At 34.3% G+C, this 57671-nt stretch carries 54 protein-coding genes and 2 pseudogenes (2 of these 56 cut by a window edge); 46 read left to right on the top strand and 10 right to left on the bottom strand.

Annotated elements, in window-relative coordinates:
• The 3 genes from pbpC to MHB70_RS09835 form a co-directional block, all read left to right on the top strand.
• On the top strand, positions 1–223 hold the final stretch of the coding sequence (pbpC, locus tag MHB70_RS09825; protein WP_001227253.1) for a penicillin-binding protein 3. 1763 nt of this gene lie to the left of the window's left edge; only the last 223 of its 1986 coding nucleotides appear in the window; its start codon lies beyond the left edge, outside the window; the stop codon is at positions 221–223.
• A gap of 236 nt (positions 224–459) precedes the next feature.
• Positions 460–1095 carry an FMN-dependent NADH-azoreductase gene (locus MHB70_RS09830; RefSeq protein WP_000170037.1) on the top strand — a complete coding sequence of 212 codons (636 nt, stop codon included), beginning with the start codon at positions 460–462 and terminating at the stop codon, positions 1093–1095.
• Between the two features lie 111 nt (positions 1096–1206).
• On the top strand, positions 1207–1926 hold the full coding sequence (locus MHB70_RS09835; RefSeq protein WP_000616571.1) for a lysophospholipid acyltransferase family protein: 720 nt from the start codon (positions 1207–1209) through the stop codon (positions 1924–1926).
• 41 nt (positions 1927–1967) lie between these two features.
• On the opposite strand, the gene trhA is transcribed toward MHB70_RS09835, so the two are convergent.
• Positions 1968–2624, bottom strand: coding sequence for a PAQR family membrane homeostasis protein TrhA (gene trhA / locus MHB70_RS09840; protein WP_000136879.1), 657 nt, complete (start codon positions 2622–2624; stop codon positions 1968–1970).
• Between the two features lie 213 nt (positions 2625–2837).
• Between trhA and MHB70_RS09845 the strand changes: the two genes are divergently transcribed.
• The 4 genes from MHB70_RS09845 (at position 2838) to MHB70_RS09860 (ending at position 5398) form a co-directional block, all read left to right on the top strand.
• Positions 2838–3023 (top strand): twin-arginine translocase TatA/TatE family subunit, encoded by a 186-nt coding sequence (locus tag MHB70_RS09845; protein ID WP_000492443.1) that lies wholly within the window; start codon positions 2838–2840, stop codon positions 3021–3023.
• Positions 3024–3065: 42 nt separating this feature from the next.
• The gene (gene tatC / locus MHB70_RS09850; protein WP_000390131.1) at positions 3066–3809 is read left to right on the top strand and encodes a twin-arginine translocase subunit TatC; all 744 of its coding nucleotides are present in this window, start codon (positions 3066–3068) and stop codon (positions 3807–3809) included.
• A 341-nt stretch (positions 3810–4150) separates the two neighbouring features.
• Positions 4151–4402: a DUF2535 family protein gene (locus MHB70_RS09855; RefSeq protein ID WP_000629011.1), complete on the top strand. Its 252-nt coding sequence runs from the start codon at positions 4151–4153 to the stop codon at positions 4400–4402.
• Between the two features lie 153 nt (positions 4403–4555).
• Positions 4556–5398, top strand: a complete 843-nt coding sequence (locus MHB70_RS09860) for a DegV family protein (RefSeq protein WP_001169476.1) — start codon at positions 4556–4558, stop codon at positions 5396–5398.
• A gap of 335 nt (positions 5399–5733) precedes the next feature.
• Here the strand turns inward: MHB70_RS09860 and MHB70_RS09865 are convergent, their stop codons facing one another.
• Positions 5734–6708, bottom strand: a complete 975-nt coding sequence (locus MHB70_RS09865) for an MBL fold metallo-hydrolase (RefSeq protein ID WP_053446420.1) — start codon at positions 6706–6708, stop codon at positions 5734–5736.
• 335 nt (positions 6709–7043) lie between these two features.
• Between MHB70_RS09865 and MHB70_RS09870 the strand changes: the two genes are divergently transcribed.
• Positions 7044–7631: an SCO family protein gene (locus tag MHB70_RS09870; protein WP_000833349.1), complete on the top strand. Its 588-nt coding sequence runs from the start codon at positions 7044–7046 to the stop codon at positions 7629–7631.
• Between the two features lie 34 nt (positions 7632–7665).
• Here the strand turns inward: MHB70_RS09870 and MHB70_RS09875 are convergent, their stop codons facing one another.
• Positions 7666–8130, bottom strand: coding sequence for an Hsp20/alpha crystallin family protein (locus MHB70_RS09875; RefSeq protein ID WP_001288081.1), 465 nt, complete (start codon positions 8128–8130; stop codon positions 7666–7668).
• Positions 8131–8347: 217 nt separating this feature from the next.
• On the opposite strand from MHB70_RS09875, the gene asnB reads away from it, so the two are divergent.
• The 10 genes and pseudogenes from asnB to MHB70_RS09925 all read left to right on the top strand — a co-directional run bounded on the left by asnB (position 8348) and on the right by MHB70_RS09925 (position 16961).
• On the top strand, positions 8348–10249 hold the full coding sequence (asnB, locus tag MHB70_RS09880) for an asparagine synthase (glutamine-hydrolyzing) (RefSeq protein ID WP_000333815.1): 1902 nt from the start codon (positions 8348–8350) through the stop codon (positions 10247–10249).
• Between the two features lie 94 nt (positions 10250–10343).
• Positions 10344–10703: a GNAT family N-acetyltransferase gene (locus MHB70_RS09885; RefSeq protein WP_000559960.1), complete on the top strand. Its 360-nt coding sequence runs from the start codon at positions 10344–10346 to the stop codon at positions 10701–10703.
• A 51-nt stretch (positions 10704–10754) separates the two neighbouring features.
• Positions 10755–11084 (top strand): hypothetical protein, encoded by a 330-nt coding sequence (locus MHB70_RS09890; protein ID WP_061529935.1) that lies wholly within the window; start codon positions 10755–10757, stop codon positions 11082–11084.
• A 105-nt stretch (positions 11085–11189) separates the two neighbouring features.
• Positions 11190–12191 carry an N-acetylmuramoyl-L-alanine amidase gene (locus tag MHB70_RS09895; protein WP_000779881.1) on the top strand — a complete coding sequence of 334 codons (1002 nt, stop codon included), beginning with the start codon at positions 11190–11192 and terminating at the stop codon, positions 12189–12191.
• Between the two features lie 234 nt (positions 12192–12425).
• Positions 12426–13388: an ABC transporter substrate-binding protein gene (locus MHB70_RS09900; RefSeq protein WP_000903336.1), complete on the top strand. Its 963-nt coding sequence runs from the start codon at positions 12426–12428 to the stop codon at positions 13386–13388.
• Positions 13389–13603: 215 nt separating this feature from the next.
• On the top strand, positions 13604–14479 hold the full coding sequence (gene dat, locus MHB70_RS09905) for a D-amino-acid transaminase (RefSeq protein WP_000648378.1): 876 nt from the start codon (positions 13604–13606) through the stop codon (positions 14477–14479).
• 98 nt (positions 14480–14577) lie between these two features.
• Positions 14578–15225: a nitroreductase family protein gene (locus MHB70_RS09910; protein WP_001105132.1), complete on the top strand. Its 648-nt coding sequence runs from the start codon at positions 14578–14580 to the stop codon at positions 15223–15225.
• A 262-nt stretch (positions 15226–15487) separates the two neighbouring features.
• Positions 15488–15976, top strand: a complete 489-nt coding sequence (locus MHB70_RS09915; protein WP_000713451.1) for a hypothetical protein — start codon at positions 15488–15490, stop codon at positions 15974–15976.
• A gap of 76 nt (positions 15977–16052) precedes the next feature.
• Positions 16053–16298 (top strand): annotated as a pseudogene (locus MHB70_RS09920) (hypothetical protein).
• Between the two features lie 114 nt (positions 16299–16412).
• Positions 16413–16961 carry a cysteine hydrolase family protein gene (locus MHB70_RS09925; RefSeq protein ID WP_000816780.1) on the top strand — a complete coding sequence of 183 codons (549 nt, stop codon included), beginning with the start codon at positions 16413–16415 and terminating at the stop codon, positions 16959–16961.
• A gap of 33 nt (positions 16962–16994) precedes the next feature.
• Here MHB70_RS09925 and MHB70_RS09930 read toward each other — a convergent pair.
• A pseudogene (locus tag MHB70_RS09930) lies at positions 16995–17437 on the bottom strand (NUDIX hydrolase).
• Positions 17438–17786: 349 nt separating this feature from the next.
• Here MHB70_RS09930 and MHB70_RS09935 point away from each other — a divergent pair.
• From MHB70_RS09935 to adhP, 5 genes are all read left to right on the top strand, one after another.
• Entirely contained in the window at positions 17787–18680 is an 894-nt protein-coding gene (locus MHB70_RS09935) for a mechanosensitive ion channel family protein (protein ID WP_061529936.1), read from the top strand.
• A 246-nt stretch (positions 18681–18926) separates the two neighbouring features.
• A complete protein-coding gene (gene casK, locus MHB70_RS09940) occupies positions 18927–20024 on the top strand; it encodes a GAF domain-containing sensor histidine kinase (protein ID WP_220388544.1) in 1098 nt (365 codons plus the stop codon).
• A gap of 14 nt (positions 20025–20038) precedes the next feature.
• A complete protein-coding gene (casR, locus tag MHB70_RS09945; protein WP_000694625.1) occupies positions 20039–20674 on the top strand; it encodes a two-component system response regulator CasR in 636 nt (211 codons plus the stop codon).
• A 129-nt stretch (positions 20675–20803) separates the two neighbouring features.
• Positions 20804–21658 carry a MurR/RpiR family transcriptional regulator gene (locus tag MHB70_RS09950; protein WP_001119636.1) on the top strand — a complete coding sequence of 285 codons (855 nt, stop codon included), beginning with the start codon at positions 20804–20806 and terminating at the stop codon, positions 21656–21658.
• A 326-nt stretch (positions 21659–21984) separates the two neighbouring features.
• A complete protein-coding gene (adhP, locus tag MHB70_RS09955) occupies positions 21985–23022 on the top strand; it encodes an alcohol dehydrogenase AdhP (RefSeq protein WP_000649126.1) in 1038 nt (345 codons plus the stop codon).
• Between the two features lie 151 nt (positions 23023–23173).
• Here adhP and MHB70_RS09960 read toward each other — a convergent pair whose 3' ends face one another.
• Positions 23174–24193, bottom strand: coding sequence for an ABC transporter permease (locus MHB70_RS09960; protein ID WP_061529937.1), 1020 nt, complete (start codon positions 24191–24193; stop codon positions 23174–23176).
• Entirely contained in the window at positions 24190–25092 is a 903-nt protein-coding gene (locus tag MHB70_RS09965) for an ABC transporter permease subunit (RefSeq protein WP_000903311.1), read from the bottom strand. Before MHB70_RS09965 ends, MHB70_RS09960 begins: the two co-directional genes overlap by 4 nt.
• A gap of 652 nt (positions 25093–25744) precedes the next feature.
• Between MHB70_RS09965 and MHB70_RS09970 the strand changes: the two genes are divergently transcribed.
• From MHB70_RS09970 to gnd, 5 genes are all read left to right on the top strand, one after another.
• Positions 25745–26902, top strand: coding sequence for a serine hydrolase domain-containing protein (locus tag MHB70_RS09970; RefSeq protein WP_000747388.1), 1158 nt, complete (start codon positions 25745–25747; stop codon positions 26900–26902).
• A gap of 152 nt (positions 26903–27054) precedes the next feature.
• The gene (locus MHB70_RS09975; RefSeq protein WP_000728394.1) at positions 27055–28386 is read left to right on the top strand and encodes an erythromycin esterase family protein; all 1332 of its coding nucleotides are present in this window, start codon (positions 27055–27057) and stop codon (positions 28384–28386) included.
• A gap of 589 nt (positions 28387–28975) precedes the next feature.
• Entirely contained in the window at positions 28976–30514 is a 1539-nt protein-coding gene (gene gntK, locus MHB70_RS09980) for a gluconokinase (RefSeq protein ID WP_061529939.1), read from the top strand.
• 14 nt (positions 30515–30528) lie between these two features.
• Positions 30529–31878: a GntP family permease gene (locus MHB70_RS09985; RefSeq protein ID WP_061529940.1), complete on the top strand. Its 1350-nt coding sequence runs from the start codon at positions 30529–30531 to the stop codon at positions 31876–31878.
• Positions 31879–31896: 18 nt separating this feature from the next.
• Positions 31897–32793, top strand: a complete 897-nt coding sequence (gene gnd / locus MHB70_RS09990) for a phosphogluconate dehydrogenase (NAD(+)-dependent, decarboxylating) (protein WP_000765981.1) — start codon at positions 31897–31899, stop codon at positions 32791–32793.
• Between the two features lie 68 nt (positions 32794–32861).
• Here gnd and MHB70_RS09995 read toward each other — a convergent pair whose 3' ends face one another.
• Entirely contained in the window at positions 32862–33626 is a 765-nt protein-coding gene (locus MHB70_RS09995) for a DUF2711 domain-containing protein (RefSeq protein WP_061529941.1), read from the bottom strand.
• Positions 33627–33765: 139 nt separating this feature from the next.
• On the opposite strand from MHB70_RS09995, the gene MHB70_RS10000 reads away from it, so the two are divergent.
• From MHB70_RS10000 to MHB70_RS10055, 12 genes are all read left to right on the top strand, one after another.
• Entirely contained in the window at positions 33766–34986 is a 1221-nt protein-coding gene (locus tag MHB70_RS10000) for a glycosyltransferase (protein WP_000526215.1), read from the top strand.
• A 34-nt stretch (positions 34987–35020) separates the two neighbouring features.
• Positions 35021–36175 carry a hypothetical protein gene (locus tag MHB70_RS10005; RefSeq protein ID WP_061529942.1) on the top strand — a complete coding sequence of 385 codons (1155 nt, stop codon included), beginning with the start codon at positions 35021–35023 and terminating at the stop codon, positions 36173–36175.
• A gap of 145 nt (positions 36176–36320) precedes the next feature.
• A complete protein-coding gene (locus MHB70_RS10010) occupies positions 36321–36857 on the top strand; it encodes an NADPH-dependent FMN reductase (RefSeq protein ID WP_000780368.1) in 537 nt (178 codons plus the stop codon).
• A 1-nt stretch (position 36858) separates the two neighbouring features.
• On the top strand, positions 36859–38088 hold the full coding sequence (locus tag MHB70_RS10015; protein ID WP_061529943.1) for an MFS transporter: 1230 nt from the start codon (positions 36859–36861) through the stop codon (positions 38086–38088).
• Positions 38089–38151: 63 nt separating this feature from the next.
• Positions 38152–38709, top strand: a complete 558-nt coding sequence (locus MHB70_RS10020) for a YdcF family protein (protein ID WP_001045785.1) — start codon at positions 38152–38154, stop codon at positions 38707–38709.
• A gap of 104 nt (positions 38710–38813) precedes the next feature.
• Positions 38814–39761 (top strand): ABC transporter ATP-binding protein, encoded by a 948-nt coding sequence (locus tag MHB70_RS10025; RefSeq protein ID WP_000614062.1) that lies wholly within the window; start codon positions 38814–38816, stop codon positions 39759–39761.
• Between the two features lie 3 nt (positions 39762–39764).
• Entirely contained in the window at positions 39765–41276 is a 1512-nt protein-coding gene (locus tag MHB70_RS10030) for an ABC transporter permease/substrate-binding protein (RefSeq protein ID WP_061529944.1), read from the top strand.
• A 213-nt stretch (positions 41277–41489) separates the two neighbouring features.
• A complete protein-coding gene (locus tag MHB70_RS10035) occupies positions 41490–42917 on the top strand; it encodes a basic amino acid/polyamine antiporter (RefSeq protein ID WP_000129458.1) in 1428 nt (475 codons plus the stop codon).
• 76 nt (positions 42918–42993) lie between these two features.
• Complete coding sequence (locus tag MHB70_RS10040) at positions 42994–43254, top strand: hypothetical protein (RefSeq protein ID WP_000391448.1); 261 nt, start codon at positions 42994–42996, stop codon at positions 43252–43254.
• Between the two features lie 105 nt (positions 43255–43359).
• Positions 43360–45177, top strand: coding sequence for an AAA family ATPase (locus MHB70_RS10045; RefSeq protein WP_061529945.1), 1818 nt, complete (start codon positions 43360–43362; stop codon positions 45175–45177).
• Positions 45167–47017 (top strand): hypothetical protein, encoded by a 1851-nt coding sequence (locus MHB70_RS10050; protein WP_061529946.1) that lies wholly within the window; start codon positions 45167–45169, stop codon positions 47015–47017. Before MHB70_RS10045 ends, MHB70_RS10050 begins: the two co-directional genes overlap by 11 nt.
• Before the next feature lie 270 nt (positions 47018–47287).
• Complete coding sequence (locus MHB70_RS10055) at positions 47288–47884, top strand: hypothetical protein (protein ID WP_000487809.1); 597 nt, start codon at positions 47288–47290, stop codon at positions 47882–47884.
• A 97-nt stretch (positions 47885–47981) separates the two neighbouring features.
• Here MHB70_RS10055 and racA read toward each other — a convergent pair whose 3' ends face one another.
• Entirely contained in the window at positions 47982–48524 is a 543-nt protein-coding gene (gene racA, locus MHB70_RS10060) for a chromosome-anchoring protein RacA (protein ID WP_000456000.1), read from the bottom strand.
• A gap of 359 nt (positions 48525–48883) precedes the next feature.
• Between racA and MHB70_RS10065 the strand changes: the two genes are divergently transcribed.
• Positions 48884–50239, top strand: a complete 1356-nt coding sequence (locus MHB70_RS10065; protein ID WP_000356238.1) for a hemolysin family protein — start codon at positions 48884–48886, stop codon at positions 50237–50239.
• Between the two features lie 132 nt (positions 50240–50371).
• Positions 50372–51796 (top strand): aldehyde dehydrogenase family protein, encoded by a 1425-nt coding sequence (locus tag MHB70_RS10070; protein ID WP_000716471.1) that lies wholly within the window; start codon positions 50372–50374, stop codon positions 51794–51796.
• Between the two features lie 40 nt (positions 51797–51836).
• On the opposite strand, the gene MHB70_RS10075 is transcribed toward MHB70_RS10070, so the two are convergent.
• The gene (locus tag MHB70_RS10075; RefSeq protein WP_000247575.1) at positions 51837–52229 is read right to left on the bottom strand and encodes a YueI family protein; all 393 of its coding nucleotides are present in this window, start codon (positions 52227–52229) and stop codon (positions 51837–51839) included.
• 253 nt (positions 52230–52482) lie between these two features.
• Between MHB70_RS10075 and MHB70_RS10080 the strand changes: the two genes are divergently transcribed.
• Positions 52483–53601 (top strand): BA2291 family sporulation histidine kinase, encoded by a 1119-nt coding sequence (locus MHB70_RS10080; protein WP_000451750.1) that lies wholly within the window; start codon positions 52483–52485, stop codon positions 53599–53601.
• A gap of 33 nt (positions 53602–53634) precedes the next feature.
• On the opposite strand, the gene MHB70_RS10085 is transcribed toward MHB70_RS10080, so the two are convergent.
• Positions 53635–54384, bottom strand: a complete 750-nt coding sequence (locus MHB70_RS10085) for a DUF4397 domain-containing protein (protein WP_000083271.1) — start codon at positions 54382–54384, stop codon at positions 53635–53637.
• Positions 54385–55387: 1003 nt separating this feature from the next.
• Between MHB70_RS10085 and MHB70_RS10090 the strand changes: the two genes are divergently transcribed.
• The 3 genes in view from MHB70_RS10090 to MHB70_RS10100 are tightly spaced (each overlapping or abutting the next) and all read left to right on the top strand, a layout consistent with a single transcriptional unit that may run on beyond the window.
• A complete protein-coding gene (locus MHB70_RS10090; protein WP_001205888.1) occupies positions 55388–56698 on the top strand; it encodes an aspartate aminotransferase family protein in 1311 nt (436 codons plus the stop codon).
• Entirely contained in the window at positions 56695–57393 is a 699-nt protein-coding gene (gene atoD / locus MHB70_RS10095; protein ID WP_000208114.1) for an acetate CoA-transferase subunit alpha, read from the top strand. The genes MHB70_RS10090 and atoD overlap by 4 nt, the downstream gene beginning before the upstream one ends.
• On the top strand, positions 57378–57671 hold the beginning of the coding sequence (locus tag MHB70_RS10100) for a CoA transferase subunit B (RefSeq protein ID WP_000525286.1). The gene runs 369 nt beyond the window's last position; the window shows 294 of its 663 coding nt (coding positions 1–294); its start codon is at positions 57378–57380; its stop codon lies beyond the right edge, outside the window. The genes atoD and MHB70_RS10100 overlap by 16 nt, the downstream gene beginning before the upstream one ends.

A 57671-nucleotide genomic window follows, 5' to 3' on the forward strand; every position in this document is an offset into this window, starting at 1 on the left:
TACAGGGAAAATTGCTAAAATTGATGGTATGACCCTTGCTGGAAAAACAGGTACAGCGGAATTAAAAGTATCTAAAGAGGCCGAAGGAAAAGAACTAGGCTGGTTCGCTGCATTTGATTTAAATGCACCTGATATGGTCATTACAATGATGATTGAAGATGTAAAAGGTAGAGGTGGAAGTAACATTCCAGCTGAAAAAGTGAAACATATTTTTCAAAAATAAAGGTTGATGAAGGACTATCTCCATGAAATATGGAGGTAGTTTTTTATTTAGTTAACATTTTAAATGGAAATATATAATTTATAGATTACAAAACAACTTATTAACTTACGAAAAAAAAGTAGCTATTTTTTATTGACATGAAGCGAGAGATTTTGTATTATACTTACATAAGGTAAGTTATTTACTTTCGAATTATAAATCTCAAATTAAAGATAAAATTAAAGGGAGAGAATACAATGACAAAAGTACTATTTATCACAGCAAATCCAAATTCAGCAGAAGGTTCTTTCGGAATGGCAGTAGGAGAAGCTTTCATCGAAGCTTATAAAAACGAGCATCCACAAGACGAAGTTGTAACAGTTGATTTATTCAATACGACTGTACCAGCAATTGATGCAGATGTATTTGCTGCTTGGGGTAAATTTGCAGCAGGTGAAGGCTTTGAAACTTTAACAGAAGTTCAACAACAAAAAGTTGCAGCAATGAACACAAACTTAGAAACATTTATGCATGCAGATCGTTATGTATTCGTAACTCCAATGTGGAACTTTAGCTATCCACCAGTAGTAAAAGCATACTTAGATAACTTAGCAATCGCAGGTAAAACATTCAAATATACTGAAAATGGTCCAGTTGGCTTATTAGAAGGCAAAAAAGCACTTCACATTCAAGCAACAGGTGGCGTTTATTCTGAAGGAGCATACGCAGCTGTAGACTTCGGTCGTAATCACTTGAAAACAGTATTAGGATTCATCGGTGTAAATGAAACTGAATATATTGCAGTTGAAGGTATGAATGCTAATCCTGAAAAAGCACAAGAAATTAAAGAAGCAGCAATTGCTAACGCACGTGAATTAGCAAAACGTTTCTAATATAGAATACTTAAAAATGTCCAAACACTTGTTGTTTGGACATTTTTTCTTCTTTTTCCTTCGTTTGTCTAGTATAATGAAGGTCGGAATGATAATAGGTGGGGGTTCTGTATGATTCAAACGTTTTTTAAAATCTTTTATTTAATTTTAATTGTAATTGCGATTACACCGAGAATGTGGCGTCTTAAAAAACAAGTAAATACGATGTCACCGCAAGAAAAAGATAGTGCTGTGTATAAAACGACAAATTGGTTTGGTAAAAAAATGGTACGTGTTGCTGGTGGGGCAGTAGAAGTAAAAGGGCTTGAAAATGTTCCGAAAGACAAGCCGGTACTAGTTGTAAGTAATCATCAAAGTAATATGGATATTCCTGTTTTACTAGGTTACTTAAATAAACCAATTGGATTCGTTTCAAAGGCAGAGATTAAGAAGTTTCCAGTTGTACCAACTTGGATGGAACTTATGAATTGTGTATTTATGGTTCGTAATGATCGTCGTCAATCTCTTCAAGCGATTAAAGATGGAATTGAACTATTAAAGAATGGACATTCTATCGTAATTTTCCCTGAAGGAACGAGAAGTAAGGGTGGCGAAATTGGAGAGTTTAAAGCTGGTAGTTTTCACCTAGCAGTAAAATCTGGTGTAGCAATCTTACCTGTAACGTTAGATGGTACATATAAAATGTTTGAAGCGAATGGAAATCGTATGAAACGAGCTCATGCAACAGTAACGATTTCTAAGCCGATTACACCTGAAGAGTATGCGAATATGGATATTAAAGAATTAACGAAGCATACACAGGATGTTATCGCATCACAATTACATAAGTAATAAAAAAGGTTTCAGCTTTCATCAAGCTGAAACCTTTTTTATTACGCTGCAGGTAAGACGTAAAAGAGTACACAGAAGAACATCATTGCACTACCGCCTAAAACGAAGAGGTGCCAAATGGCATGGTTGAAAGGTAGCTTTTCCCAAAGGAAGAAGATTGCCCCGACTGAATATAAAATGCCACCTGCTAAAAGTAGTGAAAAACCATGTCCAGTTAGATTTTCGTAAAGTGGTTTAATAGCAACGATTATGAGCCAGCCCATAATGATGTAACATAAAGTTGATGCTTTTATAAAACGGCGTACAAAGAAAATTTTGAAGACAATACCGCCAATTGCAAGTGTCCATATAATTGCGAGTAACGTCCAACCTAAAGGTCCACGAAGTGTAATGAGTAGAAAAGGAGTATATGTGCCAGCGATTAATAAATAGATGGCTGAGTGATCTAAAATAGTAAATAATTTTTCTACTTTTGGATGGTGAATGCTATGTAGCAACGTTGAAAACAAGTACAGTAAGAACATGCTTACACCATAAACGGTAAATGCAACAACAGCAGATGCAGTACCATGTTTAGACGCATGAATAATTAATATAATTAAGGCAGGGATGCTTAAAATGGCACCGATACCATGTGTTATTGCATTTGCAATTTCTTCTTTCACAAAATGTGTCATTCGTGTCATTTTTTCAGTCATAATGCAAATCCTTTCTACTATCATAAAATAATATGTCATTTCCCTTACCATATCATACACAAGAGCAATAGAAAATGAAATTTGTATAATTGATTATATTTTTGAATTTTTTTGACAAAAGACGATGGATTTGTTGACGTTTTCAAACTTTTTTGACAAAATAAAATTATGCAATAGTAGGACAAGAAATCTACTAATAAAGGGGATGGGGAAATGTTTTCAAATATTGGCTTTCCAGGGTTAATTTTAATCTTAGTAGCTGTACTAATATTATTTGGGCCTAAAAAATTGCCGGAAATCGGAAAGGCTTTAGGGGAAACGTTAAAAGAATTCAAAAAATCAACGAAAGAATTGACTGATGACGCATTTCAAGAGAAGGAAAAGAAAGAAAAAATGTAATGGATTTTCCTCGTAATGGATAAGTAAAGTGTGGTGAACGAGATGGAAGATCGGGAAATGAGTGTAGTAGAACATATCGTTGAGCTTCGAAAACGAGTAATTTATACAGTGTTATCCTTTGTATTATTTTTAATTATTGGATTTACTTTTACGAAGGATATTTATTTTTGGCTTGTAAAAGATTTACCAATGAAATTAACTGTTCTCGGTCCAAGTGATGTATTGTGGATTTTTTTCTCGATTGCTACAGTATTTGCTATCGTTTGTACAATTCCTTTTGCTGCTATACAAATTTGGTTATTTGTAAAACCAGGTTTACATCCAAATGAACAAAAGATGACTGTAATGTATATACCGGTATTGTCTATATTATTTATTGCAGGTTTAAGTTTTGGATATTTTATTGTAATGCCGTTTTTATTTCATTTTTTAACTACGATAGGTAATGAAATGTTTAATACGATGTTTACGACAGAAAAGTATTTTCATTTTGTACTTAATTTAACAGTTCCATTTGCTGTGATTTTTGAATTACCTGTAGTGGTAATGTTTTTAACGAGTATTGGCATACTTACGGCGGAGTTTCTAATAAAAATAAGAAGGTATGCTTACGTAGCATTGATTATCATTGCCTCGTGTATATCACCGCCAGATTTTTTATCTCATAGTTTAGTTGCGGTACCGCTTATTTGTATTTATGAAATTAGTATTGCCTTATCAAAGATTGTTAGTAAGCGAAAAAAGAAAAGGGAAGAAGAAATACAGTCGAAAAGTGCCTCGTTATAAAGGCACTTTTTTAATTATTTGTTATACTATGGCTATAAACGTATACAATATAAAGAAGAAAAAAATAATAGAATCTCCAAAATTTAGACAAACTTTGCACCTTTATAAGTTTATACTGAATGTATTAAGCAATTTACGGATAACGAGATTCTCGTCTCACGTGATAATTAGGACGGGGGATGGATTAGGTGGAGATGAATAGAGAATAAATCTACTAACCATAAGGACTAAAGGGATCATCTAAGGATACTTTTGTATTCAAAGGAGTCTCCACTTTAAACAACGTGTTACAGCGTAAAGTAGAGGAAGTTCAAAATCCAATGAAAAAGAGGATTGATATTGTGATTACGAAAAGTTTTTATTTCACTCATTCAACAGGGGATTGTATTAAAATATTCGAAATCCCTGTCCTACAGGCGCAGCATCCATTATCGTTTCTAATTCAGTCTCGTCTTCAATTATTTATTGCAAAAATTCAAAAACAAAAGCACCCAAGATTTTCGTATTCTTTCCGTGAATATTTACAAAAATGTTTGAAGTGGAATGATTATTTAAATGTATATAAAACAAATACCCTTGAAAAAAACGCATAAATTAGAGCAGGACAGAGTCAGGAATACTCTGTCTTTTTATTTTAGGTATAAAAATATAATTAATTTGATGAAATTTCGTTCGAAATTGTTGAAAGCATTAGGAATGCTAGTATAATAACAAGGAGAGCGTATTGGAAAGGGAAGAAGGATAGTATGCAAAAAATTAAAATTGTAACAGATTCAACGGCAGATTTATCACAAGATGTAATCGAGAAGTATGACATTCATGTTCTACCATTATCAATCTCTGTAAATGGACAAACATATTTAGATCGCGTTGATTTACAACCTGATGAGTTTATTGAAGAAATGATTAAATCAGAGGAACTACCAAAAACATCACAACCAGCTATGGGTACATTTGTAGAAATGTATGACAAGCTAGGTGAAGATGGAAGTGAAGTACTTTCTATCCATATGACAAGTGGAATGAGTGGTACTGTTGCGACTGCAAATAGTGCTGCATCGATGACTGATACAAAAGTAACAGTTGTTGATTCACAATTTATTACACATGCTTTAGCATATCAAGTAATAGAATCTGCAAAAATGGCAAATGAAGGACGCTCACTAGAAGAAATTTTAAAACGTGTAGATGAAGTGAGAAAGAATACTCGTTTATATGTAGTGGTAGATACATTAGAAAACTTAGTGAAGGGTGGACGTATCGGTAAAGGAAAAGCGTTTATCGGTTCGCTACTTAATATAAAGCCAATTGCTAGCCTTGAAGACGGTGTTTATAACCCTGTAACGAAAGTGCGCAGTCAAGGCCAAATTGTAAAAACGTTAGCTAAGTTATTTGAGCAAGATACAGCAGGAAAAGTTGTAAAAGCTGTTGCGATTCCGCATGCAAAAGCAATTCCTTTAGCTGAAAGTATGAAAGCAGCTGTGGAAAAAGTGAGTGGATTTACTCAATCAGAAATTTTCTATACAACGCCTATTATTAGTACTCATACAGGTCCGGGGGCAATTGGATTTATGTATTTAGCAGAGTAATAAAAAAGCTACTTGAAAATATATTTCAAGTAGCTTTTTTATCCCGCATTAACGGACAGTAAGACCCTCACCTCAAAATTCAGCGAAAGCAAAGAAGTTAGGTGTGAGATCAACGGTCCGTAAATGCCCGATTGGTGAAGGCTAATAATCAGTGGGGATGATGAACAACCCCCACTGATTAAAGTTTCACTTTATGTGAATAGAAAGTAAGAAATGAGAAGGGCTATACAGGCGCTCCCGCTAATGATGTAGCGAGTCTGTAAATATTCATTCATAGAAAACACCCTTTATGATTTTCTATATTATATGATGGATATAGAAAATAAGTAGTTACATTACATTTGTAAAGTTTCGATTTTTTCTTGTACTTGTTTTTTATTTGTGTCGCTATTATAAGTAAAAGTTTGGCCTAAAAAGAGTACATGCAGTTGTTCCCACGGTAACATACGTAAATTCCAATTACTTCGAAGTTTTGTTATTGCCTCGCGAGGTGTTTCATCAGCAAGTGCAAAAGCTCCGTAATGCATTGGAATAAAATGTGTCGCGTTTAAATCTAAATAAGCTTGCACTGCTTCTTCAGGGGAAACATGAGATACTTTCATAAACCATTCTGGTTCATAAGCGCCAATTGGCATAAGAGCAATATCAATTAAAAAGCGCTTTCCAATCTCTTTGAAACCCTGGAAATAGCCGCTGTCGCCACAAAAATAAATGGTTTCCAAAGTCGTTTCATTATCAATAATCCATCCACCCCAGTGAGATGTATTCATGTCAAATAAGGATCTTCTCGTCCAGTGCTGAGCAGGTACGAAGTGAAAAGAAACTTCATTAATCGTCGTACTTTCCCACCATTTATATTCTTCTACATGCGTAAATTTCTTACGAGTAAATAATTTTTTTAATCCGATAGGTACAAGATATAGAACATCATCATTTAACTGACGAAGAGTTGAAAAATCTAAATGATCATAATGACCGTGTGAAATAAGGACTATATCAATTTTAGGTAGTTCTTGTATAGTAAGACCTGGTTCAGTAAGCCTCGGAACTAACTTTAATTTATTTGCCCATACTGGATCTGTTAATATATTAAGTCCATTCGTTTGGATAAGAAAAGTAGAATGGCCCACCCATGTGACTGTCGTTTTTTCAACATTGCTTTGCAAAAATGCATTTTGTTTAACAGGTGATTGTTCTACTAAAAAAGAAAAGTCTTTTTTGTTCAGCTTTCGTTCTTTACGCCATCTTAAAAAAGAACGAATTGATTTTTTTGTACTGACATTATCCATATTTTCATAGCGCTTTGCCATGAACATCACCTCATTTAAAATCGTTGTAGTTGTATTGTACCGAAATGTTGTTAAGGAATACAGTGTATAACATGGATTAATGTTTAATTAATTGTTAAAAAATAGGGAGAGGTATTTACAATTTTAACATTGAGCTTTGTTTTGCGAATACGATTTAGAGAAATAATAGTGAAAAAACATATTTTGTCTAGTAATTCGCTTGAAATTAAGAAGTATCATACGTAAATTCGTACGATTTCGTGAACAAATGCAGTAAACAATTTTCTCGTAGTGTTAACTTTTGTTATGATGAGCATAACCTATTTAAATTTAGGATAGAGAAAAGAGGTTTATAAATGAAGCGTTATCAAAAACTAATTGGTCTTATGGTTGTATTTTGTCTATTTGTACTCGCTGGATGTAGTGGATCAGGCTCAAAGCTTCGTAAACCATTAAATTGGGATTTAGAAACTTTCCAATTCACAAATCAAGATGGAAAACAATTTGGTACAAAAGATTTAAAAGGGAAAGTATGGGTTGCAGATTTTATGTTCACAAACTGTCAAACAGTTTGTCCGCCAATGACTGCTAATATGGCAAAATTACAGAAGATGGCAAAGGAAGAGAAGTTAGACGTTCAGTTTGTCTCGTTTAGTGTAGATCCAGATCTTGATAAACCAGAAAATCTGAAAGCTTTCATTCAAAAGTTTACAGAAGATACTAGTAATTGGAATTTATTGACGGGTTATTCGTTAGAAGATATTACAAAGTTTTCAAAAGATAATTTCCAATCACTTGTAGATAAGCCAGAGAACGGTCAAGTAATACATGGTACATCATTTTATTTAATTGATCAAAATGGAAAAGTAATGAAAAAGTATAGCGGTATTAGTAATACACCGTACGAAGATATAATACGTGATATGAAGCGATTAGTGGATTAAAAATAAGGGTGCGTAGCACCCTTATTTTTTTACATTAGTCTATAGATAAAATGTCATGCTGTTGTGGAAGTTTCGGTGCACGAATTTCTAACACACCATTTTGATAGGAAGCTTTCGCTGCTTTTTTATTAATGGAATAAGGCAATTTAATCATTCTTGCGGCTTCTGAAATAGACCGTTCTCGGCGATAATAGTTATGAGATGTTTGTTCTTCTGCCTCTTCAAGTATTTCTTCTTTTACAGAGACTTTTAAGTATTCGGTTTGTATTTCAATTTGAATTTGCTCTTTTTGTATACCCGGTAGTTCAGCGGTAACAACGAGTTCTTCATCAACTTCATATAAATCTACAGGGAATGTTAATAAACGATTTCCTTTTTGGAAAAAATGATTCAAATCAGCGATTACATTGCGAAGAGGTGTTTGCTCAAAAAAATCATCAATTTGCTTTAAATAATTGCGAACCGGTGGACGAGAAGAATCTTTTTTTTCTTCACTCATGGTATTCCCTCCTAGAAATCAATTTGCAATATCATATGACAAAAGCGGAGAAAGGTGATTGCCTAATTTTCATGTTTTCATAAAAAAATGTTAAAAATGTGAAATGGAGTGATTTTTTTATAGTTTTTGGTCGCCATATTGAGTTGATTATGCTAGTATAAATAGGGTTGATATAGTAGTATAGAAACAGAATGAAAACCGAAAGAGGGTAAGAAGTATGTGTGGTTTTGTAGGATGTTTATGTGAAAACCCTAGAGAGTTTTCAGAAACAGAAAAACATCAATTTGAAAATATGAACACGATGATTTTCCACCGCGGTCCAGATGACGAAGGATATTTTCGTGATGAACATGTACAATTTGGCTTCCGCCGTTTAAGTATCATTGACTTAGAGGCAGGACATCAGCCGCTAACTTATGAAAATGATCGATATGTAATTATTTTTAATGGTGAAATTTACAATTATGTAGAATTACGCGAAATGTTACTTGAAAAAGGTGCGACTTTCGCAACGCAATCTGATACAGAAGTTATCATTGCATTGTATGCACATATGAAAGAAAAATGTGTAGACTATCTTCGTGGTATGTTTGCATTTATGATTTGGGATCGTGAAGAAAAGAAACTTTTCGGTGCACGTGACCACTTTGGTATTAAACCATTATATATCGCGCAACAAGGTGATACTACATTCTTCGCATCTGAGAAGAAAAGTATTATGCATGTAATGGAAGACAAAGGGGTAAACCCAACGTCACTACAACATTACTTTACGTACCAATATGGTCCAGAACCAGAAACATTAACAATTGATGTTAATAAAATTGAGCCTGGTCATTATTTCGTAAAGGAAATCGGTAAAGAGATGGAAATCCATCGCTACTGGAAGCCTTATTTCAATGCTTCAAGCGCAACGAAAGAAGAGCATATCCAAGCAATTCGTGATGTATTATACGATTCAGTAAAAGTACATATGCGAAGTGATGTACCAGTAGGTTCATTCTTATCTGGTGGTATCGATTCATCTATTATCGCTTCTATCGCAAGAGAAATGAATCCGAACCTTTTAACGTTCTCTGTTGGTTTTGAACAACGTGGTTTCAGTGAAGTTGATGTTGCGAAAGAAACTGCTGAGAAATTAGGCGTTAAAAACCATAACGTATTTATTTCAGCGAAAGAATTTATGGATGAGTTCCCAAAAATTATTTGGCATATGGATGATCCTTTAGCAGATCCAGCAGCTGTACCATTGTACTTCGTTGCAAAAGAAGCACGTAAACATGTAACAGTTGTTCTTTCAGGGGAAGGCGCAGACGAGCTATTTGGTGGTTATAACATTTACCGTGAGCCAAACTCACTAAAAATGTTCTCGTACATTCCTAGCCCAGGTAAGAGCGTTCTAAAAGCATTAAGCGGTGCTCTTAAAGAAGGATTTAAAGGAAAGAGCTTCCTAGAGCGTGGATGTACGCCAATTGAGGAGCGCTACTATGGAAACGCGAAAATCTTCCGTGAAGAAGAGAAAGCGGAATTAATGAAGTTCTACAATGAAAGTGTTAACTATATGGATATCACGAAACCATTGTATAACGAGATTAAAGATTATGATGATGTAAGTAAAATGCAGTACATTGACATGTTCACGTGGTTACGTGGTGACATTTTATTAAAAGCTGATAAAATGACAATGGCAAACTCATTAGAACTTCGTGTACCGTTCTTAGATAAAGAAGTATTCGATGTTGCATCTAAAATTCCAACTGAATTAAAGATTGCTAACGGAACTACGAAAGCTATTTTACGTGAAGCAGCACGCGGAATCGTTCCAGATCACGTGTTAGATCGTAAAAAACTTGGATTCCCGGTACCAATTCGTCACTGGTTAAAAGATGAAATGCATGACTGGGCTATAAATATTATAAACGAAAGTAAAACAGATCATTTAATCGACAAACAGTATGTATTAAACTTACTGGAAGCACATTGTGCAGATAAAGGCGATTATAGCCGTAAAATTTGGACTGTACTTGCGTTTATGGTTTGGCACCAAATTTATGTTGAGCATAAATACGATACGAATAAGTTCCACGAAGAAACAAAACGTGCGTATAGCTTAGTTTAATAAGAAAAACCTTAAGACCGCATATGGTCTTAAGGTTTTTTTTCATAAATAGAACGTATTATTGATACAATAATAGTAAAAGGATGGACAACATATGATTGCGTTTGAAAAAGTAACAGTAGAAAATGAAAGCGTTGTTAAAGAAATGTTCCGCTCGCATAATGTAAGTGAGAAACAGGTGCAGTATTGCGTAAAAGTTGATGATACATATATTGGTGTAATAGATTACAGTGTTCAAGAAGAGAGTGTAGTTTTATCTCAATTAATAATTCATTTTGATTATCAAAGTTACGGATATGGAACAAATACGTATTTTACATTTGAAGAGATGATGAAACAAAGAGGTGTGAAAGAGATAAAAGTGTTACAAAAGGAATTAACAGAACAAGCAAAAACTTTCATAGAGAGCTTTGGCTTTAATGAAGAAGATGGAACATACGTGAAGAAAATATAACGATGATTAGTAATGTGCTAAAATAAATATAAGGCAGGTGGATACATGATAATGACTTCTGGTCTTGTATTAATTGGAGGATGTTTTATTTTGGCAGAACTAAGCCATAAGTTCATTCGGAAAAGAGCTAGTAAGAAAAGAAAGCCGTACGAATTACAATATGTACCTGTGTTTTTTATTTTGTTTTGCATGCTTGTTATAGTACAAAATATTACTAATTTCCCGCCACTTTTGAACATTTTTTTAAAGTTCGGTTTGTTATACAGCGGTGTTGGAATGGGTCTTTTATTTATTTTATTTTGCATACGTTATATTCACTATCAATCGTATATATTTATTTTAAATTGGTTAAAGCAAGATGATAGAAACCGCCTTACATAAGGTGGTTTTTTATTTGTAATTGTAACGGAACTTGTACATTTTACATAAAATAGGACGAGTAGCAATGTAAACCTATTACACGAAAGAAAGGAACGAGACAGTGATATGAAACTTGTAATAGACGCAGGTCACGGTGGATATGATTCTGGTGCTGTTGGTAATGGTTTAGTAGAAAAAAACTTAACACTTCAAATAGCGAGACGTGTGCGAGACATTCTATCTGCAAACTACCCAATTACTATTAAAATGACACGTGATAGTGATGTATTTATCTCTTTATCAGAACGTGCTAATATCGCTAATTCTTTTGGAGCAGATTACTTTATCTCATTTCATATAAATAGTGGCGGTGGAACTGGATTTGAAAGTTATATTTATAATGGGTTATCTAACAGTAGCTCCGCATATGCAAAGCAACAAAAAATTCATGCAGCAGTCAATCCTGTATTAACAAAATACGGCCTTCGTGACCGAGGGGCAAAAAAAGCAAATTATGCAGTACTAAGAGAGACTGCAATGGATGCAATTTTAACTGAGACTGCTTTTATTGATACAACGTTTGATGCAAATTTATTGAAAAACCCACAATTTATTGAAGATCTATGTCAAGCATATGTAAACGGAATAGCAGCTATTTTTGGAGTAGCTCCGAATCCAAATCCTCCAAATCCACAACCTCCAAACCCTCAGCCAACACCACAAACGAAGGGAATTGCTTATATACTTGGGAAAAATGTAAATTTAAGAAGTGGCCCATCAACATCATCTTCAGTAATTCGCCAATTAAACTCTCCAGAATCGTATGTCGTATATCAAGAAAGTAACGGATGGTTAGACTTAGGTAACGGACAGTGGGTGTATTATGACCCGTCTTACATTAATTTTGTAAAGACGAGCAATAGTGATGGTAGCGCAATCGGTGTCGCATATATACAAGGAACGAATGTGAATTTAAGAAGTGGTCCATCAACATCTTCTTCAGTAATTCGTAAATTAAATAAACCAGAATCTTATTTAGTATTTATTAATCAAAACAGTTGGTTGAACCTTGGTGGAAATCAGTGGGTGTATAATGATCCATCATATATTAAATATAATCAATATTAGGAAATAAATTTATAATGTAATATGAATGCGTATCTATATATAACATAGATACGCATTTTAAGAACGGCCATTATTTACATACTTATACAGATAGTTTCAAAAAGAAACATTTGAATAACGGATAGAATCTAAATAGTATATATTAAAAAAGTTCTCTGACATACATTGACAATGTATGTAATATACATTAACCTTTAGTTGTTAATGATAATCGATTTCATCTAGGGAGGACATATGTTACATACTAAAAAAATGTTTATGTTCTGCATTATGATACTTATGGTTATAATCGCAGGGTGTAGTAAAGAAGAAAAAAAAGAAAATGATCCATCAGCTAAAGCGAAAGATTCTTATACTGTAAAGCATGCAATGGGGGAAACAACAGTAAATGGTACACCTAAAAAAGTTGTTGTTTTAACAAATGAAGGTGCAGAGGCTCTTCTAGCTGTGGGAGTAACGCCAGTTGGAACTACGAAACCGCGTGCGGGTGATGAATGGTACCCTCATTTAGTGAAAGAGTTAAAAGATACGAAAGTTGTAGGAACTGAGCGTGATATTAATTTAGAGGCAGTAATGAAGCTTAAGCCGGATTTAATTATCGGGAATAAAATGCGTCATGAAAAAATATATGAACAATTGAAAGAAATCGCGCCAACTGTATACGCTGAAACATTGCGTGGAGATTGGAAGGAAAACTTTACGCTCTATACAAAGGCTGTAAATAAAGAAAAAGAAGGTCAAAAGGCAATTGAAGATTATAAAAAGCGTATTGAAGGAATGAAAGAGAAGCTAGGAGATAAATTAAGCTCTAAAGTTTCTATTATTCGCTTCGTTCCAGGTGATGTTCGTATATATCAAAAGAACTCATTCTCAGGTGTTGTTTTAAACGATATTGGATTTAAACGACCACCATTACAAGATAAAGATGAATTTGCGATAAAAGGAATTACAAAAGAACAAATTCCAAATATGGACGGGGACTACTTATTCTATTTCACATCTGATAAAGATGGCGATAAGAAGAATGAAGGAAACACGTTAGCAAAAGAATGGACAGAAGACCCACTCTTTAAGCAGCTACAAGCCTCTAAAAATAATAAAGTATTCCAAGTAGATGAAGTAATTTGGAATACAGCAGGCGGTATTAAAGCAGCAAACCTAATGCTAGATGATATTGAAAAATATTTTCTGAAATAAAGTTGAACCAATCAGGCGATTACGGGCCGTTATCTCCCACCTAACCTTGAGGTGAGAGTTTTACTGCCCGTCAATAGCGGGATAAATGAATGGCTGAGTGCATCACTTTAAATAGGTGATGCATTTTTTATTTATATAAATACAGAAAATTCCTTTTTTTCAGTCGTTTTAAGTTGTACAATAAAATCAATCACGTAATAAAGGAGTGGGAAGGAATGAAAGCTACTCATAAAGATTGGATTTTGTTTAATGGGAGAATTGTAAATACGAAGGAAGAACAGCCGATGGTTGCATTAGAAGAGCGAGGTTTCCAATTTGGTGATGGTATATATGAGGTATTCAGACTATACGATGGGAAGCCACATTTATTAGATTTACATTTGGAGCGTTTTTTTAAATCAATGGAAGAAATTAAACTCATTGCACCATTTACAAAGAAAGAGTTAGTAGAAGAGCTACATCAAATGATTGAAAAAAATCAATTTCAAGAAGATGGTAATGTATATTTACAAATATCAAGAGGTGCTCAAGCAAGAAACCATGTATATGAAAAAGACCTTCAACCAACGTATTTTGCAAATATTGTTTCGTTCCCAAGACCAGTCGCTACGATGGAAGTCGGTATAAAAGTAACGGTAGAGGAGGATATAAGATGGAAATTTTGTCATATAAAATCATTAAATCTACTTCCTAATATCATGATTAAAAATAAAATAAATGAACAAGGATATCAAGAAGCGATTTTAGTGCGAGATGGAGTTGTAACAGAGGGATGTCATTCTAATTTTTTCATAGTAAAAAATGATAAACTGATTACACATCCAGCTGATCACTTTATTTTGCATGGTATTACTCGCCATTATGTTATAACATTAGCGAAAGAGTTACATATCGAAGTAGAAGAACGAGAATTTTCATTACAAGAGGTATATGAGGCGGATGAATGCTTTTTTACAGCGACACCACTCGAAATATTCCCGGTTGTTCAAATTGGCGATGAACAGTTTGCTAGCGGCGAAAGAGGACCAATTACGAAAAAACTACAATCTGCATATGAAGAAAGTATTAGTTTGTTTAAAGTGACAAATTAATAATGAAGAAAAAAAGCTGGTATTCCCCCAGCTTTTTTTCATGATATAATTCAAACATAGGACAGGTTTTGAAAACGCTGTAAAAGGGGATTTAATGTATGAATTATGAAGCTTTTAAAGAGGTAATCCACGGAAGAAGAAGTGTTAGAAAGTTTACAGAACAAGAAGTATCTACTAGTGATATAAAAGAAATTATTGATTGCGCTCGTTATGCACCGAGTGATACGAACTCGCAAACGTGGGAGTTCTTAGTCATTATGAATCGAGAGAAAATTAAAGAAATTGAACAAATGACTTGGGATGCATTACATAAACTTGCGGCAAAAGCAGCAGAAAATGGAGAAGAGAAAGCAGGGAAATTACTTACACGTTCTTTCGGGCCATATGCAACAGCTTTCTCTGAGGCACCAGTATTAATCGTATGTTTGGCAACATCTTATGAATCAAAGTTTCGTGAAAAGATATTTGATCCAATTGCCTTCGTTCCGGATGCAGTGTGGGAAGAGGAAGGAATTAAGAGTAGCTGTTTAGCGGCACAAAACTTAATGCTGGCTGCACATGCGAAGGGTCTTGGTACGTGTCCAATGACAGGGCCTGTATTGTTAGCTCAAAAAGAACTAAGACAATATTTTCAAATTGAGACCGAAAAACAAATAAATATGGTTATTTCACTCGGTTATCCGAAAGATAAACCGAAAAAACTTCCAAGAAAAGAAGTAGATGAGATTACAACGTTTATTTTTTAATCACCATATAGAAAAGACATTGAAATAACAATGTCTTTTTATTTTGGATAGGTATGTTATTAATTTGTTGGGCTAAAATGATAAATAAGATAAAATTACTATTTATTTCATTAAAAAAATTAATGTTCTATTAAGGAAAGTATGGTACAGTAATCGTGAGCAAGCTACTAGTATTTGTTCATGAAAGTGTTAAAAATAGTTTTAAAATTACAAAGTTATTTTTGTATAATAAATTATAATGAAATTACAGGGGGGATGAATTTTGAAGAAATTCATAATCGCTGGATTGTCTGTATTGTTATTAGTAGGCTGTGGTGCTCCAAAGGAAAAAGAGGATGCACAGTCAAATCAGGAAGAACAAGTTGTAAATGCGAGTGAGGAGAGTGTGGTTGTATTTCCTGAAGGGGCAGTACCAATTGGAGAAGGGATAGTAAAAGTCATTACACCAGATGGTACTTCTGAAAACGGCAATACACCGACTGTATTTATCAAAAAAGATACTTTAATTCAGCAAGTTGAATTAGAACTTTCTAATTTTCAAAACGATAAAGAAACATTCGTATTTGTAGATCAAATATTTGCTGATAAACATCAAGTAACTAGTACAACACAGACAACAGTACAATTAAAAGAAAAGACACTTGAGACAGGTAGTCATACGATTACTGCAGCTCAGTTTGAAAATAATGACCCAAAAGGAAAAGTCATTAGCTTTAATCAAGCGACGTTTGAAACGAAGCCAGCATCTTAATTATGGATAAAAAGTACATTACTTAAAGTAGTAGTGTACTTTTTAATTTGGATATAAATGGGTTGTTGAGAATAATTTGTTTCACTTTCTAGTACGTATGAATAGTAAGAAATTACTCTTTACTACTAAGAAAGAGAAAGAGGTTGAAGGTGTGCAGTGATTTGTTCGTATCATCTTGCTTAGTATGATGATTTCGATAATCTGGTTTACTTTACACGAGGTGGTTGAAGTTACGCTCAATTATCAAATCCATGACATGCTAATAGGAACAGTATGTTTTGTCATAGTATATCTGTTTTATGATAAACTTAGATTAAGTTAAGTTTTGCAAGAAAAATGTAGGTGTTTCATTTGAAATGTCGAATAGTACATACGATGTCGTAATAACAAATTTTCTATTGTTTATTGTGAAACAGGAGAAGGAGAGATAGTAGTTATGAAACGAGCTCTTATTAATATCGATTATACATATGATTTTGTAGCTGAAAAAGGTGCTTTAACTTGCGGAAAACCAGGTCAAGAAATTGAGAAGGAACTTGTACATATAACGAAGCAATATATTGAAAATGGAGATTATGTAGTGTTTGCAATCGACAAACATGAAGAAAATGATGAATATCATCCAGAAGTAAAGTTGTTCCCTCCTCATAATATAGCAGGTACAAATGGAAGAGACTTATTCGGTGAATTACAAGATGTATACGAAAAATATAAAAATGATGCGAATGTATATTATATGGATAAAACGCGATACAGTGCATTTGCTGGAACAGATCTAGAGATGAAGTTGAGAGAACGAGGAATAGAAGAAGTTCATCTTGTAGGGGTGTGCACTGATATTTGTGTTCTTCATACAGCAGTAGATGCTTATAATAAAGGATTTAAAATTGTTGTATATGAAAAGGCAGTTGCATCTTTTAATGCGCAAGGACATGAATATGCACTTGGACATTTTAAATCTTGTTTACATGCAGAAGTGAAGTGAAAAAGAGGCCTTTGAAAAGGCCTCTTTTTACGTTTAAATTGAGACGACATTTTGCTCAATTAGTTTTTTTATGAAAGGGCTAATGTTTTCTGGTAGCCCATTTAAATCAAAAAATTGTACATGTAATGATTCAACTCCGTCAGCTTTTAGCAAGCCACCTTTAATGTCTTTGCAAAGGTAAGCGATTGTTATAGGATAAAATTCATCTCCGTTCGCTAATTTCACAAAACACTCTTTACCTGAAAATACACTTACTAACTGAAGTATACCAATTTCAATACCTGTTTCTTCAAGTACTTCTCGTCTTCTTCTGTGGATTCACCAAGTTCCACAAAACCTCCAGGAACACCCCACATGCCATTTCGTCTTTGTTGTAGTAATATTTGTCCTTGGTCATTTAAAACAGCTACAGCAACTCCTGCTAAATTGAGTGGTCTTGATCCAACAATTTCTCTTAGTTCTTCGATATACCCCATTAATTGTAACCTCCGTGAAAAAAGTATCAAATGAATGATTCGGTGTTATGTGAATGTATTCCTTTAAATGAGGTAAGTATTACAAAGTTGTTTATAAAAATTTCTATTGTAATCTCCCTTTAGATTATTAAAAAGGGTATATTTATAGTAAATAGAAAAGGGCATCAGAAGTTGAAAGATTAATGAAAGGGTTATATTGTTAAAGATGTACTAGGGATACAAATACATAGTTAAGAAAGTAAAATGAAAGGTCAGGGGAAAAGTTACGAAAGAAAATTTTGAGATAATTAATAAGGAATTATTATAGATTAGCTCTACATGAAAATTTAAAAAATAAGGAAGTGGATAGATGAGTATATTAGCGTATACGGAGGAGTTTTTTAATTATGTAAGGGAGTTTTTACTATTAAGGTTTTTACTATTTGCTTTAGTTCTTATCATTATTTCGTTTGTTATTAATCGCATTATTGATTGGTTTTTTAGAAAGTCCAGCTTTTTTGATGAAGAGGTAGAGCAGACGATTCAAAGTGTCATTCGATCTATTTTTAGATATATCATTATCATCAGTCTAATCATTTATTTAATTAGTCAGTTTGTAGATATAAAAAGTATCATTGCAGGTGCAGGGATAGCGGGAGTTGTCATTGGTTTTGCTGCGCAACAGATGCTAAAAGATGTCATATTAGGCTTTGCGAGATTAGCGGACAAAGAGTTTCGCGTTGGCGATTTTGTTACTTTTAATGGAACAAATTCAGGAACTATTGAGGAAATTAGTATTCGTTTTATGCAAATACGTGAATGGTCAGGAAAACTACTTACCATACCACATGGAGAGATTAGAACGATACAAAATTTTAATAAAGGGTGGATGCGAGTAATTGAACGCATCACGGTAAGTTATCAGGAAGACCCTACAAGAGTTAAGGAATTGCTAGAAGACGTATGTGTGATATGCAATGAAAATTTGGAACAAAGTTTGTATAGAGTAGAGGATGAGGCTGTTGAACCATTTAAATATGTTGGTGTTACAGACTTAAATCCTAACCTTAAATATGTTGGATATGAATTTTGTATTACAGGTTTAATTAAACCAGAAGATTATTTTGAAACTTCTAGACAAGTAAGGTTTGCATTAATGGCTATGTTCCATAAACATCAAGTGCAAATGCCAGCAGTGAATATGTTCGTTACTACTGAAAGTTTGCAGCATATCCGTGGAGAACAATTTTTGTCAGACAATTAAATAAAGCTTTACATTTAGAATTCTGATTTATAGATGTAGATGAGTCTTAGAGGGTTTAAAAGTAACTTCATTACTTGGCGTTGTTCAGTTTAAGAATTACGCGGTCAAAATTTAAAGGGAAAATAAAAAAATGATTGATAAATAAAAAGAGCTGAAGGAATTCAGCTCTTTTTATTTGTAGAATTTAGAAATTTCTTAATGTTATAATGATAGTTGGTGATGAGAATGAACTTTGAAGAAAAAGAGATACATCGTTTAGAAGCATTAAAAGAAATTGCGGAATTGCTAAATGAAGCAACGAATTTACAGGACATGTTAGAAAAAGTTTTACATACATTGTTACAAGTTATGAATTTACAAACAGGGTGGATATTTTTTATTGATGAAAGTGGAAAGCACCGTATGCTTGTAGACGAAAACTTACCACCAGCTCTTACGTGGCAAGAGAAGAAGCCGATGTGTGAAGGAGACTGTTGGTGTGTAGAGCGTTTTGTGAATGGCAGATTAGAAAAAGCGACAAATATTATTGAATGTAAGCGAATAGAAGATGCGATTGAATGTAATTGGGGTGAAACAGAAGATGTTACACATCATGCGACAATTCCGCTTAGGTCCGGATCAGAGAAATTTGGTCTATTAAATGTGGCTGCACCTCATAAGACTCATTTTTCTGAGGAAGAGTTAGCGTTATTAGAAGCGATTGCATTTCAAATTGGAACGACAATACAACGTATTCAATTAGTGGAGAAAGAACGTAAATATGTAGTGGTAGCGGAAAGAAATCGACTTGCACGTGATTTACATGATTCAGTAAAACAATTGTTATTTTCTATTATGCTAACAGCGAAAGGGACTCTGAATATGACGCAAGATAGAGGTCTGCAAGAGATGTTAAGTTATATTGGAGAATTATCACAAGAAGCATTACAAGAGATGACGCTATTAATTTGGCAATTAAGACCTGAAGGATTAGAGAAAGGATTAGCAGAAGCAATTCAAAATTACGGGAAGTTATTAGGAGTTCAAGTGGAAGTTCGAATTGATGGGATGGTTTCAATTGGGGATGAAATAGAAGAAGTTTTATGGCGTATTAGCCAAGAGGCGCTACATAATTGTAAAAAGCATGCTTCGTGTGAAAAGGTACATGTTCTTTTAAAAATAGAAAATAACCAGTTACATTTTTACATAGAAGACAATGGAATAGGATTTATACAAGAACAAGTAAGGGGATCAGCACTTGGTCTGAAAAGTATGAAGGAACGTATTCAGTTGATGAAGGGATCGTTTCAAATTACAACAGAGCTAAAAAAGGGTACAAAAATAGAAATTCAATTGCCGATTTGAAGGGGAGAATAAGGTTGAAGATTAAACTGCTACTAGTTGAGGATCATCATATCGTTCGAAGAGGACTTGTATTCTTTTTGAAAACGAGAGAAGAATTTGAAATTATTGGGGAAGCGGAAAATGGCGAAGAGGCATTACATTTCGTGCAAAAAGAAAAACCGGATGTCGTGCTAATGGATGTATCGATGCCGAAAATGGATGGAATTGAGGCAACAAAACGTCTAAAGCAATACGATGAGACGATAAAGGTACTTATATTAAGTAGTTTTTCAGAGCAAGATTATGTTATACCAGCACTTGAAGCTGGAGCAGATGGTTATCAATTAAAAGAAGTACAACCTGAGCAACTTGTCGCTTCTATTATTGCAGTACATCAAGGAAATGCGAATTTTCACCCGAAAGTAACACCTGCATTAATGGGGCGTTCCGCAGTAAAGAAGGAAATAGAAAATCCTTTTTCAATGTTAACGAAAAGAGAGCAAGAGGTACTTCGCGAAATTGCGAAAGGAAGAAGCAACAAGGAAATTGCAGCAGAGCTTCACATTACAGAACAAACTGTGAAAACGCACGTTTCAAATGTCTTAGCTAAATTGGAAGTAGATGATCGTACACAAGCTGCATTATATGCGGTGAAGTATGGGGGAAACTAGTTATAAGTGTGTCATATGTTAAGGTAACATTTATAGGAACAAATAAATAATAGTATGATACCGAATAAAGGTTTTTCTTCTCTCAATAATTAGGTACAATATAGCTACAATGGAAGGGGAAGATATGCTATGCCCGGAACAAGAAGTGGGATTGGAAAAATTCAGGCTTCGTTAAACGGTTTGTCACCGAAATTGCGAAGTATTGCCGAACATATTTTGAAACATCCACAAGATGTTGTACATAAATCTATTACTGAATTAGCAGAAGTTACGAATAGTTCCGAAGCTACGATATTCCGCTTATGTAAACACCTTGGTTTGCAAGGGTTTCAAGATTTGAAAATTACATTAGCTCGTGAAATTGTACATACACCGATGCAAAATATTCATGAAGAAGTATCAGCAGAAGATAGTATGGTAACAGTTGCTAAAAAAGTTTTTCATTCGCATATTACAGGACTGCAAGATACATTACATTTGTTAAATGACACCGCACTTGAGAAAGCTGTACGAGCTTTGCAAGAAGCGAACCGAATTGAGTTTTACGGAAATGGTGGCTCTGGAATTATTGCGATGGATGCATATCATAAATTTATGAGAACGGGTATTTCTTGTATTGCTCATACAGATTCTCATTTTCAAATTATGGGTGCTGGTTTACTTACAAAAGAAGCAGTAATCATTGCAATTTCTCATTCTGGTAGTAATAAAGGATTATTGGAAGCGTTAGAAGTAGCAAAAGCAAGAGGAGCTTGCATTATTGCAATTACGAGCTATCAGAAATCAGCACTAAGTCAACTTGCTGATATAACACTTTATACTTCAACACGTGAAACAGAATTTCGTACGGAAGCAAGTTCATCACGCTTAGCGCAGCTAAGTTTATTAGATACTTTGTATGTAGGATTGTCGTTGCAACGACAAGAGGAAACACTACAAAATTTACAAAGTATACGTGAAACAATTTCGATGAAGCGAATATAAAAAAGCTCTTCAAATGAAGAGCTTTTTATATTGGTGGATCGTTTGATTATATAATCTCTAAATGTAGTTGATTTATTTTCCTGTAGAAAAATGCGACCTACTTATATTCATAAACTCTCATCTTTAATTCAGTTAAGAAATCGATTTATGCAATAATTCAAACATTGTTCATAATTTCACAATTTGCTTATGAAATGTCATGTTATGATGAACGTGTAATGATGATTGAACATTTAAATTTGGCGCAATAATTAGCCAAAATAGTGAGGACAGTAGTTGTGAGATGAACTCATTAAAACTCTAAAACACTAAAGGGGAGATCACATATGAAAGCAGTAGTGGTTAATAAAAACAGCAAAGCGAACATCGAGGTTATCGAAAAAGAATTACGTCCGTTACATTCAGGTGAAGCGTTAGTAGATGTAGAGTACTGTGGGGTTTGCCACACTGATTTACACGTTGCGAATCATGATTTTGGTAACACGGATGGCCGCATCCTTGGTCATGAAGGTGTAGGTATTGTTACTAAACTTGCTGATGATGTAACTTCACTTAAAGTTGGTGACCGTGTAAGTATTGCATGGATGTTCCAATCTTGTGGACGTTGTGAATATTGCGTAACTGGTAGAGAGACATTCTGTCGTGAAGTTAAAAATGCTGGTTATTCAGTAGATGGTGGTATGGCTGAACAATGTATCGTTACAGCTGATTATGCAGTGAAAGTACCAGAAGGATTAGATCCTGCTCAAGCATCATCAATTACATGTGCAGGCGTAACTACATATAAAGCTATTAAAGTATCAGATATTAAACCTGGTCAACCTATCGTCATCTATGGTTGTGGTGGATTAGGTAACTTAGCTATCCAATATGCTAAAAACGTATTTGGTGCAAAGGTAATTGCAGTAGATATTAATGATGATAAATTAGCCTTAGCAAAAGAGGTTGGTGCTGATATGACTATCAATCCAATTTCTCAAGGTCCTGCTGATAAGATTGTGCAAGATGAGTTTGGTGGTGCTTATGCTGCTGTAGTAACAGCCGTTTCTAAAGTAGCATTCAACTCAGCGGTTGATGCAGTACGTGCCTGTGGTAAAGTAGTTGCGGTAGGGTTACCAGTAGAAACTATGGATTTAAACATTCCACGACTTGTACTAGACGGAATTGAAGTAGTTGGCTCTCTAGTAGGTACTCGTAAGGATCTCGAAGAGGCATTTATGTTTGGTGCAGAAGGAAAAGTAGTACCGGTTGTTCAAACGTGTTCTCTAGATAAAGTACAAAATGTATTCGAAGAAATGGAACAAGGTAAAATTCAAGGGCGTATGGTAATCGATTTTAAACAGAATAGTTGTGATTGTAAATAATTCATTTTAAATATAAAAAGCATGAGTCTAGCAAAGGTCATGTAAAAAAGTTAGACGGCATAAAAAAGATGATTCCTGTATTCAATAGGGATCATCTTCTTTATATTCTACTAATATCAATGCCAATTCATACTTGATTGATGAGATATGATTAAAAGTTCACTTTATTTGCAAACGAAAAAGAATCTTTATTTTTAACAAACTTTTTATGATCTGGAACGTTTTGAGTTGCTACAACTTGCGAATCTCTTGCTTTCAGTGCATCTTGAATCCCGATTGTCATAAGCTTAATAAATAGAATCGTAATAAAGAATGAAGCGAGAGTATAAAAAATAATCCACCATGAAAGATTCATTTCATTACGATTTAATCCAATAAGGCCTGCCCAATCATTAGATATAGAAACAGGTCTGAGCACTCCGTCATAGAGTTCACGCATTTGTATCCCGCCAATTACAATGTTAAGCAACGCTAAATGGATAACGAGTATGAGTGTTTGGACGATATGTTCCATGAATAACACAAATAAGCGGTCAAGTAATAAGACTCGTAAGTGTTTTTTGATAATATGAAAACGGCTAGCACCCAGTAATTGTGAACTTAAGATGTAATCTCGTTTCATAAATTCATCCACCTCTGAGGATATATATATAGAAAGTGTAGGCAGAGCGACGAAAATAAGTACGAGTACTTGATAAAACGTAAATGAAATATTTGGATCTACCCCATCGGCATTTGATGTGATTACAATATTAACGGGCGTGATGAGTATGAATGCGATAAATAGAGTTGGAATATAATAAAAAACTTCTGAGCATGCCTGGAAAAATCTCTTGAGTTTTGGAGCGTATAAACTTAAGAGGATTCCTATACATGTTCCGCATAAAATTCGAAAGAAGCTAATTGCCACGGCTAATAAAATAGTGAATTTTGCTCCTTCTACAATTTGTAAGAAAACAGACTCTCCAAAACGATCAGATCCAAAAGGCGGTATTAACGATGGTGGAAAGGGGGCCTTTCCAAGTAATTCGTTATTGTCATTGTAAAGTAACTGAGGAGGTTTTGGGATGTTATCTTTAAAGAACCAACTATAAATAAAACTAGCTGAAATAAGTATGAATAAATAAGTAAAGCCGATTAAAAAGCGTTTTGATTTCCAAATAGATTTCATAATGTTGCTCCTTTCAATTGATTTTGCCATCTATTCATCATGAATGAGATTATTTGAAAAATGGCATAAAACGGTAAAATAATCATAACAAGTATGATAAATGCAGCTGGTGGTGAAATAAACGCCTTATTAAATAAAAATTGAATAATACCTTGCATATTAAAAACAAATTCTAAAATGAATAAGTTAGACAGTAAGAAAACAAAAATCGTTTTTAAATGATGGAAGAAGTGGATAGATATGTTTTTGAATAAATGAATGCATAGTATATAACTTGATGAAAGGCCTTTTCCATATGCAACCTCTACGTAATGTTTTCCATGTTCTTCTTTTATGTATAACACCATCATCCGAAACATTTGTAATGTAGGTAAGACAGCTAAAGATAAAATAGGGAGTAAATAAGCTCGATTTTCATTAAAAGAAATAATGGTGACAGGAGATTCCCCGAATTTCTGAAGTACCCATATGAAAAATATTTGCAAACAAATCATCATCATCATATCAGGGACAGCTTCTAATATGAACACAATTCGGTTTATCCATTTTTTTATATAATCTTTTGCTAAAAAATAAAAAAATGCCATGCTAGAAGATAGAAAGAGCGCAAGTAAAAAGGCTAAAAATAATACAGTAAATGAATATAGGTAAGGTTCTAAAACAGTTGGGAATAATGGTGTTTTTTTGAAACTACCAAATTTCGGGTCTGAGCCGATAACCACTAATGATTCAGGGGAGAAAACCTCTTTTAACATAGTAACGATCTGATTAAAAAAATATATTGGTTGAAAGGTAAATCCTTGTTGAGTGATAAATAAATAAGGTAAATTTAATAATAGTAAGAGTGATAAAAGAATTGATGAAAGCTTAATTGTGAATTGAGTTATTGTATGTAACATAAAATCCCTCCGACATCTTTTTACAACATTATACAATAAATCCTAATTTATTGTTTTATTTTTCTGAAAAATAAGAAATTTTTTAGGTTTTATAATTATAATACGTAATATATATTCATATGGTAAAAAGGTTATACTAAGGAGCCGGTCCCTATGTCCATCAAGCAAAATGTGCAGTATTTTCATTTTCGAGGCATTTACTTTTCTTCAGTTGATGGGCATTTGGTGCTATTCCATTGCGATCAAGTTAATAGAACTAAGTTTTCTTAAAATAAAAACCACCGAAATATAGAAGTGATTTTGAACGTAAGGAATTTGTAAGGAAGGAGTAAGAAAAAAGAGATTTTCAATGTGTATGATCAAAATATAGAGAAGAACGAGAGGGGGAATAGTTACTGTATATTTATATAAAAAAATTAATTAATGAAACTCTATGGAAGAAAAGAAGAAATTATAGAAGTGAACAGACAACTGAAGAAGAGGGGTTAATCATTTATTAGGTCAGAGAGTTGTTTGTAGAAATAATTGGTGTATAGATGATTGCAAATTCAGTATTGACTTTTATCATTGGGAGGGTTGATAGCTGTGTGATTAGCATATGAGATACCTATCAACCATCAATACAATTTAAATAAGAGGAGGGGAATGCTTTATGAAAAAACGCAGTAAAATTACATGTGCCAGTCTAGCACTTTTAATAGGTGGAAGTTCCCTGTTATACATAACATCAAACTCAATTGTAAAAGCAGAACCCATGCAAAATGTATCTAGCTCGTTACAAACAAGTACTCAAAGCGATCGTACTTCCGTTAAGAACGCAATACGGGATGCACTACAACTTGGATACCCGGGAATACTCGCTAACATTTCTAAGGGTGGTAAAACTTGGAGTTATGCCGCTGGGATAGCGGATGTGAGAACCAAGAAACCAATGAAAGCAGATTTTCGCTTTCGTATTGGCAGTGTGACGAAAACGTTCATTGCAACAGTTCTACTTCAATTATCTGGAGAGAATCGTTTGAATTTAGACGACTCCATTGAAAAATGGTTGCCTGGTGTCATTCAAGGAAACGGATATGATGGTAACCAGATTACGATCCGGCAAATATTGAATCATACAAGTGGTATTGCTGACTATATGAATTCAAAAGACTTCGATATTATGGATACAAAAAAATCGTATACGGCTGAAGAATTTGTAAAGATGGGGATTTCACTTCCCCCAGAATTTGCCCCAGGAAAGGGTTGGTCTTATTCAAACACAGGATACGTATTACTGGGGATCCTTATTGAAAAAGTAACTGGCAACAGCTATGCGGAAGAGATTGAAAATCGGATTATTGAACCGCTTGATTTGTCAAATACATTTCTACCTGGTAATTCAAGCGTAATTCCAGGCACGAAGCATGCCCGTGGCTATATCCAACTAGACGGAGCAAGTGAGCTAAAAGACGTTACGTATATTAACCCAGGTAGCTCGGATGGGGATATGATTTCTACTGCTGACGATTTAAATAAATTCTTCTCATACTTACTCAGTGGTAAATTGCTGAAGGAACAGCAGCTAAAAGAAATGCTTACTACAGTTCCTACAGATAGAGAAGGAACGGGATATGGTCTTGGAATCGTTGAATTTAAGCTTCCGAATGGTGTCTCGGTATGGGGACATAGAGGTAGCGTTCTAGGGTTTTCCACTTTTGTTGGTGGAACACTTGGAGGCAAACATACATTGGCCGTCAATTTGAACAGCTTTAATTTTAGTAATCCTGATCCTTTTAAAAGTATTTTACTTGCTGAATTTAGGAAGTAGGCAAAAAGGCGAAATGGATAAGTTTTGTCATAGGTTTATAGTTTAAAATATATCATTTTGGTGCAAAAAACAACTTGCTCTAAAAAATTTAATACTCGTAATTAAGTATAAAAGAACGCTATCGCTTTAAGACAATATTTCAGGAGGGTTTTATGAAAAAGAAAATGATTACTGCATTTGGTGTTTCTGCTATAATACTGACTAATTTTGTAGGAAGTACTTATGCAGACTCGAAAACAGGAGTTTCTGTTACAGCTCCCTACAATAAAAATCAAATAGCGGAATGGTTAGAAATGCACGCGAAGCCTTTAAGAACAACGAATCCAAATTCACCTTTTAATGATTTAAAACCACTTAAGAATATGGTAGGTTCAGCTTCAATTGTAGGTTTAGGTGAAGCTACGCATGGGGCTCATGAAATTTTTACGATGAAAAACCGTATTGTGAATTATTTAGTATCTGAAAAGGGCTTTACCAACCTAGTTTTAGAAGAGGGGTGGGACAGAGCTTTAGAACTTGATCGATATGTTCTTACTGGTGAGGGAAATCCAAGCCAACATCTATCACCTGTATTTAAGACGAAAGAAATGTTAGATTTACTTGATTGGATTCGGCAATATAATGCTAATCCAAAACATAAATCTAAAGTGCGTATCATCGGGATGGACATTCAATCAGTAAACGAGAATGTTTATAATAATATAATAGAATATATTAAAAGAACCAATTCAAAACTTGTGCCGAGGATAGAAGAGAAGATAAAAGGTCTTATTCCTGTAACAAAGGATATGAATACTTTTGAAAGCCTTACGAAAGAAGAAAAAGAAAAGTATATTTCAGATGCTAAACAAATTAGTGCTTTATTAGAGGGAAATAAAAGTTATTTAAATGGGAAATCTAAAGAGTTCGCATGGATAAAACAAAATGCTCGTATTATTGAACAGTTTACTACAATGTTAACGTCACCTCCTGATAAACCATCTGATTTATATTTGAAACATGATATCGCAATGTATGAAAATGCGAAGTGGACTGAAGAACATTTAGGAAAAACTATTGTATGGGGACATAATGGCCATGTTTCGAAAACAAATATGCTTCCTTTTGTATACCCTAAAGTAGCTGGGCAGTATTTAGCAGAGTATTATGGAAAACGGTACGTATCTATTGGAACATCAGTTTATGAAGGACAATACAATGTCAAGAATAGCGATGGTGAATTTGGCCCATATGGAATATTAAAATCGGATGATCCAAACAGTTATAACTACATCTTTGGACAAGTTAAAAAAGATCAATTTTTTATTGATTTACGTAAGGCAAACGGTGTGACAAAAACTTGGTTGAACGAACAACATCCAATTTTCGCTGGAGTAACTACCGAAGGGCCTGATATACCAAAAACAGTTGATATATCATTAGGTAAAGCGTTTGATATACTTGTTCAAATTCAAAAAGTGAGTCCATCTCAACTACATCAATAAATTTAGAATAATGTACCTTAATGAAGTGTAGTGTTAAGTGTCAATAGAGTTGTTTGAATATGTCAGTTAGGTTATTTTCATTAAAGAATTATTAAATGGAATAAATGTTTTTAAATTAGAGACGATGTGGTGGGATAGAAGCACAGTATCATCAAGTTAACAAAATAAAATTCTACCTAAAATGAAAAAATACGCTATTCTTTCTATAGAATCATAGGAAAGGATGGCGTTTTTTGATCTAATCTATTACTACAATTTGCTCAAGGAATTTAAAACTTTTTATGCAAAAATACCTTACGAAATCTTACTAAAAATGTTGGTTTTGTACAATGAACCACATATCCATCAAGCTAAAGAACTAGTTACCCAAAAACTAGAAAAAGAGTGTGTTGTGAAACAAATATGAAGCAATTTTACCGCATGGAAAAGCTAAATATAGTATGTAAATGAAAGGGAATGAGGGAATTTATTTTTCGTTATGAAAAAAATTTTCTTTTTAAAACTTGATTAAAGAAAAAATATTTTATATACTAATTCATGTAAACGGTTTACTAAATCGTATTTTGCTAGAAACGAAGGGAAGATTCGCATGGGAACAAGGGGGAGAGTAATCGGGATTGATATCGGTACCACAAGTACGAAAACGGTTGTATTCACTGAAAACGGTAAAGTCGTTGCATCACATGCAATTGATTATCCAATCATTCAACCGAACGTCGGATGGGCGGAGCAAGATCCTGATGTAATATGTACCGCTGTATACAAAAGTGTAAGCGTTGCCATTAAAAAAGGTAATGTACTACCAGAAGATATTTCTTCAATCGGTATTAGTACAGCTATGCACGCATTAATTGCAGTAGATGAAAACGGTGCGCCGTTAACGCGTTCTATCATTTGGGCAGATAATCGAAGTACGAAGCAATCAGAAAAATTATTACAACAAATGAATGGGCATGAAATTTATAGACGTACAGGTACACCAATTCATCCGATGTCACCACTTTCTAAATTGTTATGGATGAAAGAAGAGGAACCAGAGTTATATACAAGTGCTTATAAATTCATTTCCATTAAAGAGTATGTGATTTACCAATTATTTTCACGCTACGTAGTTGATTATTCGATTGCTTCTGCTACGGGGTTATTTAATTTAGAAACATTAAACTGGGATGAAGATGTTTTAACTATGTTACATATGTCACCAGAACAATTATCAACACCTGTACCAACTACATATATTTTATCGGGAATGAAACCGGAATTAGCACAAAAAATGGGCATTCATGAAGATACTCCAGTTGTTATTGGTGCGAGTGATGGTGTTCTTGCAAATGTAGGTGTTGGTGCAATATCACCTGGCTCCGCTGCAATTACGATTGGGACAAGTGGTGCGGTTCGAACTATTGCATCGAGTGTTAATACAGATGAAAAAGGAAGAACTTTTTGTTACGCATTAACAGATGAGCACTGGGTTATCGGTGGGCCAACGAATAACGGTGGAATATTACTTAGGTGGTTACGTGATGAATTTGGTAGCCCGGAACAAGAGGTAGCGAGGAAGCTTGGGATTGATCCTTATGATTTATTAATTAAGTATGCGGAAAGTGTACCAGCTGGAGCAGATGGATTACTATTTTTACCGTTTCTATCTGGAGAACGTGCACCCTACTGGAATGCAAATGCTCGAGGTACATTCTTTGGGATAAACCTTCAGCACAAACGAGAACATTTTATACGAGCAGTTATGGAAGGTGTCTGTATGAGTGTATATTCAGTTGCACTTGCAATCCGTGATTGTACAGGACCACTTACTGAAATACGTGTTTCAGGAGGATTTGCGAAGTCTGCATTTTGGAGACAAATGCTCTCCGATATGATGGGAAAAGAATTGCTTGTTCCTGAAAGTCATGAAGCATCTGCGCTTGGGGCAGCGGCACTTGCTTTATATGCGGTAGGAAAAATTGATTCTCTTGACGAGGTGAAGGATTGGATTGATATTGTCCATCACCATGTACCAAATAAAGAAAATACGGCTATTTATTTAGAAATGTTTTATATGTATGAACGACTTTACAATCGATTGAAAGAAGAATTTGATTGTATAGCTGCTTTCCAACGTAAACAATAGGGGGATTGGGAGAAATGGTAGTTGGGATTGTACTAGCGGCAGTTGTCATACTACTTCTACTTATTACAGTAGTGAAATGGCATCCATTTGTCGCATTAATTTTAACAGCAATCGGAGTTGGGCTAGCAATGGGGATGCCCTTGGTTGCAACTTCACCACAACATCCAGGGATTATTGATTCTATTAAATCGGGTCTTGGAAGTACGTTAGGGTTTTTAGCAATTGTTTTAGCATTAGGAACGATGCTTGGGAAAATGATGGCCGAATCTGGCGGTGCTGAACGAATTGCTAACACATTAATTGATCGTTTTGGGAAGAAACGTGTTCACTGGGCAATGATGTTTGTTGCATTTTTAGTAGGGATTCCGGTGTTTTTCCAAGTTGGATTTGTACTATTAATTCCATTAGTATTTACAATCGCCATAGAAACAGGGGTATCACTTATTACAATCGGTATTCCGCTTGTAGCAGGTCTTTCAGTTGTACATGGACTTGTTCCACCACATCCAGCAGCGATGGCAGCGGTAGGTATTTTTAAAGCAGATGTAGGGAAGACAATTTTATATGCATTAATTGTCGGACTTCCAACTGCAATTATTTCGGGGCCGCTTTACGGAAAATGGATCGGTGCTCGTATACATAAAGAAGTGCCGTTAGATATAGCGGAGCAATTTATTGAAAGAGACAAGAAGAAAGAACTTCCTAGCTTCGGAAATACATTGTTTACTATTTTACTTCCAGTATTTCTTATGCTTGGTGCATCCATTGCTGAAGTAGCGTTACATAAAACGAGTCAACTTGCACAAGTGTTACACTTTATTGGAGATCCAATAGTCGCTTTATTAATTGCAACGATTTATTCTTTCATTAGTCTTGGTTATGCAAAAGGATTTTCTAAAGATAAAGTATTACAATTTACAAATGATTGCTTAGGGCCAATTGCAAACATACTGTTAGTAATTGGTGCTGGTGGTGCGTTTAATAAGGTGTTATTAGATTCTGGAATTGGTACTACAATTGCTGAAATGGCGAAAGAATCACATATTTCACCAATATTACTTGGATGGGGAATTGCAGCACTTATCCGAGTTGCAACGGGATCAGCTACTGTTTCTATGATGACAGCAGCTGGAATTGTAGCACCGATTGCAGCAAGTACACCTGGGGTAAATGTTGAACTACTAGCACTTGCAACAGGCGCAGGATCATTAATTTTATCACATGTGAATGATTCTGGATTTTGGATGATTAAAGAGTATTTCGGAATGACTGTGAAAGAAACATTATTAACATGGACTGCAATGGAGACGATACTATCAGTTGTAGCACTTGGATTAATTTCGTTATTAAATATATTTGTATAGAATGGGAGATTGATTAATATGAAACTAGGTTTAATTGGATTAGGAAAAATGGGATTCCCATTAGCTGAACACTTACATGAAGACAAGCATGAAGTAGTTGTATACGATGTAAATAAAGAGCTTGTAGAAAAGGCAGGAAAACTAGGAATTACTGCACGTCATACATTAAAAGAAATGATCGCTGAATTAGAAGCTCCTCGTACGATCTGGGTAATGGTGCCTGCAGGAGAAGTTGTAGAGTCAGTATTAAAAGATGTGTATCCGTTATTAGATGAAGGTGATATCGTTATTGAAGGTGGAAATTCATTCTATAAAGATACGTTACGCCGTGCTGAAGAAGCAAAAAGCTTCGGATTACATTATGTAGATATCGGTACATCTGGCGGTGTAGAAGGAGCTAGATACGGTGCTTGTTTAATGGTTGGTGGAGAAAAAGAAATTTATGACCAATTAGAACCTTTATTTAAAGATTTAGCAGTAGAAAATGGCTATTCTTATGCTGGCCGCGTTGGTAGTGGTCATTTCTTAAAAATGGTTCATAACGGTATTGAGTACGGCATGATGCAAGCAATCGCTGAAGGATTTGAAGTACTAGATAAGAGTGACTTTGATTTCAATTATGAAGATGTTGCAAAAGTATGGGCGAACGGATCAGTAATCCGCGGTTGGTTAATGGACTTAACTGAAAAAGCATTTGCAGATGATCCTAAACTTGATGGCATTAAAGGTGTAATGAACTCTTCAGGAGAAGGGAAATGGACTGTTGAAACTGCGCTTGAGTTACAAGCAGCGGCACCAGTAATCGCGATGTCATTATTTATGCGCTATCGTTCTCAGGAAGATGATACATTCCACGGAAAAGTAGTTTCAGCACTACGTAATCAGTTCGGTGGACATGAAGTTGTAAAAAAATAAGGATGTTTTTGAAAAGAAACTTGTGCATAAGCGCAAGTTTCTTTTTTATAGTTTAAGAAATTACTAATTTAAAAATACCAATCAATCATCGTTTTTTTGTCACAAATGACAGCTTCAACATTCATTGATTGAACAATATATTCTATATTTTCTTCTTTAGCTAATAATAAGGTTGTAAAGGAATCGTATATACTCATAAACGCATACTCATTGTCTTCTCCAGTAATAATTAACTCATTATTGCTAATGTCCCAAATATTTAATGGAGTAGTATTATTTACCTGTAATAATCCGTTTGTATCAAGAATTGGTTCAGAGAAATATAGATTTTTTGCACCTTTAGAACCGAGGAGTTTAAGTAATTTGTGTAATAAAAATATAGACGTATAATCTTCTGTTGGATAATAAAGATCTTTTTTTAAGTTTGAATGTAGCTTTTCAGCTAAATCCTCTCTTTTATATTCTTCTGAAAAGGCACTAATGGAAGTCAACATGGCCATTGCTAGGTCTGCGTATGAATGTAATCCACTACAAGACATCATTTCCTTCCAAGAAACGGATTTCCCATTGTGAATGATTTCTTCAGCGCTAGGATAGATGTGCTCATATGGTCTTTTTCTCACAGAATTTTCCCATCCTAAAGGCATTTGGACAAATGGATGTAGCAATATAGCTGCAGATTTAAAATTACTTGGTAGTTGTTCTAAAATTGGTGATTTGTCATCTAGCCAAATGTAATCCAACAAAATATAACCTCCTCTTAGACTTTGAAATGTACGGATTCCCGTATTATGTTTTTTTGTATTGATTGTATCAAATATAAAGCGAAGCATGAAATATGTCCCAACATAAAAGTAAGAATAAATAAAATGAAGTTTTCATAAATAGTAAAAGGGTGCTTATGTCATCAGTATAGCTAAAAAATGTTGTTACATATGAGAAGAGCGTGTTAATAAAATATGAGGTGGTTAAATGGGAAATGAGCAAGTGAAGTCTGCAAAGGAAGAAAAAAAGTTATGTCTTTGTATGATTGTCAAAAATGAGTCTAGAATTATGGAAAGATGTTTAAATGCAACAAAATCAATTGTAGATTATGTTTCTATTTGTGATACTGGATCGACGGATAATACGCCTGAAATTATTGAAAATTGGTGTAAGGAAAATGAGATACCTGGGACGGTTCATCATGAGCCGTTTAAAAACTTTGGTTATAACAGAAGTTTAGCTGTTTCATTAGCGCAAAAAACATATCCAGAAGCAGATTATTTATTAATATTAGATGCGGATATGATTTTAGAGGTTGATCCGAATTTCGATAAAACGAGCTTAACGGAAGATCATTATCTTACATTGCAATATGATGTTCATATTAAATATTGGCTTACACGTCTTTTGAAAGCTTCTTTACCATGGAAATCTGTCGGTGTTACTCATGAGTATTGGGATATAGATCGCTCAAAAGTTGGAGCGAATTACAATACGAGGGTAGATCGGTTAGAGACTCTTGTCGTGAATGATCCCGGAGATGGCGGGAGTAAAGCTGATAAATTTGAAAGAGATGAGAGGTTGTTGTTACAAGGAATAAACGACCCAGAAACAACGCCAGATTTGCATATAAGATATTTATTTTATTTAGCTCAGACTTATTTTCATTTAAGTCAATTTGAAGATTCGATTAAATGGTATAAAAAACGAGTGGAAGCAGGGGGTTGGGTTGAAGAGGTATTCTATTCGTTATTGCGAATAGGATTTTGCTATGAGCAGTTAGCAAATCGTTCAGCAAATAAACAAAATGAAGTGACAGATGCTGATGAAAAAGAAAATGTTAAAGGGCAAGAAGAGAAATATTTAGCATTAGCTGTTTTTTATTTTCAAAAAGCGTGGGAATATAGACCAACTCGGGCTGAACCATTATACCAACTTGCAAGGTTGTATCGATTACGATCTCAAAACAATATTGCTTTGATGTATGCTCTGCAAGGGAAGGAAATTCCTTTTCCAAAGGATGATCTTCTATTTGTGGATTATCATGTGTATGATTACTTATTTGATTATGAAATTTCTATTAGTGCTTTCTATATACCTCATAAAAAACATTTAGGGGCGGTGTCGCAAAAGTATTTGGAATCGATAAAAGAAGAGATTCCATTTCATATAGCAAATGTGGTAGAAAATAATGCGAAATTTTATTAAATACATTTCCGGTTAAAGGAGTAGTGGAATAATCATGGAATTAATACGATGGGCGATTGAACTAGGGGAATCGGTGCATGGAAATACGTATGAAGAATTGATGCCACTACTAGACTATTATTATGATCGTGATCATTTAAAAGCGTATTGTATCGCAAATCTTCTTTTAAACATGGATGTATTAGATGAAGATCGGGAAAGAATCGAATTAAGAAGATGCATCGCTGCTTATTATGCTGGATTATATAAAGTGGCAAGAAAACATGCAAATGAGTTGGTACTTAAACATCCGGATGTAGATTTATATAAAAATAATTTAAAATTAATGGAAGTTTATTTGAATAAAGAATATGATTATTGTCTTTTTATATGCCCGAAGACGTACGGTAGTTTCATAGATGTTGCGCGAGCTTTGAAATGGAGGTTGGAGCAGGAGGGAAATACAGTAATTATATCAGAAACAATACTGGGAAATGTAAAGAATACAGTTATTTTTGGAGCGCATACATACGCTTATAACCCGAATCTCCTTCCGCAAGATGCAATTATTTATAATTTAGAACAGCTATACGAAGGAAGTCCATATGCGCACCCGCTTTATTTAATATTATTAAAAGATAGAGTGATTTGGGATTATAGTAAACAAAATATAGAGTGGCTAAAACAAAAAGGGGTAGGAAAAGAAATAAAACATGTAAAAATGAACTATGCTCCAACTTTGGAAATAAAAAAAGATGCATTTGAAGATGACATTACTGAAGATATTGATATTCTGTTTATAGGTGCTCTTAATCCGAGGCGGCAAGCTATTTTTGATCATCTAAAAGCGATTGCCCCAAATTTAAATATAGTTTTTAAAAATAATGCGTGGGGAATTGTTAGAAATGAATTGATTGCTAGAGCTAAAATTATATTAAATATTCATTTTTACTTATCAGGAATTCTTGAAACACCTCGCGTGTCTTATGCAGTCGCAAATAAGAAATTTATTATTTCCGAAAATAGTAATCCAGAAGATGAGGTAGAGTGGCCGGGAATTGTATTTACTCCGTACGAAAAAATAATTGAAAACGTAATGAAATATATAGAATTACCAGAAGAACGAACAGAATTAGCGGAAAAAGCATATTACCATTTTGAGGCAAATAAAAGCATAGGTACAATAAGTCAGAATGGTGAAACAAAGTAATAGCGCGAAACTCATACGAAAGTATGAGTTCTTTTTTCGTGTATCATACTATTTGATTAAGGAAGTTCCCTCTTTATATTGTGTTTTGTATAGAAATTTCTGATAATATATAAGTAGAATTTGAAAACAAAGGGGAGAATTGTTTATGAAACTAGTCGTTATTAACGGTACACCAAGAAAATTAGGTAGAACTCGCGTTGTGGCAAAATATATTGCAGATCAATTTGAAGGGGAGTTATACGATTTAGCAATAGAGGAATTGCCTTTATATAACGGCGAAGAATCGCAACGTGATTTAGAGGCAGTAAAAAAATTAAAAGCGTTAGTGAAAGCAGCAGACGGTGTAGTACTATGTACACCAGAATATCATAATGCGATGAGCGGAGCGCTGAAAAACTCGTTAGATTACTTAAGTAGTAGTGAGTTTATCCATAAACCTGTCGCATTACTAGCTGTTGCGGGGGGCGGTAAAGGAGGAATTAACGCATTAAATAGTATGCGAACTGTTGCTAGAGGTGTTTACGCAAATGCAATCCCAAAACAAGTAGTGCTTGATGGACTTCACGTACAAGATGGTGAACTTGGAGAAGATGCAAAACCATTAATTCATGATGTAGTTAAAGAATTAAAAGCATATATGAGCGTATATAAAGAGGTGAAAAAACAACTAGGAGTGGAGTGATATGTCCTCGCTTTATCATGATTCTCGCTTGTATTACATTCTAGGAGCCAATAGTTTATCAGCTATTGGTTCCGGGATTGTTATGATTACGATCCCATGGTTGTTAATTAAAGAAGGTGGGGGAGAGACAACGTTTGGTTATGTTTCGATCGTTGCAACCCTCATTATGTTTTTATTAACACCATTCATTGGGCAAAGCATTGATCGTTTTTCAAGAAAATCTTTATTGTTATGTAACGAAGGTATCGGGATAGCCGTTATAGGAATGATGACTATATGGGGATTTGCCGGGCAATCTTATCATTCTATTCATTACATTATTATTTATATAGCAGGGTCATTCTATTATCTATTATTCTATCCTACAATTTTTGCATTTAACCAAGAAATATTTCAAGCAGAACATTATAAAAATTTAAGTGGAACGATGGAGATACAAGGACAGTTAACACAAGTTATTTCAGGAGCAGCTGCGAGTTTTTTAATTGAAATTGTTTCTTTGAAATGGATCTTGTTAGTAGATATGTTAACTTTTGCAGGAGCATTTTTTCTTTTCTTATGTATACCGTACGTAAAGAAAAAAGAAGTGAAACGGAAAGTACCGTTTAAGAAGCAATTGTTCGAAGGAATTCACTTTATGAAAAAGTGTCCTAAGCTTTTTTGGTTTTTACTTGCCACTTATATGCCGTTTATCGGTGTTATGATGGCAAATTATTTAATACCAGTTTATATTTCAGATATACTTAAAGCCAATGCTTCTGTATACGCAGTAGAAGGTATGATGTACGGTGTCGGAGCGGTTATTGCGGGAATCAGTATTCCACTCATAATGAAGTATGTTAAAACAGAAGTTTCAATCGTTTTGACGATGATCATTTATGTAATTTCAATTACCATAATGATCATTGAACCGTCCGTAATGCTGTTATATGGACTAGCGATTTTTCATGCGATTGGAAACGCTGGAACAAGAGTCGCGAGAAATGTATTGATGATGGAGGAAATCCCAAACGAAGTAATGGGACGAGTGGACAGCTTATTTCGCTTAATTGGTACAGGAATACGAATAGTATTATTAATGGTGTTTACAGCAGGTGTATCTAAAGTTGGGGTAATGCTCCCATTTTACCTATTAAGCTGTATATTGATCCTATCATTAGGAATCGCTCTTTACTATGTGATATCACAACGTAAAATCAGAGCGGATGTTCCGAATAAATCACTCGTTTAAAAATTACTTCTGCCTCCCTTTCTTTTTCTATATAATAAAAAGAAAGGGAGTGTTAACTTATTTATGAACAAATGGATATTACTTATAATCTTATTACTACCGCCACTATACATTATTTATATGACGTTTCGAATGAATAAAGTTGCTCGTGAGAAATTGAGTAATCACTCTCCATACGTTCTTATATTAGGTGCAAAGTTATTTGGAGATAGACCGTCTTTATCACTTCAAAACCGTTTGGATGTAGCGTTGGAATATTTATATTCTCACCCTGAGGTGAAAGTAATTGTTTCAGGTGGTCAAGGAGAAGATGAAGATATACCGGAAGCTCACAGTATGAGAAACTATTTAATGGTACACGGTATAGATGAGAGTCGTATTTTAATGGAAGACCGTTCGACAAATACGTATGAAAATTTGAAGTTTAGTATGGATTTATTTGATGTAAAACATGCGGTAGTTGTCAGTAATACGTATCATTTATATCGAACAAAAATAATTGCAAGGCGTTTAGGAATACAGATGGAGGCATTAGCTGCAGAAACGCCAATGCGTTCTAAGAGAAAAATGTATGTGCGTGAATATGCTGCTATTATGAAAACAATATTGTTCGACCGTTAGAGCTCAAATGTGAGCTCTTTTTTATATAGAAATAATGCGTATCATTTGAAATGAATTCCATATTCCATCAAAATAAAGGAAACAACAATAAAGGAGTTGTATTTGTGATTCAATTTAATCATGTGTCAAAAGCGTATGAAGATGGCACAAAAGCAGTGGATTCATTGCATTTAGAAATTAAAAAAGGAGAATTTTTTGTTCTCATTGGTCCGAGTGGTTGCGGGAAAACAACGACAATGAAGATGATTAATCGTTTGATTGAAACGACAGAAGGTTCAATTTTAATCGATGGAAAAGATATTCAACAATATAATATAAATGAATTACGTTGGAATATAGGATACGTGTTGCAGCAAATTGCTTTATTTCCACATATGACAATCGCTGAAAATATTGCAGTTGTTCCTGAAATGAGAAAATGGAGCAAAAAAGAAATAAAAGCACGTGTCGATGACTTGCTACAGATGGTTGGGCTCGATCCAGATGTATATCGTGATCGTATGCCTGATGAATTGTCAGGAGGGCAAAAACAACGTGTCGGTGTCGTACGGGCATTAGCCGCAAATCCGAAAATTGTTCTTATGGACGAACCATTTAGTGCGTTAGATCCGTTAAGCAGGGAGCAACTTCAGAAGGATATCGTACAACTGCAAAAAAAGATTCAAAAAACGATCGTGTTTGTAACGCACGATATGCAAGAGGCATTATCACTTGGTGATCGCATTTGTGTAATGAGAGCAGGAAAAGTTGTTCAATTAGATACACCTGAAGGTATTATACATAATCCGAAAAATGAGTTTGTTGAGGAGTTCATTGGAAATCGTGGGCGACAATGGTATGAGGGAATAATTATAGAAGATGTAATGCCACTAGACGATCATACACGAATAGAAGGAGCTGCTTTATCTTTACATGCTCCTTTACAAGAAGCACTAGTCCGTTTACAAACTGAAGAATCAGTGCCGGTTGAAAAAGATGGTCAATATGTTGGTATGTTAACAAGTCGTCATATTGTCAATTATATTGTTGAACAAATGAAGGAGAGAGGCTAAACAGTGACTGATTTTATTCAAACGTTCCAAGAAAGAAAAATAGAATTGCTAAGTGCATTAAGTGAGCATTTACAAATATCGCTTATTTCACTATTTTTTGCAGTAATTATTGCAGTGCCACTTGGCATTATATTAACGAGAAAAGAACGAATGGCTGAATTTATAATAGGGACTTCTGCTGTTATGCAGACAGTGCCCTCACTTGCTTTACTTGGACTATTAATTCCGTTAGTAGGAATTGGAAAACTGCCAGCTATAATCGCATTAGTTGTGTATGCACTATTACCTATTTTACGAAATACATATACAGGAATACGGGAATTAGATGAATCACTTATAGAAGCGGCGAGAGCTATGGGGATGAATAGCTGGAAAAGGTTATGGAAGGTAGAGCTTCCGCTCGCGTTGCCAATTATTATGGCTGGTATTCGTACAGCGATGGTATTAATTGTTGGAACGGCTACATTAGCTGCTTTAATAGGTGCTGGTGGGCTCGGTAAGCTCATACTACTCGGGATCGATCGAAATGACCATGCGCTTATCATTTTAGGGGCCGTACCAGCTGCGTTACTCGCTTTATTCTTTGATATAGTACTTCGCATACTTGAGAGTCCCAAACGCTCTTCTAAGTGCGTTATATTGACGATATGTATAGTTGTAGTTATGATTGCTACTCCATTTCTATGGAATACACAAAAGAAAGATATAGTTATTGCTGGAAAACTTGGATCGGAGCCAGAAATTTTAATTCAAATGTACAAACAACTTATTGAACAGGATACAGATTTACAAGTAGAATTAAAGCCGGGTCTTGGGAAAACAGCATTTGTATTTGAAGCGTTAAAATCAGGTGAAGTAGATATATACCCAGAATTTTCAGGAACAGCCTTATCTACTTTCGTGAAAGAAGAACCGAAAAGCACAAATCGTGAGGAAGTATATGAACAAGCTCGCGTTGGAATGGAAAAAAAATATAATATGGTCATGTTAAATCCAATGGAGTATAACAATACATATGCACTAGCGATGCCGAAAAAAATAGCAGATCAAAAGAATATAAATACAATTTCTGATTTAGGAAATATTGCACAGGAAGCTAAAGTAGGATTTACATTAGAATTTGCAGATCGTGAAGATGGTTATAAAGGAATGCAAAAGTTATATAACTATAAGTTTTTAAATGTTAAAACGATGGAACCGAAACTGCGTTATAGTGCAATTCAATCTGGTGATGTGAACGTAATCGATGCATATTCAACGGATAGTGAATTGGAGCAATACGGACTTAAAGTGCTAAAAGATGATAAAGGATTATTCCCACCTTATCAAGGTGCGCCGTTATTAAGAAAAGAGACATTACAAAAATATCCTGAACTTGAAAAAGTATTAAATAAATTAGCTGGAAAGATTGCAGATGAAGAAATGCGAAAAATGAATTATGAAGTAAATGTGAATGGTAAAAGTAGTGAAGAAGTAGCGAAACAATTTTTACAAAAAGAGAATTTACTTCGTTAATTTTACAAGAAATATACAATTTTATATGTTTAAAATGACCGCTCATTACAAAATGAGCGGTTTTTTTGTGCATACTTATACATTTTTTCAAAAAAGTATTCCATTTTTCTTCATTTTCTTTTAGAATAAGTAATGTTTTCCTGAAAAAATATAAGAGAAACGTCTATTAGAGAAAAAGGTGACTTTAATAGTTGAACGAACATAACACCTAGAATGACAGATGGGGTGGTACAAATAGAAAAGAAGTTAGGATTTTTTCCGTTAATCGCATTAGTAGTTGGAACGATGGTTGGTGGCGGTGTTTTTAGTTTACCGCATGATTTAGCAGTAGGAGCAAATAGTGGTGCAACGATAATTGGTTGGTGTATTACAGCAATGGGAATGATTCCACTTGCGCTCGTATATCAAACGTTAGCAAGACAAAAACCGGAGCTTGAGGGCGGAATTTATAGTTATGCACGAGCTGGATTCGGTGAATATATTGGTTTTAACAGTGCTTGGGGATACTGGCTGGCAGGGATTTTAGGAAATGTTGCAACAATTATGCTACTGTTTAGTACATTAGGTTACTTCTTCCCAATTTTTAAAGGTGGAAATAATGTTGCGTCAATCGTAGGTGCATCACTTTTACTATGGACATTGCATTTTCTAATTTTATTTGGAATTCGTGAAGCTTCCATTATGAATGTTATTGCAACAGTAGGGAAATTAGTTCCGATCTTATTATTTATTGTCGTAATGGTAACAGCGTTTCGCTGGGATACATTTACACATGATTTTTGGGGAGAAGGAACAATCTCACTTTCCGCTATTCTTGGTCAAGTGAAAAATACAATGCTTGTAACGCTATGGGTGTTCATTGGGGTTGAAGGAGCAGTTGTATTATCAGGAAGAGCAAAAAATAGTAGGGACGTTGGAAAAGCGACAGTACTTGGATTAATTTTAGTTATGTCTATTTATATTTTAATTTCTGTTCTGTCAATGGGAGCAATGACGCGAGGAGAACTTTCCGTTTTAGAAACTCCTTCAATGGGACATGTATTAGAACATGTTGTTGGGCCATGGGGTGCAATGGCAATTAATATTGGATTAGTTGCGTCACTTGTAGGTACATTAATTGGCTGGTTTTTACTTGTTTCGGAAATTTCTCACGTAGCAGGAAAAGATGGCGTGTTTCCGAAGGTCTTTACGAAAACCAATAAAAAGCAAACGCCACACATGGCATTATGGATTTCAAATATCGTTGCTCAAATTATATTTATAATTGTTCTGTTTTCAGAATCGACATATCAAATTATGTATTTTATTGCGTCAACATCAATATTATTACCATATTTATTATCAGCGCTATACCAATTCAAATTAGTAATTACAAATGAACTAAAAGATGCAAAAGTAAAAAATGGCTCGTTAGCTTTAATTGCCTCTATTTATTCTGTATGGCTTATTTATGCAGCGGGTTTAAAGAATTTATTACTCGTTTCAATCGTATATGGAATTGGGATTATCGTTTACATGTTTGCACGAAAAGAAAAAGGGAATCGTTGTTTTGTAGGTATAGAGAGATATGTGATGTGGGCAATTGTTGTCGCAGCTATCACATCACTTTATCTGTTGATAACTGGAACGATAAAAATGTAAAAGTCCTTTTCATTTAAAGGGCTTTTTTCTTTGTGTAGAGAATATTTAATACATAAGATATTCAGGAGGGATGAAAATGGAAGAAAAAGAACAGTTGTCTAGAATAATTGATTTAGCTAGTGAGTTAAGGAAAGTATTAGTACAAGAATCTTTTTTTAATCATCATCCTGAACTAAGGGGAGTAATTGAAAATTTAGCGAGTTCTGTTGAGAATTTAGCGGAGTTGCAGCAAAATAAAGATGAAAACGCTGAGGATCGATTACGATATGTACTGGCTAAAATGAAAATTGCTCACAATGCTATTTTACAAGAGAAAAAAGCATTTCCATCTCATTAATATACGTTTTAATTTTGAACCTGGCGGATAACGTCAGGTTTTTTATTTCTAGTTTTTTTTTTCTTTCATACACTAAGAATAGTATGAAAAAAGAAGGTGATTAAGATGAAATTACATAAAGCTCTTCAGCCAAGTTTTATAAAACGAATGTACTATATGAGGTTTATCGGGAAATTTATAAAAGCGGAGAGAGAGAAGAATGGAGAGAATTTTTTTGTACAATGTCTATCGCCAATACCATCTAATTTACAAGAGCAATTTACAAATGAACATTATATATTTGAAGGGTTATGTAGCAATAAAAAGAATGAAAAGATTTTTTCAGAATTAAAGAAGAAGAAATTAGAAAAGCAATTGGTTATGTTTCGTCTTTATTATGAAAGAGGAAATGTGTACGTGGAGTTAATATGTACAGAAGAACCTAGAGAAATAGCAACTGGCTATAAAATGATTCCAGCACCTAAAGTTGCAGATAATAAAAAAAGAGAGTCTTTAGAACGAAAGCTTTGTAATGGTTATTTATCATTTCTTATGCCGAAATATCCAAAAGACTTTGAGTCTCCTGAATTACTGTGGCATGATGGAAGGTTATATGGAAATATATTGTTAAAGTCATCAATTAGTTCAATCGCGTATTTTGAACAAAATCGAGAATGTAAATATATAGACTTAAGTGACTGGATGAAGCATGTAGAAATCGCGGTAGAAGAGCAATTGTATTTCGTAAGTGATCAAGTGTATGAGCTATTAAAAAAACGAATAACGGAAGAAGGGAAGCTAGTTGAAGTAGAGGATATAAAAATACACAAGGAAGTATGGGAATGGGATGAGCGTGAATCATCCTTTTTACAGTATGTACAAAGTACGGTGCGTAATAAAGGGATGTATTTGGACGAAACAGATATTTATAATTTTCATATAAGTGTAAAAACCAATATGTTAACGATTCTTGGTGGTATACCGGGAGTTGGAAAATCACGCTTTGTGCAAGCTTATGCAGAGGCACTTGGATTACAGTATGGAGAAGAATTGGTTTGGATTCCGATTTCTCCATCGTATCAAGAACCACATGATTTACTTGGATATCTTCACCCAAATGGTACTTTTATTGAAAGTGAAACAAAGTTAGTTAGAGCGTTAATGAAGGCAAAAGAAAATCAAAATCAATTGTATATAATCGTTTTTGATGAAATGAACATGTCACATATTGAGCATTGGTTTACTCCATTTCTATCTGTTCTTCAACTTGAAAAGGAAAATCGTATTTTGAATTTGTATGAGGGTGCGCAGAAATTAGAAAACCAAATTCCATCAACAATTGAAATTGGAGAAAATATTATCTTTGTAGGTACTGTGAATTTTGATGAAACAACGAAAGAACTCTCTGATCGATTATTAGACCGAACCAATTTAATTACGTTACAAAAAATTCCGTTTTGTGAGATGTGCATGGTACAAGAGAAAGGTGTATTACAACCACCTCTGAAAGTAACAGCGGGAGAATTTCGGATAAATTGGATCAGAAAGAAATCTATGATTGAAGTGTTTTCTGAAGAAGAGTTAGAGCTATTAGATAAGTTGCATGTTGTATTGTCATCACATGATGCGTCAAAGGGAATTTCTTTTCGATGTGCAAATGCAATTGCTATGTATTTGCAAAATATACCGTTTCAAAATAATCATTCTTATATGATTAGCAGAGAAGAAGGTTTTGATTTACAAATAAAGCAACGTGTACTGACGAAATTAAGAGGTACTGAAATGATGGTTGGGTCATTACTTTCTGAAGAAGTAAAAAGGGGAGCGACTTTAGTACCTCTTTTGCAATCGCCACTTGCAAACAGAGTCTCTACATTTGAACACTCTTTAGCATATATAAGAGAAAAACGTAGAGAACTGGAGTTGTATGGATATGCGAAATGAAGAGCGGTATGAAACAGAAATCGTTGATACGAATGAAACGCTCCCTTTTGTATTAAAGTTAATCATAGGAACAGAGGCAAAAGGGGAGTATATTTTATTAAATCGTCTTTGCACATCTACTACAGCATTAGTTCAATGTATTTACAAAGTACAAGAATTAAAACCGATAAGATTGCATTACCATTATGAAAGTCCAATGAATATTACTTTCATATGGAATAAAGTGTATGAGGGCCAGAAAAATATAAAAGAGTCACAATACGAAATAAATGAAAAAAAACAAAAGGTACTAATTTATGAACATGGAAAAACGGAATTCTTTTATCCATGGCGATGTGGTTTATATCATTTTGAAGTTCGCATAGAAGACACAACGTATTATGGTGCTTTTCAAATCGTTCCAAAAAATTTTTTTGATGACCAATTTGAAATGATTCAAAACTATGTAAAGTCAATTTTAAATGAGTTGATTTTAGATAGAGGTTATTATAAAAAGACTTTCTCTGCCCTTAGTGATATTGAGGATTCTTCTTATTTAGTATTACTTAGAAAGCTGCCGCAAAAAATGAAAAAGATAAAACAAGTTTTTAAAAAGATTGAATCAAGTTCAAAATTTATACATGAATATAAATGGGAAGTGAAGGAACGGAAGGCAACGAGAAAAGGAACAATAATGGCGGAAAGAAAGTCCTATACGAAATATTATAATCGTAAGTTTATTGAACAAAAAAATAGTAGGGAAAATGCATTTCTTAAATTTAAAGCGATGCAATTTTATCATTATTTACTTGAAGCCGAAAGTTTTTTACGTCAAACAATTGAAATATTAGAAAGAGAAAAAAAGAAAAAATTAGAAGAGTTTCAAGCTGTAAAAACGATTATGCAAACAATTGAGCGTAATGGATCTGTGACTGATAGAGAGAAGCAAAAATATAAAAATATATATTTACTAAAAGAAGCCGATTTACGTAAAAGCTCTGTGAAAATACAAGAATATAAAATATTAGCTCATATTGTACGTGAAAGTGTACAATACTTTAAAACTTTAATATATTCCCCCTTTTGGAGAGAAGTTTCTGAAACGGGTAATATGAACTCATACGATTTACCAATTCCACATCAACAATTACTACAGCATTTAAACTTACTTCCACAATATACAGATCAATCTCCATCTTTATTATTTGTATATAAACCAACGTTTTTGGTGTATGAATATTACGCTTTTTTTATCGTTATTTCCATGCTAGAGCAAATTGGTTTTAAAGCTAGAAATCCCATTCGTGAACAAATACAAGAGCATTTTTATGTAGATGGGTTACAAGATGGGACGACAGTAGTTTTACATCAAGATGATATGAAGGTTCACGTTGCATTTAATGACTTAATTGAAACACACCCCCTTATTGCATTAAGTAAAGGGAGTAACTTTTATAATGGCGAGGATACAAAAAAACCAGATATTCGCTTAGACTGTTATGTAAAGGAAGAAGGGAAATACGTATATAAATCTTCTATTATTATTGAAGTGAAGTATAGCCCAATGTACAATATTTTTCAGCACGTTGGAAATACGAAAGCGACTGAGCAAATGTATAAATACTGGTCTATAAAGTGTGTAGAAGAACAGAATGGAAAACGTGTTTTTCATCGACGGGCAATTTATGAAGTTATTTGTGTATATCCAGGAAGTCATATGCATAGTAAAAAAATTGAATCTGGGTGCGGTGTCTTTTTGCAATTATATCCATATAAGACGAAACAAGGAGAAGAAAAATTAGCAGGAAAACATGGGATGGTACAAATCTTTGAGAAGTGGTTAAAAAATAATAAGAAGTAAAAGAAATCCTTTTTCATAAAGGATTTCTTTTAGATTAAGAAGAATTATATGCTGTATGGAAGTAAGTAGGATGTAATTTGAAAAGTGATACACATAAGTTATTAGAATAACTGTACATGTGAGGTAAAAGACGACGAAGTTGGAATTTAATTCATTTTGCAGAATATAATAAGTCATAAATATTTTTAGTTGCATACGAAGATTTGTTCTTATATGATAGATAGTGAAAGCGTTATCAAAACAGAGCGACGATGGGAAAGGCGGGGAAATATGTTCCAGCGTGTTCAAACAAAGGAAGAACATTTTTGGTTCGAGCAACTATGGGGAGATTTTTGTGAAGAAAGAAACTTAATGTTCGTAGAACGTAATTTAAATCCAACACGATTTTTATTAATAGAAGATGAGCATCATATAGGTACAGTAGAGTGTATTAAGTATACGGTACCCGAACAATCAAATTCTGAGTTTTTCTATCCGTTTTCTAAAAATGATTTAGTGAAAGATTTGAAAAATGTGTATGAAATAGGCAAGCTAAGTATTGCGAAAACGTCTCGTGGGAGAGGGCATTTCAAAAGGCTAACAGCTATTTTATTTGTGCATGCGTTAGAAACGAAAGCGGAATGGTATATTGCAGCAGTTACAAAAAGAATGTATATGTATCTACTAACACTCGGTTTTCCTATAGAGCCGATAGACAATCCATTTCAGTTTCATGATACTTTACAAGGTGTACCAGTGCGAATTCATGCTCGAAAAGGAGTTACGCATTTGTATTCTTTAAAAGAATTTCGCGATGTGATTCAAGGGAATGCTCATGCACAGGCATTAATCGCGGAATACAGTAAGAATATTATGTTAACAAAATAATTAGAAGTGAATATATATAATATAGAGAATGATATATTAATATGGCAGTATCCTTCATGAAAAAATGACCCTTATTGTTTTAATAAGGGTCTAAAAATCATAATCCAAATATACTAAAAATCATTTTGCGGCGCTTCGGTTTCTTTTCTCTTTCATATGTTGGTTTTGAATCAGGAGTAATATATATGGGCTCTTCTTTTTTGAGGGAAGCTTCTAGCTTTTGGATTCGTTCTAACATTTCCTCCATTTCACGACGGTGTTGCAAAAGTTGGTACGTAACGACATCATTTGCCTTATCTTGCATTTGCTCCTCCATTCGATCTAGCCTTCTTGTAATTGTGTGTAATTGAGTAGCTAATTGTTCAAAGTCATTTGATGATGTGTTTTGAAAAATTGTGTTTACTTGAGTTTTTAATTCTTCAACATCATTTGATGATGTTTTTTGAGTAGGTTGAGAGTTTTGCGAATGCTCAATTTGAGAACGATGGTATTCTAACATTTGATCTACATCATCTTGTTTGAAAATAAAGTGACCATATTTATTTTTTTCTATCGTAAGATTTAATTGTTGTGCAATCCGGACAACAGCCTTGGGGCTAACACCTAACTTTTTTGCGATAAATGGTGTTTTATATTCCAAAATAATCCCTCCTATATATATCCTGTTGAATGATTTCGATCTATGAAGTAAGTTCCCTTCCGGTATGACAAAAGAAGTGTGGAATCGGCAAAGAAAGTGTTTTTTCACGAAATTAAGTTGTGAAGAATATATCGTTTATATAAAAATGATTCATCTTAAGATTTAGAATAATTTGATTTGACGAGGGGAAATGAATTAGATTATCATAATGATAAATATCTTTTTTATGTATGCATATAATATATAAAAAGGTGGTTGCTAATGTAGAATTTTGTTAGAGTATTAGAATGCTTACTTCACTTGAATAAAATTAAGTAGGAGGTGGCTTCCTTGCTTACAATGTAAGTAAGGAAAAGTATTTGGACATATATAGTATAAGTATAGTGATTGTTTTAATTGCCTTAACGGCATTTTTCGTTGCAGCAGAATTTGCAATTGTTAAAGTGAGGAGTTCACGAATTGACAATTTAATTGCAGAGGGAAATAATCGTGCAACTTCTGTCAAAACAGTCATTACAAACTTAGACGAATATTTATCGGCTTGCCAGTTAGGAATAACAGTTACAGCTCTTGGAATTGGGTGGTTTGGTAAACCTGCGCTAAAGCAAATATTTGACACGCTTTTTGCAAATTGGAAAATATCTACTCAGCTCGCAGATATTTTTGCTGTAATTTTAGTATTTTTGTTAATTACTTTTTTACATGTTGTAATAGGGGAATTGGCCCCAAAAACAGTTGCAATTCAAAAATCTGAACAAGTGAGTTTGCTTGTTTCTAAGCCGTTAATTTTCTTTTATCATATTGCATTCCCATTCATTTGGCTATTAAATGGTTCAGCTCGAATCATTACGAAGCTGCTAGGGCTGAAACCGCCGAAAGGGCATGATGAGGTTCATTCGGAAGAAGAATTACGGTTATTAGTTTCAGAAAGTTACAAAAATGGTGAAATTAATCAATCTGAATATAAATATGTAAATAAAATTTTTGAATTTGATGATCGGATTGCAAAAGAAATAATGGTACCTCGAACTGAAATGAATATTATAAGTAAAGAAATGCCCGCTGAAGAAGCTTTGCAAAAAATGTCTCGTGAAAAATATACAAGGTATCCAGTTGTTGATGGCGACAAAGACCACGTAATAGGTTTTGTAAATTTTAAAGATATTTTTACTGAGTTTGTACAGCATAAAGCTGTTAATAAAAAGACAGTAGAGCAATATGTTAGACCAATTATTTTAGTTATTGATTCTATTCCAATTCATGATTTGTTTTTAAAAATGCAAAAAGAAAGAACACATATTGCTATATTGATAGATGAATATGGTGGTACATCTGGACTTGTTACTGTTGAAGATATTTTAGAGGAAATTGTAGGAGATATTCAGGATGAGTTTGATACGGATGAACAGCCAGAAATTCAACAAGTTAGTGAAACAAAGACGATACTAGAGGGAAAAGTACTCGTTAGTGAAGTGAATACGTTATTTGGTCTAGCGATTGATGATGATGGTGTTGATACAATTGGTGGTTGGATATTAACGAAGAATATAGAGATTGCTGAAGAGGATTCCATTGAAATTGAAAATTATAAGTTTTGTGTGAAAGAATTAGACGGGCGCTATATTAAAAGGTTAGAAGTTACAAAAACAGTAGAATCGATTGTCGTTTTAGAAGATGAAAAACAAATTTCTTTACAAGAGCAAATTAGCTCGTAAACTCTGCTATATAGCAGAGTTTTTTTGAGCATAATGTTTTTGGAGGAATACGGGCTATGATACAATTACATAAGTCAGACCTTTCACTAGATGAAGTATTATTTTATACATATATTTGGAAGGGGAAGAAAGATGAAAAAGCATTTATATATAAATGGAGATTGGAAGTCAGTAAACACGTATAAACCATTATATGCACCATACTCTGAAGAAACGTTAGCGGAAATTGCACAAGGAACGGAAGAAGATGTTCAAGAGGCTGTTACTTCTGCAAAAAATGCAATGAAAAAAATGAATACATTAACAGCATACGATCGGGCAACTATTTTAGAGAAGGTTGCGCAAATAATGGATGAAAGAAGAGAAGAGTTTGCAGAAATTATTGCAAAAGAGGCTGCAAAACCAATACGTGCTGCAAGGGGAGAAGTAGATCGTACTGTTCTAACATATAAATTTGCAGCAGAAGAAGCGAAGCGTATATATGGTGAAACATTGCCACTTGACGCAGCACCTGGTGCAGATGGGCGGATTGCCTATACGATTCGCAAACCAATTGGGGTTATAGGAGCTATTACGCCATTTAACTTTCCGTTAAATTTAGTAGCGCATAAAGTGGGCCCTGCAATTGCTGCCGGAAACACAGTTGTGTTAAAACCAGCTGATCAAACGCCATTATCTTCTTACGCATTAGTTGAATTATTTGAAGAAGCAGGGTTGCCAAAGGGAGCTTTGAATATCATTTCTGGTCCTGGTGCAACTGTTGGCGAGGCAATTGTTAAAAATGATGATGTTGCGTCCATTACTTTTACCGGAAGTCCGAAAGTCGGAATCGGAATAAAGGAAAAGGCTGGATTAAAACGAGTTACGTTGGAATTAGGATCCAATGCTGCCGTTATTATTGATGAAGATGTAGAGTTAACTGATGAGATAATGGAACGCGTGAAATGGGGCGCATTTGTTAATAATGGACAAGTTTGTATTTCGGTACAACGTGTGTTTGTACACGAAAAGAGAATGGATGAATTTCTTTCGAAGCTAAAGAAAGCGATGGAAACTGTTGTTGTTGGTGATCCAATGAATGAGGAAACGGATGTATCAGCTTTAATTTCGAAAAAAGATGTAAAGCGAATTGAAATGTGGGTGCAAGAAGCAATTAAGGAAGGAGCAACTGTTTTATACGGTGGTAAGAAGCGTGATGAAAGAATTTTCGAACCAACTGTATTAACAAATGTTCCAGAGCATGTATCTGTACAGTGCCAAGAAGTATTTGGTCCAGTTATGACAGTAAATACATTTAAAGAATTTGATGAGGCGATAGAGAAAGTAAATCATTCACGTTACGGTTTACAAGCAGGCGTATTTACAAATAACTTATTTAAAGCGATGCGTGCAATTGATGAGTTAGAGGTTGGTGGGGTTATGATTAATGATATTCCAACGTTTAGAGTAGATCATATGCCTTACGGTGGTGTGAAAGAAAGTGGCACGGGTCGTGAAGGAATTAAATATGCAATTGAAGAAATGACAGAAATGAAATTAGTGTGTATTAAAAAATAAAGCAAAAGGTACACTTGTTTAATTAAGTGTACCTTTTATTTTACTTCATTTCTTGTTTGAAAATAGCATCTTCTACATAAATTTGTTCTTTATCTACAGCTGTGCTATGAGATAATACTAAACCGATTGGTGTTGCTGTATCTTTATTTTGAACAATTGTAAAAGGAATATTTTTTTCGTTTGCTAATTTAATGTATTTTGATAAATGTGGGTAAGCAATGCCACCGTTTAGGAGGATTTGTAATGATTGAGAAGAGCGTATGCTACTTGCTACTTCAGTATATACATTACTTTGCATTACTTGACCGATAGTTAAAGCGATTTCTACGCGCTCACGTAATGTAGTTAAATACATATTACGTTCTTCTGGTTTGTTTTGCTTTTGGCCATAAATGCCTTCTTGGAGATAGTCTTCCACATTTTTATTTACCATATTTTTCACACCTTTCACTTCCTATTGTACGCAAGAATTAAAAATGATGCAAAAAAAGTCGTTTTGAATACGGAAATAATTAAAAAAATGAGAAGGAAAAAGAGAGATTTGAATATAAATAATTAAATAAGAAAGAAAAAAATAATTTTATCAACAGAAATTAACAAAATGTGACAATAATCTATTAACGAAACATATTTTTTGTGTTAATATTCAAAATATAAAGGGTATTCGTCGTATGGAAATGGAGTGAATGGAGGTTTTTCCAATCGATAAGGATATTAAAGAAGTATTTTGTTCACACTTGAAAAACAACAGGCACCAATTCGTAGAGAACTGGAAAAACAAAATGATAATTTCCGAAAAAGATCCATTTAAACTAGAAGTAGTTCAAAATGGAGAGGATTTATTAGAGTTAATAATCGAACTTACTATGGAAGATAAAGATATAAATTATCTTCAACCATTATGCGAGAAAATCGCAATTGAACGAGCAGGAGCAGATGCGAATATTGGAGACTTTGTTTATAATGCAAATGTGGGAAGAAATGAACTTTTTGAAGCGATGTGTGAATTAGATGTTAGCGCTCGTGAATTGAAACCAATTATGGCCAAAATACATACTTGTTTTGACAAATTAATTTATTATACCGTTTTAAAATACTCGGAAATTATATCGAGGAATTTAGAGGAAAAACAGCAATATATTAATGAAACACATAAAGAAAGGCTGACGATTTTAGGACAAATGTCAGCTAGTTTTGTACATGAATTTCGTAATCCGCTTACTTCAATTATGGGATTTGTCAAATTATTAAAGGCAGACCATCCGAGTTTATCGTATTTAGATATCATTTCGCATGAATTAGATCAATTAAATTTTCGAATCTCGCAATTTTTACTCGTTTCGAAAAAAGAAATGTGGAATGAATCGGAACGTTTTTGGCTTAATGACTTGTTCCAAGATATTATACAGTTCTTATATCCGAGTTTGGTTAATGCAAATGTTTCGATTGAAAAGAATTTGCCGTATCCAATACCACTTGTTGGTTATCGGAGTGAAGTGAGGCAAGTATTTTTAAATATTTTAATGAACTCAATTGACGCTATGGAAGCAATGAAAGAAGAGCGGAAAATTATCATTGATGTTTTTGAAGAAGAGCAAGCTATTCGAATTGTGATAAAAAATAATGGACCGATGATTCCAGCTGAAAATGTAGAAACGATTTTTGAACCATTTGTAACTACTAAAAAATTAGGAACTGGTATTGGGTTATTTGTATGTAAACAAATTGTAGAAAAACATAACGGGTCCATTATGTGTCGTTCAGATAGCGATTGGACAGAATTTCAAATTGCATTTCAAAAGTAAACAGTCTACACCAAATAAATGGTGTAGACTGTTTTAATTTGTAAGTATAACGGCTTCTAATTTAGGGTCTTTAGTTGAATAACCTACTATTGAAATGGTATAAATTATATTCGGTTCAACATCGAATTTAGGTAAAGTTAACAGGATTTTTTTATTATCTGCGAGTGAAACTTCAATATCTGCTGTACCAGGGCTAACTTGTAAAAAATCTGTTATTTGTTTAAAGAGCACATTTTCAAATAAATGATCTCCACCTTTTAAATCTACGTTAACAACAGGGGTATCTGGAGAAAAATGCATAAATCGAATTTTGGCTTGCCCAGATGGTATATGTGTATTATCAAGTATAGGTTGTAATTGTAGGTGATTATCACTATTTATTGCGGCAAGTGTATACGTATGATTTCCCATTATCGGTACTAAAGCTGAAAAAATTGGAGTTTCGTTCCCGACAGGGACGATATCAATGCGATATTTACCTTGCACTAATGATAAATAGGGGCTAAATTGCTTAAATGAAATGTTTTTGATTACCTTTTGTCCATTTACTAAAATGTCAACCGCAGGCGTGTTTGGAGCAGAATGAAAAATTCTTATATGTGACGGTAAAGCGGCTTCTTGTGAATCTCTTTTTTCATATGCCTGTACAAGTTTTGTAAGTGCATCGTAATACTTCATATATAGTTCTACATATTTTTTGGGATTGCTATATTGATAGTAACGGGCGAGCTGATCGTAACGTACAGCTTCTTGTCCATATTTTTCGATTTCAGATTGAGACATGCACATTCCTCCTTTGTCATCATTAAAACTATATGCGAAGTGAGAAAGAGGTTATGCGAAAAACTTGTATTTCTGAATGGGAAAAGTAAAAGATTAAAAATATATTTTGGGAGAAGTATGTCTGAGTATTATTGGCTAGTAAAGTGGTGCTAAAAGAGTTGTATATGGAGTTAGTTAAGTTGAATAGAAGCTTATATTTACTAGGAGTAATAAAAATATAAAAAGACTAAATTATAAGGGCATTTCAATCAACGTATCGAATACATGTATAAAAAATTTTTAGTAAAGGGATTTTTTAATTTATAGGCAAACACACATACAAAGGGATAATTGTCCTACATAATTTATAAAGGAAAGGTAGTTTAACTTCGGTGGAAGGAGTGGCACCTTGGGATGGGGATATCCCGATTATGATTGTGAATGAAGTTATGAAGGAATTTGTGTGAAAAATCGTTATATGACTGTTGAATTCGTAAAACGTATGGTTTTTTGATTTATTTTAGCGAGTCCCAGTAATATTGATAAAAGAGCGTCGTGCCGAACTGATTAATGTGGTTAATCGGTTCTTTTTTTATGTATAAACTGAAAATATTAAATGTGGAAAATTAGTTTCTATAAAAAGATTGTTATCATTGCGGCGAGATAATTGTCGAAATTTTTTTGGAAATATGCAATTTAAAGTAGGATAATAGGAAGGAGTTTAAAGGGAGTTCCGTCGAAGTTTACACAATGTCGGCATTTGAGGGAAGCTGGCATTATGTTAGGAAAACATTTAGTAATACGTTACTTTTATATAAGGGAGGGTTATTTGAGCGTACAGATAAGGATTGGTCTTCGTTTTAAGTTCTGAATTTTCTGTTTTCAAAACATTTATTAGCACTCATTTGTATATTTTATAATAGTATTTTGATAAATTCACTGCTTGTGCAGAGGATTCTTTTTTATGAAAGAAACGTCAATTTTCTTCATATACATATACAAATTGAAGAAATGGGGGAGCGCTATGCGCGATTACTTAATTAAACCACTTGTTGGTCAGCCGTATCCAATGATTTCACATGGAAAAGGTGTATATTTGTATGACCAGAACGGAAATAAATATTTTGATGGTTCGTCAGGAGCAATTACGGCAGGTATTGGACATGGCGTAAAGGAGATTGCAGATGTTATTAAAAAGCAAGCAGAGGAGATTGCTTTCGTATATAGATCACAGTTTACGAGTGAACCAGCTGAAAAACTAGCGAAGAAGTTAAGTGATTTAAGTGTAGGAGATTTGAACTGGAGCTTTTTCGTAAATAGTGGTACGGAAGCAAATGAAACAGCTATGAAAATTGCAATTCAGCATTTTCAGGAGCGCGGTATTCAAGGGAAACATAAAATTTTGTCACGCTGGATGAGCTATCACGGTATTACGATGGGAGCCTTATCAATGTCTGGGCATCCGCTGCGCAGACAACGTTTCGTATCTATTTTGGAAGATTATCCAACTATTCCAGCCCCATATTGTTTCAGGTGCCCTGTACAAAAGGTATATCCAACTTGTCAGCTTGCTTGTGCAACTGAACTAGAAAGATCAATTGAAAGAATTGGTGCGGAGCATATTGCAGCTTTTATTGCTGAACCGATTATCGGAGCAGCTGGCGGTGCGGTTGTACCGCCGAAAGAATATTATAAAGTGATTAAAGATATTTGTAGTCATTACGATATTTTATTCATTGCGGATGAAGTAATGACTGGGCTTGGTCGTACTGGTGCATGGTTTGCGATGGAGCATTGGGGTGTAGAACCGGATATTATGACGCTTGGTAAGGGATTAGGAGCGGGATATACACCAATGGCTGCGACGATTGTTAGTGACCGAGTTATGGAGCCGATTTTACGTGGGTCACGTTCTGTTATGAGTGGTCATACGCTAAGTGCAAATCCATTATCTGCAGCAACGGCTCTAGCTGTTATTGAATACATGGAGAAACATAATCTACCTGAAAAAACAGCGGAAAAGGGAGAATATTTAATTAAGGGACTACAGAAAGTTCAGCAACAATCGACAATTATTGCGGATGTGCGTGGAAAAGGGTTGCTGATCGGAATAGAATTGCAACCGTTTACAAAAGCTTCGGAGCTTATTTCGGTTGCAGCTAAAAATGGTCTTCTTTTATACCAAGCTGTTTCAGGGCAAGCAGGAAAAGAAGATAGCGCACTGCTTGTGGCACCGCCGATGACAACTACATATTCCGAGTTAGATGAATTACTTTCAATTTTTGCAAAAAGTGTAGAAGAGATGATGCAAAAAGGAGGGCATAGTATCGTATGACAACAATTACAAATACATTCAATAAATTAAAAGAGATAGAGGAAGTAATTTCTTTGTTCCATGATGATATGACATTAATGTTTGGAGGGTTTGGGGGGATTGGATCCCCTCCAACTTTAATACAGGCTATTTTAGAAAAGGGAGTTACAAATTTAAATTTAATAGGAAATGACACGGGCTTTCCTGATGTAGGAATCGGTCGTCTTGTTACAAATGAACGGGTTAAGTCTTTAGTTACTTCCCATATTGGTTCAAATCCAAATGCAGGAAGACAGTTAAATGAAGGACGATTACAAATTGAGTTTTCCCCGCAAGGAACATTAGCAGAGCGTATTCGCGCTGGAGGCGTAGGGCTTGGTGGTGTTTTAGTTGATGTTGGTGTTGATACGATTGTAGAAGATGGAAAACGAACAGTCGAAATGAATGGCAAGACATACTTAGTTGAAACTGCATTAACTGCTGAAGTTGCGATTGTTTATGCGAAAAAAGCTGATCCGTTTGGTAATCTTGTATTCGACAAAAGTGCGCGGAATATGAATCCTCATGTTGCTATGGCTGGGGACATAACGATTGTAGAAGCAGAAGAAATTGTTCCACTTGGAAGTTTAGATCCTGAGGAAATTGTCGTTCCAGGTGTTTTCGTAAATTATATCGTACCGTCGGAAGGAGTGAATTGGAAATGGGTATGGGCGTAGAAGTGAGAGATAAGATTGCTAGGCGTGCGGCGAAAGAAATACAAAATGGCATGATTGTAAATTTAGGTATTGGCATTCCATCGCTTGTACCGAATCATTTGCCTGACGATATAAATGTAATGTTTCATGCAGAAAATGGAATCGTCGGTATGGGGCCAACGCCAAGTAAAGGGAATGAAGACGAAAATTTATGTAATGCAGCAGGTTTACCGACTTCTCTTATTACAGGAGCGAGTTATTTTGATAGCTGCACTGCGTTTGGGATGATTCGAAAAGGT

Origin of the sequence: Bacillus sp. FSL M7-1020 (assembly GCF_038050415.1) — a bacterium.
GTDB lineage: Bacteria > Bacillota > Bacilli > Bacillales > Bacillaceae_G > Bacillus_A > Bacillus_A toyonensis.

Coding starts and splice junctions, on each gene's coding strand:
- MHB70_RS10045 (WP_061529945.1), top strand. CDS start 43,360: ATGAAATTACATAAAGCTCTTCAGCCAAGTTTTATAAAACGAATGTAC.
- MHB70_RS09865 (WP_053446420.1), bottom strand. CDS start 6,708: ATGGCAAAGCGCTATGAAAATATGGATAATGTCAGTACAAAAAAATCA.
- MHB70_RS10005 (WP_061529942.1), top strand. CDS start 35,021: ATGGAATTAATACGATGGGCGATTGAACTAGGGGAATCGGTGCATGGA.
- MHB70_RS10090 (WP_001205888.1), top strand. CDS start 55,388: ATGCGCGATTACTTAATTAAACCACTTGTTGGTCAGCCGTATCCAATG.
- MHB70_RS10020 (WP_001045785.1), top strand. CDS start 38,152: ATGAACAAATGGATATTACTTATAATCTTATTACTACCGCCACTATAC.
- gntK (WP_061529939.1), top strand. CDS start 28,976: ATGGGAACAAGGGGGAGAGTAATCGGGATTGATATCGGTACCACAAGT.
- MHB70_RS09875 (WP_001288081.1), bottom strand. CDS start 8,130: ATGAGTGAAGAAAAAAAAGATTCTTCTCGTCCACCGGTTCGCAATTAT.
- MHB70_RS10010 (WP_000780368.1), top strand. CDS start 36,321: ATGAAACTAGTCGTTATTAACGGTACACCAAGAAAATTAGGTAGAACT.
- MHB70_RS09985 (WP_061529940.1), top strand. CDS start 30,529: ATGGTAGTTGGGATTGTACTAGCGGCAGTTGTCATACTACTTCTACTT.
- MHB70_RS09975 (WP_000728394.1), top strand. CDS start 27,055: ATGAAAAAGAAAATGATTACTGCATTTGGTGTTTCTGCTATAATACTG.
- MHB70_RS09895 (WP_000779881.1), top strand. CDS start 11,190: ATGAAACTTGTAATAGACGCAGGTCACGGTGGATATGATTCTGGTGCT.
- tatC (WP_000390131.1), top strand. CDS start 3,066: ATGGAAGATCGGGAAATGAGTGTAGTAGAACATATCGTTGAGCTTCGA.
- MHB70_RS09835 (WP_000616571.1), top strand. CDS start 1,207: ATGATTCAAACGTTTTTTAAAATCTTTTATTTAATTTTAATTGTAATT.
- MHB70_RS09995 (WP_061529941.1), bottom strand. CDS start 33,626: ATGCTTCGCTTTATATTTGATACAATCAATACAAAAAAACATAATACG.
- MHB70_RS09885 (WP_000559960.1), top strand. CDS start 10,344: ATGATTGCGTTTGAAAAAGTAACAGTAGAAAATGAAAGCGTTGTTAAA.
- MHB70_RS10085 (WP_000083271.1), bottom strand. CDS start 54,384: ATGTCTCAATCTGAAATCGAAAAATATGGACAAGAAGCTGTACGTTAC.
- MHB70_RS10070 (WP_000716471.1), top strand. CDS start 50,372: ATGAAAAAGCATTTATATATAAATGGAGATTGGAAGTCAGTAAACACG.
- asnB (WP_000333815.1), top strand. CDS start 8,348: ATGTGTGGTTTTGTAGGATGTTTATGTGAAAACCCTAGAGAGTTTTCA.
- MHB70_RS09950 (WP_001119636.1), top strand. CDS start 20,804: ATGCCCGGAACAAGAAGTGGGATTGGAAAAATTCAGGCTTCGTTAAAC.
- dat (WP_000648378.1), top strand. CDS start 13,604: ATGAAAGCTACTCATAAAGATTGGATTTTGTTTAATGGGAGAATTGTA.
- MHB70_RS09890 (WP_061529935.1), top strand. CDS start 10,755: ATGACTTCTGGTCTTGTATTAATTGGAGGATGTTTTATTTTGGCAGAA.
- atoD (WP_000208114.1), top strand. CDS start 56,695: ATGACAACAATTACAAATACATTCAATAAATTAAAAGAGATAGAGGAA.
- MHB70_RS10075 (WP_000247575.1), bottom strand. CDS start 52,229: ATGGTAAATAAAAATGTGGAAGACTATCTCCAAGAAGGCATTTATGGC.
- MHB70_RS10055 (WP_000487809.1), top strand. CDS start 47,288: ATGTTCCAGCGTGTTCAAACAAAGGAAGAACATTTTTGGTTCGAGCAA.
- trhA (WP_000136879.1), bottom strand. CDS start 2,624: ATGACTGAAAAAATGACACGAATGACACATTTTGTGAAAGAAGAAATT.
- MHB70_RS10050 (WP_061529946.1), top strand. CDS start 45,167: ATGCGAAATGAAGAGCGGTATGAAACAGAAATCGTTGATACGAATGAA.
- MHB70_RS09970 (WP_000747388.1), top strand. CDS start 25,745: ATGAAAAAACGCAGTAAAATTACATGTGCCAGTCTAGCACTTTTAATA.
- MHB70_RS10080 (WP_000451750.1), top strand. CDS start 52,483: ATGGAGGTTTTTCCAATCGATAAGGATATTAAAGAAGTATTTTGTTCA.
- MHB70_RS09910 (WP_001105132.1), top strand. CDS start 14,578: ATGAATTATGAAGCTTTTAAAGAGGTAATCCACGGAAGAAGAAGTGTT.
- MHB70_RS10040 (WP_000391448.1), top strand. CDS start 42,994: ATGGAAGAAAAAGAACAGTTGTCTAGAATAATTGATTTAGCTAGTGAG.
- MHB70_RS09925 (WP_000816780.1), top strand. CDS start 16,413: ATGAAACGAGCTCTTATTAATATCGATTATACATATGATTTTGTAGCT.
- MHB70_RS10035 (WP_000129458.1), top strand. CDS start 41,490: ATGACAGATGGGGTGGTACAAATAGAAAAGAAGTTAGGATTTTTTCCG.
- gnd (WP_000765981.1), top strand. CDS start 31,897: ATGAAACTAGGTTTAATTGGATTAGGAAAAATGGGATTCCCATTAGCT.
- MHB70_RS09830 (WP_000170037.1), top strand. CDS start 460: ATGACAAAAGTACTATTTATCACAGCAAATCCAAATTCAGCAGAAGGT.
- adhP (WP_000649126.1), top strand. CDS start 21,985: ATGAAAGCAGTAGTGGTTAATAAAAACAGCAAAGCGAACATCGAGGTT.
- MHB70_RS10015 (WP_061529943.1), top strand. CDS start 36,859: ATGTCCTCGCTTTATCATGATTCTCGCTTGTATTACATTCTAGGAGCC.
- MHB70_RS09900 (WP_000903336.1), top strand. CDS start 12,426: ATGTTACATACTAAAAAAATGTTTATGTTCTGCATTATGATACTTATG.
- MHB70_RS09960 (WP_061529937.1), bottom strand. CDS start 24,193: ATGAAATCTATTTGGAAATCAAAACGCTTTTTAATCGGCTTTACTTAT.
- MHB70_RS09845 (WP_000492443.1), top strand. CDS start 2,838: ATGTTTTCAAATATTGGCTTTCCAGGGTTAATTTTAATCTTAGTAGCT.
- MHB70_RS09935 (WP_061529936.1), top strand. CDS start 17,787: ATGAGTATATTAGCGTATACGGAGGAGTTTTTTAATTATGTAAGGGAG.
- MHB70_RS10000 (WP_000526215.1), top strand. CDS start 33,766: ATGGGAAATGAGCAAGTGAAGTCTGCAAAGGAAGAAAAAAAGTTATGT.
- MHB70_RS09860 (WP_001169476.1), top strand. CDS start 4,556: ATGCAAAAAATTAAAATTGTAACAGATTCAACGGCAGATTTATCACAA.
- MHB70_RS09870 (WP_000833349.1), top strand. CDS start 7,044: ATGAAGCGTTATCAAAAACTAATTGGTCTTATGGTTGTATTTTGTCTA.
- MHB70_RS09965 (WP_000903311.1), bottom strand. CDS start 25,092: ATGTTACATACAATAACTCAATTCACAATTAAGCTTTCATCAATTCTT.